We start from the raw sequence: 57,671 nt of genomic DNA, 5'->3' as shown, positions 1-57,671 counted from the left end.
GTCCAGGCATTCCTGCAGGTGGCGCCCGAGCTTGCGCTCGAGGCCGCTGCACGCGTGGATGCCGACCGTGCCGCAGGCAAGCCGCTGCCCCCGCTCGCGGGCGTGCCGCTGGCCATCAAGGACAACATGAACCTCGTGGGCACGCGCACCACCTGCGCTTCCCGCATGCTCGGGGACTACCAGAGTGTCTACACCGCTACCTGCGTCCAGCGCATGCTCGATGCCGGCTGCCTGCCTATGGGCAAGGCCAACATGGACGAGTTTGCCTTTGGCAGCTCAACCGAGAGCTCGGCGTTCCATCGCACCAACAACCCTTGGGATACCGAGCGAGTGCCCGGCGGCTCTTCGGGCGGCTCTGCTGCTGCCGTCGCCGCGGGCGAGGTCGCGCTCTCGCTGGGCTCGGACACCGGCGGCTCCATTCGCCAGCCGGCGTCGCTGTGCGGCGTGGTGGGCTTTAAGCCCACGTATGGCGCCGTGAGCCGTTACGGCGTGGTTGCCTTTGGCTCGTCGCTCGACCAGGTGGGCCCCTTTGGCCGCACGGTCGAGGATGTCGCGCTGGCCATGAACGCGCTTACCGGCGCGGGCCACGATCCGTACGACTGCACCAGCCAGGATTGCGCCGTCGACTTTACCGAGCATCTCAACGACAGCATCGAGGGCAAGCGCGTGGGCATCATCCCCGCGTTTATGGAGGCCGAGGGCCTGATGCCCGAGGTCAAGGCCGCTGTTCAGCGCGCCGCCCAGGAGCTGCAGAACCAGGGCGCCGAGCTGGTCGAGGTCGACCTGCCGCACCTGGATGCCGCTATCGCCGCCTACTACGTCATCGGCCCGGCCGAGGCGTTCTCCAACTTGGCTCGTTTCGACGGCATTCGCTACGGCTATCAGGAGGAGGGCTGCGCCAACCTGTCCGACCAGAGCTCGCTTTCGCGCGCCCATGGCTTTGGCGCCGAGGCCAAGCGCCGTCAGATGCTCGGTGCCTACCTGCTGAGCTCGGGCGTGTACGACAAGTACTACTACGCCGCGCAAAAGGCCCGCACGCTCATCACGCAGGACTACGACGCCGCGTATGCCAAGGTGGACACCATCCTCATGCCCGCCTCGCCGCGCACGGCCTTTAAGTTTGGCGAGATCAGCGACCCCACGCAGATGTACCTCTCCGACCTGTACACCATCTCGCTCAACATTTGCGGCAACGGTGGTATCTCGGTGCCGCTGGGCCTGGGCGAGGACAGCAAGCTGCCCGTTTCTGCCCAGCTGGTTGGCCCGGCGTTTAAGGACCGTCAGCTGCTTATGTTTGCCCGCGCCCTGGAGCGCGGCTTTGCCGATGCCGCTACGGGTGCGCCCGCGCTTTCCGTCGCGCCCGATTTTGCCGGGAAGGGAGGCGAGCTGTAATGAAGGAGCTTTCCGAGGTCCTGCAGGATTGGGAGGCCGTGATCGGCCTGGAGATCCACACCGAGCTCACCGCACTCGACACCAAGATGTTCTGCAACTGCAAGCTCAGCCACGATGACGAGCCCAACGCCAACGTGTGCCCGGTGTGCCTGGGCCTGCCCGGCGCGCTGCCGGTGCCCAATAAGCGCGCCATCGAGAGCATCGTCAAGGCCGGTCTCGCCACCAACTGCGAGATCCAGCGCCACTCGATGTTCTACCGCAAGCACTACTTCTATCCCGATATGGCCAAGAACTTCCAGACCACGCAAGGTCCGGTCGCCTTTGCCATGTACGGCCATCTGGATCTGGATGTGACCGGTCGCGGTGCCGCCGAGCGCCCCGACTGCGCATTTGGCGAGGCCGAGGCTCAGAGCCTGGCGAGCGCTTCGGCCAACGCCGAGGGCCTGTCCACGTCCATGACGTCGACCATGCGCGAGGGCAACCAGCGCGCCGGCCACCTGGCCAGCTATGACGCGTCCAGCCTGCAGATGCCCGAGCGTCGCGAGGACGGTTCCTACACGGTGCCCATCCGCATCCTGCGCATCCACATGGAGGAGGACGCTGCCAAGATGGTGCACGTGGGCGGTGCCGAGGGCCGCATCACCGCCGCGGCCGAGTCGCTCGTCGACTACAACCGCTGCGGCACGCCGCTCATCGAGCTCGTCACCGAGCCCGATTTGCGTACGCCCGAGGAAGCGCGTCTGTTTATGGAAAAGCTCCGTCGCATTTTCGTGACGCTGGGTATTTCGGACTGCTCCATGGAGAAGGGCTCCATGCGCTGCGACGGCAACGTGTCGCTGCGCCGCCGTGGCGAGACCAAGCTAGGCACCAAGACCGAGCTCAAGAACCTCAACTCATTTAAGAGCCTGCACGACGGCCTTGCCTACGAGATTTGCCGCCAGGCCGAGGTACTCGAGGAGGGCGGCATCATCTATCAGGAGACCCGCCACTGGGAGCCCAGCCGCAAGCGCACCGTGGTCATGCGTGTGAAGGAGACGGCCGACGACTATCGTCTGTTCCCCGACCCCGATTTGGCGCCGTTCGATCTGGACGATGAGTTCATCGACCGTTGCCGAGGCGAGATCCCCGAGCTGCCCGATGCCAAGCGTGCCCGTTTTGAGACTGACTTTGGCATTAAGACGGCCGATGCCGAGCAGATCGCCGGCGACCCCGAGTTTGCCGAGTTCTTTGAGGCGGCCGCTGCCGGTATGGCTGGCAAGGAGGCCCAGACGGTCGCAAACCTGCTGGTGAACGAGATGATCGCCTACCTTAAGGGCGCGGGTGTGTCGCTGGCCGAGTCCGGCATCGCGCCGGCTCAGGTGGCGGCTCTTGCCAAGTTGCTGGCGACTGATGCCATCAGCTCCAACCAGGCGCACGAGGTCTTTGAGGCCATGGCCCAGACCGGCGACGACCCCAACAAGATCGTCGACGAGCGCGGCATGCGTCAGGTGAGCGATGCCGGCGCGCTGCAGCCGATCGTGGACGAGGTGCTGGCTAACTGTGCCGATCAGGCGCAGCAGTATCGTGACGGCAACCAGAAGGTCATCGGCTTTTTGGTGGGCCAGTGCATGAAGGCGAGCCGCGGCAAGGGCAATCCGAAGCTCTTCAACGAGTTGCTGAGAACGTCGCTCTCGTAAGCGGGAACCCGGGAGCCCCGGCAGGGCGGGTGCTTCCTCAAAATTTCGAACAGTCCTGCGCAAGACGAAGGCCACATTAAGTGGCCTTCTTTGCGTGCGGAACTCATTTTGAGCAAGCACCCGCCCTGCCGGGGCTCCCGGGTTCTGGCAACGACTCGGCCGTTCGGGTCAGGTGGGGCTGAATGGAATAGAGTGAATGGGCGCGCCGTTGGCGCCCTCATTTTTTTTGTGCGGGTGGCAAAGGGGCTGTCCTTTTGGTCACATCGCGCCCCAAGATTTCCAAAAAGTTAACCTTTGTTGACCTCAATAGTTAGATAAACTAAACTATTTTCCAAAAGTGTGCTCGAGCAAACTTGTTTACTCGGGTGCTGAGGCACCGTGCCGCGTCCAATGCGGCAAAAGGGAGAAGCAACATGAAGAAGTCGACGTTCAATACCCTGCTTGTCGGTGGCGGTTTTCTGCTTGGCACGGCCGGCATCAAGCTGCTTACCAGCGCTCCGGTCAAGAATGCCTGCGTGCAGGGTATCGCGTGCGGCATGCGCATCAAGAACGGCTACCAGGACATGGTCGAGCAGGCCAAGGCTAATGTCGACGACATGGTTGCCGAGGCGGCCTACATCACCCAGAGCGAGGCCGCTGCTGACGAGGCAGCCGAGTAACGCTCCCAGGCACAAGCTATGAGATTCTCGATTATTAGCGAGATCCCTGGCAGGACCCGTCTTCAATTGGCGGGTCCTGTGCCAGAGAGCGATCTCGATGCACTTCTTAAGCTCAGCGGCGATATCGACGGCGTGCACAAGGTGCGCGTTTATGGCCGTATTGGCCAGATGGCGCTCGAATATGACGAGCGGTGTCGTGCGGGCGTGCTCGATGCCCTGGGCGCACTCGATGCTCAAGCTATCGCCGATGCCAAGTCGGGCTACGTGATGCAGCTTGAGCCACGCAAGCACAAACTCGTTATGGACCTGGCGACACTCGTCGGTGCCCATTACGCACGTCGCTGGTTCTTGCCCACGCCTCTGCGTGCGGTGTTTGTCGTGGCCGGTTACATGGCATTTTTGCGCGCTGCCCTTCATGAGCTGGCGCAGCCGCGCCTGACCGTTCCCGTGCTCGACGCTTCGGCCATCGGCATTTCGTTCGTCAAGCGTGATGTCGACACCGCGGGCCAGACGATGTTCCTACTCAACGTGGGCGAGCTGCTCGAGGACTACACCCGCGCCATGAGCGAAAACGAGCTCATCAACTCGCTGCTCGATGTGCCCGACAAGGCGCAGAAGGTCGTCGGCGACACCGAGGTAAGCGTTGCCGCGACCGAGCTCGAGCCCGGCGATTTGGTCGCCGTGCGCACCGGCATGTCCATCTGCATCGATGGCGTGGTCGAGCAGGGGAGCGCCATGGTCAACCAGGCGACCCTGACCGGTGAGCCGCTGGCCGTCGAGCGCAGCGTGGGCGACGATGTATTCGCCGGCACCGTCGTGGAAGACGGCAGCATCTTGGTGCGCGTGCGCGCCAACACGGCGCAGACCAAGCTGCGCTCGATCGTCTCGCTCGTGCAGACAGCCGACTCGCTCAAGTCCGAGGGCCAGTCGCATATGGAGGACCTTGCCAACAAGATCGTCCCGTGGAACTTCCTGCTCGCGGGCCTGGTTGCGCTTACCACCCGCAGCCTCATCAAGACCTCAGCGGCACTGATGGTCGACTACTCGTGCGCACTCAAACTCACGGGCTCCGTCGCCGTCATGACTGCCATGAGCGATGCCGCCAAGATGGGCGTCATGGTCAAGGGCGCCAAGTACTTTGAGTCGTTTGCCAAGGCCGATACCATTGTGTTTGACAAGACCGGCACGCTCACCGAGGCGCAGCCGCGTCTTGCCTGCGTGCTCACCACCGATGGCTGGAGCGAGGACGAGATTCTGCGCCTTTCCGCTTGCTTGGAGGAGCATTTCCCTCATCCGGTGGCGCGTGCCGTGGTCAACGCCGCCCGCGAGCGCGGGCTCGAGCACCGCGAGCGCCATGCCGCCGTCGAGTACATCGTGGCGCACGGCATCGCTTCGTCCATCGAGGGGCGTCGCGCCATCATCGGTTCCGCGCACTTTGTGTTTGAGGACGAGGGCGCGCAGCTCGAGTCCGACATTAAGGAGCGCATCGAGTCCCAGATGCAGGGCCTGTCGCCGCTGTACCTGGCGGTTGACGGCACGGTTGTGGGCGTGCTCGGTATCGAGGATCCGCTCAAACCTGGCGTGCGCGAGGCCATCGCCGACTTGCACGCGCTGGGCGTTAAGCACGTGGTCATGCTCACGGGCGATTCCGAGCGCACAGCCGCACGCATTGCGCGCGAGGCGGGAGTCGACGAGTTCAAGGCCGAACTGCTGCCCGAGGACAAGTACGCTTATGTGGAGCGCATTAAGAGCGAGGGGCGCCACGTTGCCATGGTGGGCGACGGCGTCAACGATTCGCCGGCGCTCGGTTTGGCCGACGTGGGCTTGGCGATGGGTGGCGGAAGCGACATCGCCAAGGAGGTCGCCGATATCATCCTGACCGATACGGATCTGGCCGCGATCGTGCGCCTGCGCCGTATGAGCCAGGGGCTTATCGACCGTCTGACGAGTTCGTATTCCAAGGTGATGCTCACCAACTCGGCGCTGCTGGCGCTCGGCATTACCGGCACGATTACGCCGCAGGCGTCGTCGCTGCTGCACAACGGCTCAACGATCGCCTACAGCCTGGGCAACGCGAAGGCTTACCTGCGTTAGCAGGCGTGTTCGTCCACGTTATCTGGCCTGCGCCCAGACGGCATCGGTGTCGTCCGGGCGCAGGTTTTTTACATTTGACCATTTGCTAGCTTCTTTATATAGTGTTGCTAGCAAGGCTAGCAATTGAAGGGAGCGGGATCGACGTGGGTGCTGTTGGCGGCATGGCGCAGGTGAACGTTCGCGTGGATCGCCAGGTCAAGAACCGTGCCGAGGAGGCACTGCGGCTTTCGGGCAGATCACTGCCCGAGCTTATCAAAAAGGTCGTGGCCAAGGTCGCACAGGGTGGCGGGCAGTGTGAGGAAGTACTGTTTGCCGTTGATGGCCGGCAGCAGACCGTCGCGCACGATACTCCGTTCGCCGCATCATGGGCGGCGGCTGATCAACTTTACGCGGACTTGGGTATCGATGCGTCGCCTGCATCCGATGATCGCGATTGGGACACAATCTATTCCGAAGCCATGGACGAGCGCTATCGCCAAAAGGGGATGATCCTGTGAGCGGGGCTCCCCTCAAAATAATGGTGGACGCCAACGTATGGGTTGATTCGTTTTGCGTCGACCATGCCGAGTCGCTTGCCGCGCGTGCGTTTATTGGGCAGGCGGCGGAGGCGGGGGCATTGCTGTTCTTCCCGGTTCATATCGCCAAGGACGTGCTGTACGTTGTCCAACATGAGCTGAAGCGCAGCGTTCTTGCCAGCGGGGGAGCGCTCGACGAGGCGTCTGCCCGTGCAATTGGCGATGCGGCGTTGGCGTTTGTTCGGAACATGACCGAAAACGCCACGGCCGTGGGTGCAGATGCGTCGGACCTTTGGCTGGCCGACAAATACTTAGCGCTCCATCGCGATTACGAGGACAACTTGGTGCTCGCCGCGTGCAAGCGCGCCCAGGTCGATTACTTGGTGACTAACGATCGCAAACTGCTCGAACATGCCGATCTTGCAGCAAAGACCCCGCGTCAAATGATGCCGATTCTTGCTCTGGCCGAACGCGGCGGCGCGGCTATCGGTTAACGCGAACTGCTTGCGGGCCTCTTGGACGACGATGCACCAAGGGACCCGCGTTTGCTATTTACAAAAGCTCGGCCTTGATGGCGGGACTTTCTGCGAGCTGCTCGGCTGCCTTATCGTCGGAGCTGTCGAGTGCTGCCAGACTGCGGTAGACCCACTCGTCGACCTGGGTGTTCTTGACGCCTGCGGTCTGCATAAGGGCGCCTACCTCGCGGATTGCTGCGAGCAGATCGGCTTTGGGACCCGCGAGCTCGACCTCGATGCCGTGGTAGGCGGTCACACCGCGGTTTTCGCTCACGTGGTCGATAAAGCCCCCGACGGTCTCAAGCTGCTGGGCGAGAGCCGCATCATCGTCAGCGTCCAGCGCGACGAGTGCGTTCGAAACCGTGAGGGCGGGATGTCCGCAGGGGACAAAGCCTTCGATGACATCCATAGCTTCGGTAATGGTTGAGCCCAGGCCTGCGAGGGCATTGACGAGTTGCTGCTTGGCATCCATAACGGTCCTTTCGACGGGGCAATTTTGCTTGGCGAAAATATACGTGACGCGATCGGTAGCAAAAGTGCGAAGTGCGGCGCACATTGGGGTCTTCACAGCTCGTGCATAGAACAGCTGTCCGCTTTCAGAACGTGGTAAGATAACACTCCACAAGCGGGGCTCGCCCCGCATGTTCCTTGAAAAGTCGACGGGTGTTGGGTGCTCGTGCCCAATGCCATCCAGACTTTCCCGACATTCGGGGGCGACTGGTTTCGACACGATAGCTCTGAGAGAGGAAGCAAGCCGAGGTCTCCTCGCCTCGTTAAACAGGGGTACCGTCAAATTGAATTGACAACAACTCTTCTTTTGAGCCTATGGCTCTCGCTGCTTAATTTATAGCGGCGCGTCAACCCGGTGATTTCCCCGCCACCGGTGCGACGTCATTTTAGGGGAATGCTCCTGCGCACGTAATCGGTATGGCGCAGGCTAAGACCGAACCGGTTAGGACGCCGCGAGCGTGTCGCTGCGCGCAAAGCGTCCGAGACTAAACCAGCGACTGAGCTTGGAGATGCCAATCAGGGGGCTTTCGTGGACCGGAGTTCGATTCTCCGCGCCTCCACCATACGTAACAGGCAGGTAGATATTCGTATCTACCTGCCTTTTTATTTCTAGTCCGCACCGCGGAGAATCGAACTCTGTGCAGGGCGCGGGCGTAAAGAAAACGCGTAAGCGTTTTTAGCCCGCGGGCGAGGACGCCGGCAGGCGGCCGAAGCCGGTGCGGATTTGCGAAGCAAATACGCGGATTCTCCGCGCAATCTATCAGCCCAATATGGATGCGATGTTTATCGAATCTCAGCCGGCCATGCGCCGCATCAACGGATCACCCAAACCGCGGAGAATCGAACTCTATGCAGGGCGCGGGCGTAAAGAAAACGCCTTGGCAACGCAGAGTGGGACGCGCTTTCCCAATGGCGGCCCAGACGGAAAGTCCATCCCGGAATCCGCGCTCAGACTGGGACGTAGTTTCCGGATGACACATCAAGCGGAAACCGCATCCCGGAATCCAAGCTCGGAATGGGATTCATTTTCCTGATGGCGGGCTCAGCGGAAAATGCGACCCGGAATTTGCTCTGAGAACGGGACGCGCTTTCCCGTCGACCGCCCCGCCCTCTTCAACTCCAAAACCTGCGCGCTCTCCATCCCAAAACTGGGTAGAAGAAGGCCAAAACGCAATCGCAGGAGGTCAATATGACTGCAGAAGATAAGGCAAAGAACGCCGGCAAGGTCGCGCTCGTCCTGGAGGGCGGCAGCTTTCGCGGGCAGTTTACCGCGGGCGTGCTCGACGTTCTCATGGAGGCTGGCGTCGAGATTCCGGCTGTCTACGGTGTATCGGCCGGCGCCCTCAACGGCGTGAACTACAAGTCGCACCAGATCGGTCGTGCCAACCGCATCAACCTGGCTTTCTGCAATGACAGCCGCTTCATGGGCGCCGCATCGTTTGCGTCCACGGGCTCTATTGTGGGTTACGACTTTATCTTCAACGATGTTCAGGACCGCCTGGATCCCTTTGACAACGAGACGTTCGACGCGAGCCCCATCGAGATGTACGCCGTCGCGACGGACATGCTTTTTGGAACCGCCACGTACCTGCCGGTCAAAAGCGCCGTGCTCGATCTCGACGCTGTTCGCGCTTCGACGTCGCTGCCGCTGGTGACGCCGCCGGTCGAGATTGACGGGCACAAATACGTCGATGGTGGCGTAGCCGATTCGATCCCCATCGAGCACGTGCTGGAGGAGGCGGGCTTCGATCGCGCGGTTGTCATTGTCACGCAGGACCGCTCGTACGAGAAAAAGCCCTACGAGTTTATGCCTGCCGCGCGCGCCCGCTATGCCGACTACCCCTATCTGCTCGAGGGAATCGAGACGCGCCACGACCGCTACAACATACAACGCATGCACCTGTGGAAGTATGAGCGCGAGGGCCGTGCGCTGGTCGTCGCTCCGCAAAAGCCGGTCGAGGTCGGTCATGTCGAGCACGATCCGGCAAAGCTCCTCGACCTGTATATCCAAGGCCGTCAGGAGGCAAAGTGCCTGCTCGCGGAAATCCAAGAGTTCGTTGAGCGCTAGCGACGGCGAACCCTCAAAAAATGACAACAGCTAAAGAGCTGGAAAATTACGGCTCGTGGACGACATGTGCAGAAACTCTGGTCGGAGCCAAAATACCTGTTGACTCGTACGGCGAGCGGGGTAATATGGACGGGTTACTTGCAGAGCCCCGTGAATCTCTGTAACAACACGTACTGTACATGGAGGAGTCTAAGTGATTTCGAAATCGACTCACTACGCCAAGCAGGGCGAGGTCCAGCGCAACTGGGTTCTCGTCGACGCCGATGGTGCTGTCCTGGGCCGTCTTGCCACCCAGATCGCAATGATCCTGCGCGGTAAGAACAAGCCCCAGTTCACGCCCAACAGCGACTGCGGCGACTTCGTTGTCGTCATCAACGCCGATAAGGTCCAGCTTACCGGTAACAAGGCCGACACGAAGACCTATTATCGCCACAGCGGCTACAACGGCGGCCTCAAGGCTGAGAGCTTCCGCCAGGCTATGGAGAAGCACCCGGAGAAGGTCATCGAGCGCGCCGTTCGCGGTATGCTGCCCAAGACCACCCTCGGCCGTGCCCAGATGACCAAGCTTAAGGTCTACGCTGGTGCCGAGCATCCGCATGCTGCCCAGAACCCCACGAAGATTGAGCTGGAGGCTTAAAGATGGCTGAGAACACCGTTGTCTACCAGGGTACCGGCCGTCGTAAGAACGCCGTCGCCCGCGTCCGTCTCGTCCCCGGCACCGGCAAGGTGACCATCAACAAGCGTGACGCCGAGCAGTATTTCGGCCGTCATCAGCTCGTTGAGAACGCCCTTGCTCCCTTCAAGGTGACCGACACCGCCGGTCAGTTCGACGTTATCGCTCTGTGCGATGGCGGCGGCATCTCCGGTCAGTCCGGCGCTCTGCGCCTGGGCATCGCTCGCGCTCTTCTGAACGCCGGCGACTACCGTGCTGACCTCAAGAAGGCCGGTTTCCTTACGCGCGATGCTCGCGTGGTCGAGCGCAAGAAGTACGGCCTCAAGAAGGCCCGCCGCGCTCCCCAGTTCTCCAAGCGCTAAGGTTTTATCTCCTTTCGAGATACAATGTACAAGCGGGGCCTGCCGATTCCTCGGCGGGTCCCGCTTTTCTTTTTCGACTAGGGTGGGCGGTTGCATATCGCCTGCTAGGGAAGGAGCGATCCTATGCCCCAGAACATCTTCGGTACCGATGGCGTCCGTGGCGTCGCCAATGCCGACCTCTCGTGCGACCTCGCGTTTCGCCTGGGCCGCGCGGCGACCAAGTTTCTTGGTCCGGACATCTGCATCGGCCGTGACACGCGCCTTTCGGGCACCATGCTCGAGAGTGCTCTAACCGCCGGCATTATGGCCGAGGGCGGCCGTCCGCATTGCTGCGGCGTTATCCCCACGCCCGCCGTGGCGCTGCTCACCGTTCAGAACGAGCTCGACGGCGGCATCGTCATCTCTGCTTCGCACAATCCGCCGGAGTTCAACGGCATCAAGTTCTTTAGCCGCAAGGGTATGAAACTTCCCGATGCTGTCGAGGAAGAGATCAGCGCCTGGGTCATGTCCGAGGAAGCCATGGCTGCCGACACGCTGCCGACCGGTGCCGGCGTGGGCCACATTATCAAGATGAAGGACGCCCGCAAGGCATATGTCGACCACGCCATCGATACGCTCGATGGCCTGAGGCTCGATGGCCTGGTCGTTGCCGTCGACTGCGGCCACGGTGCTTCCTGCCAGACCACGCCCGCCGCGCTGCAGCGCCTAGGCGCCACGGTCCATGCCATCAACACCGATTATTGCGGCACCGACATCAACGTTGAGTGCGGCTCCACCCATCTTGAGCCCCTGCGCGAGCTCGTGCTGCGCACCCATGCCGACATCGGTCTGGCCCACGACGGCGACGCCGACCGCGTACTGTTCGTGGACAGCGAGGGCAATGAGATCGATGGTGACTACATCCTGGCTATCTGCGGTTCTGACCTTGCCGCTCGCGGCAAGCTCGCCAACTCCGAGATCGTTTCGACCGTCATGTGCAACCTGGGCTTCTCCATCGCTATGAAGGAGCAGGGCTTCGAGATGGTCCAGACCGCCGTGGGCGACCGCTACGTTCTGGAGCGCATGCTCGCGGACGGCGCCGTCATCGGCGGCGAACAGTCCGGCCACATCATCTTCCTGGAGCACAACACCACCGGTGACGGCCTGGTGACGGCTCTGCAGCTGCTGGCCGTGCTCAAGCGCACCGGTCGCACCCTCACCGATCTTGCCGGTATCATGAAGAAGTACCCGCAGGTACTCGTCAACGTGCATTCCGACAACAAGGCCGGTCTGGACGATTGCCAGCCCATCTGGGATGCCGTCGCTGCTGCCGAGAAGGAGCTTGACGGCCGTGGCCGCATTCTGGTGCGCCCGAGCGGTACCGAGCCGCTGGTCCGCGTGATGGCCGAGGCCGAGACGCATGAGCTGACCCAGCGCGTTGTCGACGACATCGTCGAGGTTGTCAAGCGCGAACTTCCCTAATGGTCAAAAACCGTTGCCAAGTGGTAAACTGTTAAGGTTATTTTGATTGATTGGTATGTCCGAGGGGGAGCATGTTCACTAAAGTCCTAAGGTCTTTTGGTATGCGTGGTCGAGTCCTTACGCTGGATGCTCCCATCTCGGGCGATGTCATTCCGCTTTCCGAGGTAAACGACCAGACGTTTGCCACCGGCCTTTTGGGCCAGGGCGTGGCGATTCAGCCCACCGGAACGCGTGTGATTGCACCGGCTGATGCCAAGGTCGAGGCTATTTTTCCCACGGGACACGCCGTTGCGCTTAACACGGTCGATGGCTTGGACGTGCTCATCCACGTTGGTTTGGACACTGTTCAGCTCGAGGGCAAGCACTTTACCGTACATGCGCAAGTGGGCGACATCGTCCATAAGGGCGATGTACTCATTGAGTTCGATCGCGAGGCAATTGCTGCCGAGGGCTACGATGTGACGGTTCCCATCTTGGTGTGCAACTCCGTTGAGTTCTCGAGCATCAAGGGCTCCGTTGGCGTGCATGTCGAAGAGATGGACCAGCTCATCGTTGCTCGCGAGCGCTAGCAAGTGCGCGTGGCCATTAGCCTACAATTCAAACACGTTTACGGAGGGCGCCCTTGAAAGAGGACGCCCTCCGTGGCAAGATGGGTTTTGTCCGAAGCTAAACAGCTTCGGGTCACCGTGGACGGGCAGGGGCCTCGACGCGGCTAGACACGAGACACATACATTACGCGACCTCGCCCTGGTGGCCGCACACGTTGGTTGCGGCCGACGCGGGCCGCGGGCAAGTGCTTGTAAGGGAGCCTTGCCTCTCTTGTACGAGAAAGGACGCGTAATGAAGATCATTAAAGCTAAAGACTACGAGGATATGAGCCGCAAGGCCGCTAATATTATCTCGGCGCAGGTTATCCTCAAGCCCGACTGTGTGCTGGGCCTTGCCACCGGCTCCACCCCGATCGGTGCCTACAAGCAGCTCGCTGCTTGGTACGAGAAGGGCGACGTCGACTTTGCCGAGGTCAGCACCTACAACCTGGACGAGTATCGCGGCCTTTCGCACGACGATCCCCAGAGCTATCACTACTTCATGCGTGAGAACTTCTTCGATCACATCAACATCGACCTGAACAACACGCATGTGCCCGACGGTTCCAACCCCGACGCCGCCGCTGCCTGCTCTGAGTACGACAAGATTGTCGCCGACGCCGGTTACCCGGATCTGCAGCTGCTCGGCATTGGCAACAACGGCCACATCGGCTTCAACGAGCCCGATGACCACTTCTCCAAGGGCACGCACTGCGTCGACCTCACCGAGAGCACCATTCAGGCCAACAGCCGCCTGTTCGACAGCATCGACGATGTTCCCCGTCAGGCCTACACCATGGGTACCCAGACCATTATGTATGCCCGCATGATCCTGGTCGTCGCCAACGGCGAGGCCAAGGCTCAGGCCGTGCATGACATGTGCTATGGCCCGGTTACGCCCGAGTGCCCGGCTTCGATCCTGCAGCTGCACACCAACTGCGTTGTCGTTGCCGACGAGGCCGCCCTTTCGCTCTGCGAGTAGCGCGAATCCTGCACCTCGACATAGCCTTGCCTAAGGCCTCCGCTTTGCGGGGGCCTTTTTGCTATCCCTTTCCGCCCGCTTGACCAAAATCTTGGCGCAAGCTTGACGAATGCCGGATGCCCAACAGCTTGATTCATTCCATACCAGATTCTATGCAAAAATGCCACTAGAAGGTCGTAGACGGTAGCGGGTGCTAGGCGAGTTGAATGACATGGCTGAACCTTGTTCATCTGCGTTACACTGCCGCTTAGATGGGACAAGCTGACAAGCTCATTTACCTGCTTAAAGACCGATTAGTCGGGGGATTAATAACAATCGGCCCTCGCTGTACAAAAACTTGCCGCTTGCGTACCAAAAGACAACCTAAAACACAAGGTCGCTCTATTCATAGCGCGGCTTGTATGGTCTTGCGGCTACAGTGTCCATACGGTCGAGTTGAGGAGCGGGCATGGTAAACGATTTGGGCGGTATAGACGAGCTCGAGCTGATGCCGTTGGGCGGAGGCTATATGGTGCGACGCGAACGCTTGATGAATGAGCTTATCGCCAAGGGCCGAAAGGCCGGCATCGTGGTTCTTTATGCGCCCGACGGGTTTGGGAAGACCTCGGTGCTGCTGCAGTACACCCATGAGGTAAAATGCGACCCGACGCGAGGCCCCGTGCGGATTATCGAGGCGGATCGCGCCATTGGGCGCGAGGTGTTTATGCAGCTCGAGGTGGTTACCGAAGAACTCAAAGACAAACCGCACTCCCTTATCGCGATTGATAATGTGCCAAACCTCGATCAGCACGATACCGAAGACCTCATCGACAGGATTCGCGGCCTGCGCGCTATGGGGGTAGGGGTCTTTATCTCCTGCCGTCCTTCAAATCGTCAGCTGATTCATGGGCTGGGCGATTCGGTTAAGATCAATGCGCAGATGCTTAAGGTGCATGCCTATGAGTATTCGGCGTGGGCATCGGCGTTTTCGATCAGCACATCGCTCGACTTTTATCAGCTCACGCAGGGCGTGCCCGAGCTCGTTTCGGCATTGCAGACGGGTCTGTATGGCCAAGGTGACGTAGCCGGTCTGCTCGAAAACGAGATTGTCAACGTATATGGCGCGGCACTTGCCGATCTGGCTTCGCTCGACAATAATGCGCTGTTTTGCGTGGCATGTCTCATGGTTTTGATGGGCGAGGGCAATATCGCAGAACTCGAGGCTTGCGGGGTGAGGCTGTCGATGGTCGACCAGTCCTATTTTGTACGCGACTACCCGATCTTTGGCTTGGATCCCGCCGAGCGGAGTTTTACGTGTCTGGGCACGGAGGATAACGGACGCTTGCGCTTGCGTAAGTTGGTGGCCGAGGTTCGCCCCGAACTTGTTCCGAGGGCGGCCCGGATTTTGCTTAAGGCGGGTCGATGCGATGCGGCGATGGGCCTGGCGGACGCCTTTTTGGACCGTGAAGCGGTCCTTGAACTTGCTGGGCAGTATGGGGTCGATCTGGCTCTGACGGGGCACGGGGCCGATATCTGCCGAGCGGCGCTGGGCACGATCGATGCCGACGATCCGGCTCCAGAGCCAACGCCTGCCGAAGCGCTTGGCGTATATCTGGCAGCGGTCAGCGTGTCCAATACAAAGCTCGCTCGCTATATGGCATCGGTCATCGAGCGCGGGAGCGAACGGGCGGCCTGCGAAATAGACCCTGTTTCATGGAGGGTGGCCCAGACGCTGACGGCTGTTTGCTATGGGGACAACGGGCTTGGGCTTCCTACGAACCTGGCCGTGCCAGAAATCGAGACATCCCATACCGCACTCGATATGTTGTCTGCGCATATCGAGGTCAAACGCTGTCTGACCGAGCGGGGAAATGACGGCGGCGTTCTACAACAGCTCAAAACGAGCAAGGCCTACGACTGCGAGCTCGACATCGCGGGGATTGTTATACGGGCCGATAGCATGCTGGTGGAGCTCTTTGACGGGTCGTTTGCGGGAACCGACGAGCGCGACGACGAGATGACGGTGGTGCGGGAGGCGCTCGACGTGCGTGGGCTTAAGGCGATGGCTATCTGGGTGCGCATGGTGTTGGCGGCACGGCGGCTCCTTTCCGGCTTGCCGGTAACCGACGACGCGGCGTTCAACGAGCTCGATCGTTTTGCCGTGCGCATGCGCGACAACCAGATTCAGCTGTTTGGGCTGTTGCTAGAAGGCTGGCAGTCGCTGGCAGAGGGACGGCCGGTTAATGCAAAGTTCCGTGCGGTCCAAGTGCTCAAACTTGCCGAGGAGTCGATTGCGTACATGCGCGATAACGCATTGCTGCTGGAGCGCGCGGCATATCTGCGTAACACCTCGATGGTTTCGGTGCGCGAGGAAGCGGAGTTGCTCGATATAAGCCAGACGCAGGTTGGTGGAGCGGAGGCCTGGATGGTGGCGCTGCATTTGGCCTGTGCGGGCCGAGACAGCGATCTTGCGGCCTGGATGTCCATGAATCGTGCGGGGATTCTAGAGCCATCGTATCGGCTCTTTGCGCGCCTTGCCATGCATTGTCTGGGCGAGCCGGCGGGCAGGATACGCAAGAAGCTTCCCGTGCGCGAGCTGTCGCGGTACTCGCTGCGCGACGATTTGGAAGGAGAGGGCGAGCGCCTGTTCCAGGCCGGCGAGGTTGAAGCCGTTGATACCATCGACCATATCGAGATTCGCATGTTTGGTGCGTTTCGCGCCGAGCGCGATGGGTTTCCCATCACGGACAAAATGTGGCGTCGCAAGAAGGCGGCGACGCTTGCCGAGCGGCTTGCGCTGGGCATGGATGCGCTCGTCGATCGTGAGACGCTGGCCATGGAGCTGTGGCCCCATGCCGAGTTCAATAGCGCCCGCAACAACCTGTACTCGACGATATCGCGCTTGCGGTCGGCTTTGGGACCGACGCCGGATGGCAAGTCGTGCGTGCTCATCCAAAATGAATGCATTGGGCTCAACGGCGACTACGTCAAGACCGATGTACGGCTGTTTGACCAGATAAGCCGCGAGGTTTTGGGAAATCGCACGGGTGCGCGCGGGCCCCATTTAGTTGAGCTGTGCCTTAAGATTGAGCAGCTTTATGCCGGACCGCTGTATGTTCCCAATGGCTGTAATCCCACCTACTTTTTGCGCATGCGGCGCATTATGCAGTCAAAGTACATCGATTGCATGATTAAGGGAGCAAATGCCGCTCTAGAAGAAAACGATCTGCAGTCGGCGATTTGGCTGGCGGAGTCGGGGCTTCGACAGGAAACGGCGCGTGAGGATATGGTGCGCTGCGCCATGCGCGTCTACAGTGCGGCGGGGCGGCGGCGCGATATCGTCGAGCTGTACAGCGGGCATATGCACCACCTGAGGGAGCAGGTCAATGGCGTGCCCGAGCCCGAGACGCGGCGTCTATACGAGCGCTTGGTGGAGGGGCGGCTCAATCGCGTGCTGGTCGAGCGATAAAAAACGGGCGCCCGAAGTACTTGGGCACCCGTAAGCTTGCTATGTGTTGGATCGCCGGATCATTGGCTCTTAGACGAGCTTGATCTTCTCGATGTCCTTGCGCGAGGACTCGCGATACAGTGAGAACTTGCGGCCGATGACCTGGACGACCTCGGCGTGGCAACGCTCGGCGAGCTCCTCGGCGGCCTCGCGGGCGGAAAGGCTGGAGCCATCGAGCACGGAGCACTTAACGAGCTCGTGCTTCTCCAGGTAGGCGACCGTCTGCTCGACGGTGCCCTCGTTGACATCGGACTTACCGATGATGATGGCGGGGTTGAGGTGATGGGCCATGCTGCGAAGCTGCTTGACCTGTGCTCCTGTCAGTGCCATGGGTTCTCGCTTTCTATGTATGGGGCGCCCCGCGACGGGGCCTTAATTTACGTGAGCTGTCCCACGATAGCGCAGGAACGGTGCGGTGTGGAGCGCGTTTGCCCAGTTCAAAAAGAATGCGGATGCCGAGTGAGTGGGCAGTGCGGGCTGCGAACAGGCTATGAGCTGGGCGCAGAGACCGGCTCCCATGCAATAAACGCCCAACGAACCTTGCGGACATGATCGAGCATATAGCGCCCCTGCGGCACGCCCTTGGAGCCCGGCTCACCGGCATGGGGGTTCTCAATCATGTGTTGAGCGATATAGTCGCGCAGGCGGTCAACCTTATCTTCGTTACCGTGCTCGAGCATGCGGGAGAAGTCTGCCACGCCCGCCTCAAGGCTATCGAAAGTATCGCGACGAGGCGATTCAAAGTATGTAACCTGCGGCAACGCACCCATCTGAATGAGGATATTAAAAGCATACACAAAGCCATTACTGCAGGTAACCGAGGCACCGATGGCGTTCATCAAGTGCAGATCATAGCGCGGGCTGGAGTTGGCGACCATCGTGACAGCGCAACGCCGACGAGCCGTACGGTCAAGCTTGACAAGTGCGCCTTTTAGGTTGGTCGTGGTGACAGAGCGACTGGCAAAGGCAACATCCACCGCTTTCGCGACCGGTCCAACCAAATCCCAATCATCATCCCAAGCAAGCTCAAGCGGCGTAATAAGATCTTCGAGCCCGTAATACTCAATGCCGGCATCAAGCGTGCCCAACATGGCAGGAGAGAAGTCGGCAGCAATCACGGAATGCCCAGCCTGAGCAAGCGGAATAGCAATCGACCCAGCCCCACACCCCATATCGAGCACCGACTCGCCGGGCTCAAGTGCCAACAGCTTTATAAAATCCCGAGCATAAGGGGCAGTCTCCAAGGGCCGAAAATGCCGAGCCCGCTTATCCCATTCAAAAGAATCATCAGCCCGCCGCCGAGCAGCTTGCAGCCGCATCCATTCGCCATTCCAATCCGCAGAAAGTAGCTCAGAACGAATCAAATCATCAGCCACGGGCCAACCTCCTAGCAACAAAAAAGCGACTCCTCCCAAAAGAAGAGCCGCAACCAGCATATATCAGAAAGAACCGATCCAACGCCAAACCGCCCTCACAACCAAGGCGGGCAGGAGCGAAGCGACTGCCATACGGGATAGAACTCAACTGAGGTCCCGTTGTGCGGGAGCCCCGGGGAGGGCAAATATATAAGGTCGATCGCGAGTTCCGCACGAGCCGGAGAGCACTTAATGTGCTCTCCGTGCGAGTCAGGACTGTCCGAGCAGGCGACCTTATATATTTGCCCTCCCCGGGGCTCCTCGCCCGAACCCCTCAGCTAGTTCTTCAGCGAGTTCAGCGGCGCCGGGAAGCGTCCGCCGCGGTGGGCAAGCACGGTGCCGGCGTTGGGGTTCACCGGCATGATGGGCGCACGGCCAAACAGGCCGCCGTACTCGACGCAGTCGCCCACGCCCTTGCCAATGGCGGGAATCACGCGGACGGCCGTGGTCTTGTTGTTGATGACGCCGATGGCCATCTCGTCGGCGATGATGCCGGCGATGGTCTCGACCGGGGTGTCGCCGGGGATGGCGATCATGTCCAGGCCGACGGAGCACACACAGGTCATGGCCTCGAGCTTCTCGAGCGAAAGCGCGCCGGCTTCGACGGCGGCGATCATGCCGGCGTCCTCGGACACGGGGATAAAGGCGCCGGAGAGACCGCCCACGCTGGAGCTGGCCATGACGCCGCCCTTCTTGACGGCATCGTTGAGCATGGCGAGCGCACAGGTCGTGCCCGGGCCACCGCAGGTGCCCACGCCGATAATCTCGAGGATGCGCGCGACGGAGTCGCCGATGGCGGGTGTGGGAGCCAGCGACAGGTCGACAATGCCTTTCTCGACACCCAGACGGCGGGCTGCCTCACGGCTCATGAGCTCGCCGGCACGGGTGATCTTAAAGGCGGTCTGCTTAATCTTCTCGGCGACCTCCATCATCGATGCGGAATCGGGCAGCGTCTCCAGGGCTGCGGCCATAACGCCGGGGCCCGAGACGCCTACGTTGATGACGGCGTCGGCCTCGCCACCGCCGTGGACGGCGCCCGCCATAAACGGGGAGTCCTCGACCATATTGGCAAAGCAGACAAACTTGGACGCGCCAACGGAATCCTGGTCGGCCGTGAGTTTAGCGGCATCGATGATGGTCTGGGCGGCCATGAGCACGGCATCCATGTTGATACCGGCGCGCAGGCTGGCGACGTTGACGCTGGAGCAGACGCGGCTCGTGGTGGCGAGCGCCTGCGGGATGGACTGGATGACGCGGCGGTCGGCGTCGCCGATGCCCTTCTGGACGAGTGCGGAGAAGCCGCCCAGGTAATCGATGCCGAGCGTCTCGGCCGCGCGGTCGAGGGCATGCGCGATGGGGGTGAGGTCCTCATCCTTGCAGCACGCGGCGATCTGCGCCACCGGGGTGACGGAAACACGCTTGTTGACGATGGGGATACCGTACTCGCGCTCGAGGTTCTCGGCGGTCTCGACCAGATGCTCAGCCGTGTGCGTCACGTGGTCGTAGATCTTCGTGCACATGCGGTCGAGGTTCTCGTCACCGCAACCCATGAGCGAAACACCCATGGTGATGGTCCTGATGTCGAGGTTCTGCTCCTTAACCATGCCGCGGGTTTCCGCGATTTCTGCGGGCGTGATCGCCATCCTTGCGCTCCTATCTGCCAAAACGAGCATAGTCTTATCTATTCTAACGTGCCGCACGTGCCAAGTGGCGCATGCGGCGCGTTTTGGTGCTCGGTTGTTTCCGTTGTGTTACTGCCCAAAGACCTCTTCGGCGATACGAGCGCTTTCGGCGGCGTCCTTGGCGTAGTAGTCCGCACCGATCTGCTTGGCGTATTCGGGGGTGAGTACGGCGCCGCCTACGATGATCTTGACGCCCGGCACCTCGGCATGAAGCAGCTTGATGGTCTCTTCCATGGCGACGACCGTGGTAGTCATAAGCGCTGAGAGGCCGACGAGTTTGATGTCGCGCTCCTTGACGGTCTTGAGTACCTCCTGCGGATCGACGTCGCGGCCCAGGTCAAAGACGGTGTAGCCGTAGTTGTCGAGCAGCATTTTGACGATGTTCTTGCCAATATCGTGGATGTCGCCCTTGACGGTGGCCACGCAGATCTTGCCCTTGTCGGCGATCTCGCCGGCGGGCATCAGGCGCTTGATGGTGTCGAAGCCCACGCGCGCGGCCTCGGCCGAGGCCATGAGCTGCGGCAGGAAGAACTTGCCCCGGTCAAAGAGGACGCCAACCTCGTCGAGGGCGGGGATAAAGTGATTGTTGATGAGGTCCATGGCGTCGTGGTCTGCCAGCAGACGCTCGGTCTCGGCAGCGATCTCGCCTTTGCGGCCCGAGACGACCATGCGACGAATCGGGTCGTCGTTGCCGTCGGTGCCGGCGGTGCCAGCAGCGGGCACAGCGTCGGTCGATACTGCCTGAGCAGCTGCCGGGTTGGCGGCGATCTTGTACGGATCGGTCCAGCCGGCATAGCGCTCGATGTATCCGGTCGAGCCCTCGTCCTCAACGCTCAACACGCGATAGCTGTAGACGGTATCCATAAAGCGCTTGGAACCCGGGTTCATGATGGGGGCGTCCAGGCCCGCGCCGAAGGCGGCAGCCAAAAAGACCGAGCCCAGCAGCGGGCGGGCAGGCAGGCCAAAGCTGATGTTCGACACGCCGAGCGCACATTTGACGCCCAGGCGCTCCTTGCACAGGGACATGGCGCGCAGGATCTGCTCGGCCTGGCGCTGGTTGGTCGAGGCGGTCATGACCAGGCAGTCGATGAGGACGCGGTCCGGTCCGATGCCGTAACGGGCAGCCTCGGCCACGATGTACTCGGCGATGGCGAAGCGAGCCTCGGCGGTATCGGGGATGCCGCCTTCGTCGAGCGTAAGGCCGACAACGTTGGTGCCGTAGTGGGCGACCAGCGGAAAGATCTCATCCATGATCTGCTGCTTGCCATTGACCGAGTTGATGATGGGCTTGCCGGCGTAGCGGCGCACGGCGGCCTCGACAGCGGCGGGATCGGTGGAGTCGATCTGCAGCGGCAACAGCGTGGAGCCCTGGAGCTGTTCGGTCGCCTGTTGGATGATCTTGACCTCGTCGATCTCGGGCAGGCCGACGTTGACGTCCAGGATATCGGCGCCCTGTTCCTGCTGGCTGATGCCCTGGCTCACGACGTAGTCCAGATCGCCGTCGCGCAGGGCCTGCTGCAGGCGCTTTTTGCCGGTGGGGTTGATGCGCTCGCCGATGACGGCGATCTTGTGGCCGTCGCAGGGAAGGTCCACCACGGTCTGGGCGCTTGTGACCGACATGCTGGGCTTGCGGTGGCGCGGGCTGGGCGTGTGGTTGTCGATAAGCGTGCGCAAGGCCGCCATGTGCGCCGGCGTGGTTCCGCAGCAACCGCCCACGACGCTCACGCCGTCGGCGATCATGCCGGCGACGGCCTCGGCGTATTCGGGGGCCTGGATATCAAAGACGGTGTTGCCGTCGTCGTCCACATGGGGGAGTCCTGCATTGGCCTGCACCATAACGGGCTTGTCGGTAACGGTGAGCATACGTGCGGCGAGTTCTCGGAGCTCGGCCGGTCCTTGACTGCAGTTGATGCCCAAAACGTCGGCACCGATGGCGTCGAGCGTGATGGCGGCGACCTCGGGACTCGTGCCCAGGAAGGTACGGCCGTCTTCCTCAAAGGTCATGGTGGCAAAGACGGGCAGGTCGGAGTTCTCGCGGCAGGCGAGGACCGCCGCCTTGATCTCGGCCAGGTCGGTCATGGTCTCGATAATAAAGAGGTCCACGCCCGCGGCGACGCCGGCGCGCACTTCCTCGGCAAAGAGGTCATAGGCCTCGTCGAAGCTGAGGGTGCCTAAGGGACGAAGCAGTGCGCCGATGGGGCCGATGTCACCGGCGACGTAGCGGGCACCAGCCGCGCGGGCGCAGGCGACAGCGGCGGCAAAGACATCTGCCACGGTGGCGGCGCCGTCGAGCTTGTGGGCATTGGCGCCAAAGGTGTTGGCGGTGATCACGTCGCAGCCGGCCTCGACATATTGACGTTGGATATCGGTGATAACCTGGGGCTCATCAAAGTTGAGCAGCTCGGGCAAGGCGCCCGCCTTCATGCCAGCGGCCTGCAACATGGTGCCCATGCCGCCGTCGAACAGCAGGTGTCCCGTGCCCTCGATGGCCGCACGCAGGCGATCGTCCTTAATGCGCAGATCGTCGATCGTGCGCGTCTTGTACGTGGCACCGTTGCGACGTGCGGCATCAACGGGTGCCGCCAATGCAGTGCCGTCAGAATCATGAGTGATAAGCGGAGTAAACATCGGGGGCTCCTAATGGCTGGAATAGCAGGTGGTGTGGGCGGCGCGGAAGCGACAGCTCTCGCGCATGCGGCAGATATTGCAGGTGGGGCGGGTCTGGGCGTCGTGGACCTCGCCGTCAAACAGACCGATCACCGCGGTCACGCTTTTGGTGGGCATGAGCAGGCTGGTGGGTGTGACGGTCAGGCCGATGAGCCGCGTGGCGTTGAGCGCATTGACGATCGAGCGCTGGGCCGAGAGCGGGCAGTCGCCGTAGCCGGGACTAAAGCGCCAGTTGCCGGCGAGTCCGTGTGCGGCGGCGTCCGTCTTGACCTGCTGGTCCATTTGCTCAACGGCGGCTTCCACGTAAGCGGAGCACGCGGCGTCGAGCACGGCGCCCTCCAGGGGATGTTGGGCTCCCGTGGTGCGCAGGCGACGCTCGGCGTCCATGCCGAGGGTGCATGCCATGAGCGCGGCAAAGCGGGCATCTTTGAGATGTCGATAGATATCGCGACCTCGCAGCTCAACGTTGGTGCCGACCAAGTGAATGCAAGGCTCACTTTGTTCGTCCACGCCCGTGGCATCGACGGCAAACACGCGGCGCACGCCACGGGGCTCAATGTCAAGTTCCAGACGCTCGACCACAAGCTCAATACGTCGTGACAGCTCGGGTTCAATCTGCTGGCCGCCGTAACCCAGATACCGCAGCATCTCGGCACGGTCGACACGGGGATGGTGCGCAGCATCGACACGGTAAAGCGCCGGCGACGCAAGGTCGGCCGGCACTTCGACAGCGGTTGTATCGATGTGCGGTTTTTCCATTACCCCAGGCGCTCCATAATGGTCGCGGCGATCGCAGGACGGTTCATAGTGTACAGGTGCAGGCCGTCGGCGCCGTGCTCCTTGAGGTCGCAAAGCTGGCGGGCGGCATAATCTACACCGGCTGCCTGCAGGCTCTCGGGGTCGTTCTCGTACTTGGCGAGAATCTTGATGACGGGGGAGGGCAGCGACGCGCCGCACATAAAGACCATGCGGCTGATCTGCGACTTGCCCATAAACGGCATGATGCCCGCGGTAATGGGCACGGTGATGCCGGCCTTGTCGGCAAGCTCGCGAAAACGGTAGAAGCACTCGTTATCAAAGAAGAGCTGTGTCACAAAGAAGCTCGCGCCGGCGTCCTGTTTTTGCTTGAGGTGTTCGACCGAGAGGTTGAGATCCTCACAGGCAATGTGGCCCTCGGGGTAGGCTGCGGCGCCCACGCAAAAGCCGGCGTCGACGAGCTCGGGGATGAGGTCGCGGGCGTAGGCGTAGTCCGAGGCGGGCTTGTCGTCCTCGGTTGCGCCGGCAGGGAGATCGCCACGCAGGGCCAGGATGTTTTCCACGCCGGCGGTGCGATACTCGTCGATCTTGGCGGCGATATCGGCGTGCGAGCGGCCCACGCAGGTAAGGTGTGCCACCGAGGGTGTATCGAATTCGCTCGTAATCATATGCGCGATGGGGGCGGTGGCGGCACCGTTGCCCGAGCCGCCGGCCGAGCAGGTGACCGAGACAAAGCTCGGCGAAAGCTTGCACAGATTGCCTGCTACTTCGCGAGCCGTGTCGAGGGTCAGCTCGCCCTTGGGCGGGAACATCTCAAACGAAATGGGCGCGGTGCCCTGGGATGCTGCCTGCTTAAAAACCTCGTCGACGCGCATATCGTGCTCCTCTAGATACGTAATAGTGTGATGTGTTGTAAGGATTCTACAGCACCACTGTGCCACGGTGGAGTTTCACTCGCTATTTGAGGATACCAATCAAAGATGCCTTGCTATCGGCTTTCTCTATAACAGAGCGGCTAATCTAGGCACGGACTATAAAGACTGGTATCTGATGCAAAATACCAGTTAATAGAGCTCCATCCCAAATTGACTACCCTTAAACCATGGAGAGAGGTCTGCAATTTATGCAGTTGATTGGCTGTTGAGGGTGGCAACGCCGCCTCGATAGGGTAACCTCATTGATTGGTTTCGCGACAGCAACATAACGGTAATGTCGCGGAAACACGGCGAGTCTAAGCTATGACTCGTTCGTTAGTAATCAACACCGCTTCTCACGCGGTGCCGATACGAAGGGAGTTCCGTATGGCCGAACTTACTGACCGCTTCGGGACCATGGTGTTCTCTGAGGAAGTCATGAAGGACTACCTCCCCAAGGACATTTGGAAGCGCCTTGCTGCAACCCTCGAGGGCGGTGAGCCGCTCGACCTGGATGTGGCCAACGCCGTTGCCCATGCCATGAAGGTCTGGGCCATCTCCAAGGGTGCGACGCACTATGCGCACTGGTTCCAGCCGCTTTCGGGCATTACTTCCGAGAAGCACGACAGCTTCCTGGAGCCCAACCACGACGGCACCGCCATTACCAAGTTTACGGGCAAGAACCTCATCCAGGGCGAGCCCGATGCCTCCAGCTTCCCCAACGGCGGCCTGCGCGCCACCTTCGAGGCCCGTGGCTACACCGCTTGGGATCCCACTAGCCCCGCCTTTATCAAGGACGACGTCCTGTGCATCCCCACGGCTTTCTGCTCCTACACGGGCGAGGCCCTGGACAAGAAGACCCCGCTGCTGCGCTCCATGACCGCGCTCTCGCGTGAGTCCAAGCGTGTTTTGGCGCTGTTTGGCAAGACCCCCAAGAAGGTCGTTCCTTCCGTGGGCGACGAGCAGGAGTACTTCCTGATCAAGAAGGACGCCTACCGCAAGCGCAAGGACCTGGTCATCACCGGCCGCACCCTCTTTGGTGCTGCTCCATGCAAGGGCCAGGAGCTCGAGGAGCACTACTTTGGCGCTATCCGCCCCACCGTCTCGGCCTACATGAAGGACTTGGACGATGAGCTGTGGGCGCTCGGCATTCCCGCCAAGACCAAGCACAACGAGGTCGCTCCCTGCCAGCATGAGCTCGCACCGGTCTATGGCGAGGTCAACGAGGCCATCGACCAGAATCTGGTCATGATGGAGAAGATGAAGCTCATCGCCTCCCGCCACGACTTGGTCTGCCTGCTGCACGAGAAGCCCTTTGAGGGCATCAACGGCTCGGGCAAGCACAACAACTGGTCGCTTGGCACCGAGTCCGAGAATCTGCTCGATCCGGGCGACACTCCGCTCGACAACCTGCAGTTCATCGTCTTCCTCACCGCGGTGATCGAGGCCGTCGATAACTATCAGGAGCTCCTGCGTGCCTCCGTTGCCTCGGCCGGTAACGACCATCGTCTGGGCGCCAACGAGGCTCCTCCGGCGATTATGTCCATCTTCCTGGGCGACCAGCTTACCGAGGTCGTCGAGAAGATCATCGATGGCAAGGCTTCCGTCCATGCCACGCGCGGCGTGCTCGACTTGGGCGCCGATACCCTGCCCAAGCTGATGCAGGACAACACCGACCGCAACCGCACCTCCCCGTTCGCCTTCACCGGCAACAAGTTCGAGTTCCGTGCCTGCGGCTCCGAGCAGAACGTCTCCGACTCCAACCTGGTGCTCGATGCCGCCGTGGCCAAGTCGCTCAAGTCCTTCGCCGACGCGCTTGAGGGTACGCCCGAGGATGAGTTCCAGGATGCCGCGCTCGAGTACTGCAAGAAGGTGTTGACCGATCACCAGCGCATCCTGTTCTCCGGCGACGGTTACTCCGACGAGTGGCCCATTGAGGCCGAGAAGCGAGGCCTTGCCAACAACAAGACCACGGCCGATGCCCTGCCCGCCTTTGTTTCCGATAAGGCTATCGCGCTCTTCGAGGAGACGGGTGTCCTGACCAAGGCCGAGGCTCAGTGCCGCTACGACTGCAAGCTCGAGAAGTACAACAAGCTCATGAACATCGAGGCTACCACGATGGTTCGCGAGGCGCGTCGTACCTATCGCCCGGTCATTACCGCCTATGCCACCAAGGTCGCTAAGGGCCTTGAGACTATTCGTGCCGCCGGCGCCGAGGCCGCCATGCAGTGCGAGCAGAACACGCTCAACAAGCTCTGCAACGGTATCACCACCATCAACGACTCCATCAAGGCGCTCGACGCCGTGCATCAGAAGGCCGAGGGCCTCGATGGTCAGGAGCAGGCCAACGTGTACGCGCACGAGGTCGTTCCCGCTATGGATACGCTGCGCGCCGCCGTGGATGCCATGGAGGAGATCGTGGCCGCCGACTACTGGCCGGTCCCGACCTACGACGACATCCTGTTCTACGTGTAGAGCGTAACTGACATATCGTCACGGTATTGAGCCGGGGTCCGCATCATGCGGGCCCCGGTTTTTGTTTGCGAAGGGCGCTTTGAAGTCCGTTTTGCCGCCGACTTGCCTAGGTATAAAGGGTTGTGGACAAAAAACGTCAAATATGAGTACTGTCACAAGTCCTGTAGCATTATTTATTTGCAAAATATGTAGTGTTACGCAACATATGTACAAGTACTTAGCCGATAAACGTCTGCAATTCTTCCGCCGTAGGACGCCTGACGTCCAAATCGACTTCTAAAGGCATGAAATCGCTGTTACTAAAATGGTAACAGTACTCATATTTGCTATTTTTTGCCCACCGGCTTTGCGATGATGCCGTGATCCGCACCCTGTCGGGTTCGAATCCTGGTATATCGGTAGCAAAAAGCCCGCTACCGAATTGGTAACGGGCTTCTCAGATTCTGTGGTGCCCCCAGCGGGATTCGAACCCGCGATATCCACCTTGAAAGGGTGGCGTCCTTGGCCGCTAGACGATGGGGACAGCGGGAAAGAGTATAGCAGACTTTTTTGCCGGCGCGTATATCGTTGGCAAACTGGAAAACCACCACATAGGAGCTGGCTCTCTATCCCGATCTTCAAACATCTCAATCTGTAACATCTGGGCGGGCAAATTGGCTCTATCTGTTACAGATCGAGACAAAAGGCAGACGTCGGGACGAACATCTCATTCTGTAACAGTAAGACGACTTTTAACGGTCTAGATGTTACAGATTGAGACAAACCGCTGGGATGGGTCAAAACCACCACAAAGGTGCCTGTCCCCTTTGTGGTGGTTGGGGCGTTAGGGGAGGAGCTTCATGGCGGCGTCGTGGGCGGCGTGCTCGTAGGTGTCGTCGAGGGTTTTGAGCGGCAGCAGGGCCGTGGCCTGCGCATCGCCGCGGCGCTCGAGGGCGTGCGCGATCAGCCAGTCGGCGAGTTCGGGGTTCTTGGGCAGCGCCGGCCCGTGCAGGTACGTGCCGATGACGCCCTTGTAGATCAGACCCTCAAGGCCATCGTCGCCGTTGTTGCCGGTGCCCGTGACGACGGACGTTCCGAGTGGCGTGGCCTCTGCATCGAGCAGGGTGCGGCCACCGTGATTCTCGAATCCCACAAAGGGCTCGGGTGCCAGATCGGTTTTGACGGCTACGTTGCCGATCAGGCGGTCGGAGCCGCGTACGGTTTCGGCGGCAATGACCCCCAGACCCTCAATGCGATTCTCACCCATATAGTACGAACGGCCGAGCAGCTGATAGCTGCCGCAGATGGCGAGCAACGAACCGCCATCCTCAACATAGGATGCGACCTTGTCTTTTTGAGCGAGCAGTTCATGTGCGACCGCCAGCTGGTCGCGGTCGGAGCCACCGCCCATCATGACGATATCGGCATCGGTCAAATCAAGCGTTTCGCCCATACGGACCTCGTCCACGCGCACGGGAATGCCGCGCCAAGCGCAGCGGCGCTCGAGCGCGATAACATTGCCGCCGTCGCCATAGAGGTTAAGGGCATCGGGATACAGGTAGACGATGCGCAGCGGGCGCGAAAGCTCGACTGGTACGATGCCGACAGGAAGAGCGCTGCCGTCGGCACGGGCTACGGCGCGCCCGGCAACAGCGTCGGCGGCAGCGCCTTTCAGCCCATCGAGTTCTTTGACCAGCGGCGGGAAGGCCGTGTAGTTGGCGACGGCGTAGAAGGTGTCATCGGCGGCCTCGTCTGCCACGGCGCCAATTGCCTGCGCGACGTCCGAGATAATCGCGGCATCGATGCCGGCGTACTTCAGACGTACCTGCATATCGTGTGCACGCGTGCCGCCGGCAAAGGCGACAAGCCCTGGGGTATCGGCGATGCGCTCGAAGTCGACGTCGTAGATCCACGATACATCGTGGCCGTCGGCATCGTTGTCGTTGAGGAAGAAAGCGCAGAGTCTGCCGCCTGCCGTCTTGATGGACTGGATTTGTCGATCGAAGCCCACGGGGTTCTTAGCCAGGTTGGCCTCGACAGTGCGGCCGGCGATATCCCAGCGCCCCATACGACCACCGGCGGGCACATAGGCATCGAGCGTGGGCTGCAGGTGCGCCGTATCCACGCCTAATTCATGTGCGGCAAAGAATGCAGCGGCAACGTTATAGACCATGTACAGACCGTTGTAGCGTGTGGCGATGTGTACGGCAGCCGCGTCGGGCGCAGATCCAAAGACCAGGTCAAAGCCGTAGCCGTCGCAGCCGAGCTCCACGCCCGTCACACGGCGGACCAGTGCGGGGCGTGCCCAACCGCACGAGGGGCAATGGTAGGCGCCGAGTTGACCATACTGCACATAGTCGTACTCCAACGGGGCGTTGCACTGCGAGCAAAAGCGCGAGTCGCTAATACGGTCGGACTCGGTGTTGGTGGCGCCGTCGATGCCAAAGGCGATGCTTGCATTGGGAACGCGTGCGGCGATCGCGGCACACAGCGGGTCGTCTGCGTTGTAGATGAGCGTTGTTGCCGGAGAGAGCTCCAACGCATGGGCAATGACGTCTTGGGTATGGTCGATCTCGCCGTAGCGGTCTAGCTGGTCGCGGAACAGGTTGAGCAGCACGAAGTACGTCGGCTTGAGCTTGGGCAGGACGCGCACAGTGTAGAGCTCATCGCATTCAAAAACGCCCACGCGCTTGCCGCCGCCGGCTCGCTTGAGGCCGCTGCGCGCCTCGAGCAGTGCGCCCACCACGCCCGGCTCCATGTTGTTGCCGGCGCGGTTGCATACCACGGTGGCGCCGCTGGCGGCAACGGCGTCGGCGATGAGGTTGGAGGTGGTGGTCTTACCGTTGGTGCCGGTGATCACCACGCTGCGGTCGACAAGGCCGGCGAGGTCGCTCAGCAGCTCGGGGTCGATCTTCATGGCGATGCGGCCGGGGAGTACGCCGCCCTGGCGCTTAAGGACGGAGCGCAGCCCCCAGCGGGCGATATCGCTCGAGGTGCAGGCAAGAGATGAGCGGAGATTCATGAAGCCGTTCCTAACGTGAATGACATGGTCGTGGCGTTTGCGCTGTTAAAAGCCGTAACGGCGCGCAAATTCCTGGGCAAGCTGCGACACGTCTTCGCAGGCATTGGCCCAGGGGGCAAAGTCGGGAGTGTCCGAGATAATGCCGTCCGCTTCCCAAACCGCCTGGTGCGAGAGGTCCCAGGGGTCGCGCGGCTCGGGTCGGCAGGGAAGGTACGGCGTCTGATACATGGGGTTCAGCAAAAAGAACGCGCCGCCCTCGCAGCGGTTGGCAAACTCACGCAGCGCGCGTGTCGCCGGGCGCATCTTGTTCGTTTTGAACAGCAAGATCGTGCGGGCGAGCAGGTACCAGGGGGAGTTCTCGAGTGCATCGGCTCCCATCTGCTCCTCGAGCTGGTGGGCCAGGGCAAAAAAGCCGTCCTCGTCTTCCAAGCGAGCGAGGGCGAGTAGCACGGTGCCTGCAGCTCGGGTGGGATAGCCTGCTGCCTTAAGAACACGGCGGGCGTAGTTGGCGGCAGCACGGTAGCGGGCGCTCGCCATGCACAGCTGCGAGATGGCCTCGAGCGTGTGGAGCCACCCGATAAGAGCCGGCTCGCTCACGGTAAGGTCTGCTGCGGTGACACCGTCGGCCAAAACATTATTGGCCCAGTAGTGCGGGGCCTCCATGTCGAACCCGGGCACGCTTTGCTGCAGGTAATCGGCCGTGGTCGCCTCGAGCTTCATCAGGTCGCCCAGGCAGGCGTCAACGGGCGTGTCCGCCAAAATGATGGCGAGCAGCTGGGCATCGAGGACATACGCATCGATGCGGACGATCTTGAGCAGCTCATCGCGCATATCGTCGAACAGGCGGTTGCGCGTCTGTTCAAACTCCTCGTCGCTGCCCATGTCCTCGATGCGATGGAGCTCGTCGAGCAGATGGCGATGAACACCGGCATAGGACAGCAGCGCCTGGGCATGCTCGGACTGCGCGTACTTTTGGGGATTCGCACTAATGTCGTTATGGACAAGCTCGCGTGCTGCATCGGTGAGCTCGGGGTGCGACGCCAGATAGGTGCGCTCCAAGTAGGCGGGGATGTAGACGCTCGGATCCATTAGAGGTCCCCTCCCTTAAATGGAAGCCCCTGCTCGGCTGCGCGCAGGATGCGCTCGTCGATCTGGGAACGCACGATGTCGTTGGTGGCGACCCAGGCGGCAAAGCTGGCGTTGTCGGGAGCGCCCAGGCCCTCCTGCAGTACCGGCGTCGCCTCGGACAGTGCAAGGACGAGCTCGTCGGTGGAGCCTGCGCCCACGTTGACGCGGGCATAGACGCCATCGGGAAACTCGGTTTGGAAGTAGAGCGCCTCGGCCGCGTGCGGACACGAGCGCGCAAGGATACGCAGGTAGTGCTCGGCGCCCTCGTAGTCCAGCTCGCGCCAGGCTGCGCTCATCAGTGCGATGAGCGTCCACGGGTCCAAGTCGCGCTCCGCATCTTTGGGGCGGCGGCGCAGCGGGGTATTCGCGAGGTACGGCACGGAGTGAGCGGAGCGAAAGCGCTTGAGCTCCTCGGCGGGGTATTCGAGCTTTGCCATGGCGAGCATCGCGGTGTGGCGGACACCAGCGGGGTCGTTGGGCACAAAGTCCAAGCTGCGATTCGCGGCTTCGAGCGACATGCGGTAGCGTCCGCTAATGAGCGCGCGCGATGCCAAGGCGGCAAGCCAGCGCAGATAGGGGCGGCGTGTAAGGTCGCCTGTGGCCTCACGCTCGTAGGGGTCCTGCGCCGAGGCGATCTTGAGCGCCAGGTCATGCTCGACTTCATCGCACTTGGACACCAGGTACTGTACGTATTCCTCGTTGGATTCGGCGGTGAGCGCCGTCAGCATGCGCTGGGCGTCCCAGTTGGCCGGATCGAGTGCGGCCGCCTCGCGGAGCATGTTCTCGGCAGCTGCCTCTTCCTGCTCTGCCTGGGTATCGTCAGGGATAAAGGGAATGCGGTAGTCGACAGCCTCGACCACCTTGGCAATGAGGTGCCCGGCGCGGTCGCGGTCGTGCACGATGAGTGGTGCGGGGTTGCGGGTGAATTGTTCCATCAGGCGCTCTACGGCGGCAGCGTCGGTGAGCGGGATATTGTCGCGGCGCAAGGCCTCAAGAACGAGGCGATGGCAATCCTCTTGAATGGGATCGAATGCCATGGGGCCTCCTTTGCTGCGGTTAGGGTTCAAATGTCTCTATATAAGGTTCTAGTTTACCCGCATGTGGCACACCGGGGGTGCCGCACTTGGACGTGCACCTTTGCACCACGAAGACGGATGTCACACAAATGTCGGCACCTTGGACGACTGAGTGGTATCACGGTGCCGCAAACGGTCGATTTTTGGCGGCAAACGGTGCATATTTTGGAGGGGCACAGTCCTGCCCAGGATATGTAGTCAACCTTGATAAAACGTTTGCCCAGCTTGGGAGTATGAATGCCGCACAAGGGTCTTCAGGGATAGAAAAAACGTTTCATCATTGGCGGCTTTAGGTGAATAACTGACCAACCAGAACGGTAAAATAGTGTTTGTCTGAGCGTTGAGACGTTTAGACATCGCGCATTGTCATCGCCGGCAACGCGCAAACCGGTCCTAACGGAGCCAATTGGGTGCTCCGTTATATACGCAAGTCTAAGAGGGGCTTGTTTAGGAGGCACAGTATGGGACGTTTTACCAATCCTCGCGATCTGTACTTTGGTGAGGGCGCTCGCCACGAGGTGAAGAACCTCAAGGGCAAGAAGGCCATCATCGTTTCTGGCGGCAGCTCTATGCGCCGCGGCGGGTTCCTGCAGGACGTCGAGAACGACCTTAAGGAAGGCGGCTTCGAGGTCAAGCTGTTCGAGGGCGTCGAGTCCGACCCGTCCATCGAGACGGTCATGAAGGGCGCCGAGGCCATGCGCGAGTTCGAGCCCGACTGGATTATCGCCATCGGTGGCGGCTCGCCCATCGATGCCGCTAAGGCCATGTGGGTCTTCTACGAGTATCCCGAGGAGTCCTTCGATAACATCATCCAGCCGTTCAGCTTCCCTGAGCTGCGCCAGAAGGCTCATTTCTGCGCCATCTCCTCTACCTCCGGCACCGCTACCGAGGTCACCGCGTTCTCCGTCATTACCGACTACGCCAAGGGCATCAAGTACCCGCTGGCCGACTTCAACATCACCCCTGATGTCGCCATCGTCGACCCCGAGCTCACCTACACCATGCCCGCCAAGCTGTGCGCTCACACCGGCATGGATGCTCTGACCCACTGCATGGAGGCCTACGTTTCCACCTGCGCCTCTATGTTCACCGACGCCAACGCTCTGCACGGCATCCGCGAGATCGTCGAGTGGCTGCCCAAGTCCTATGCTGGCGACCATGAGGCCCGTCAGCACATGCACGAGGCTCAGTGCATCGCCGGTATCGCCTTCTCCTCGGGCCTGCTCGGCATCGTTCACTCCATGGCTCACAAGACCGGTGCTGCCTTCGAGAACGGCCACATCATCCACGGTGCCGCTAACGCCATGTACCTGGGCAAGGTCATCCAGTGGAACTCCAAGGATCCCCGTGCTGCCGAGCGTTACGCTTACGTGGCCAAGGAGATCCTGCACCTTCCCGGCGAGACCAACGAGGAGCTCATCGCTGCGCTCGTCCAGAAGATCCGCGACCTCAACGACCAGCTCAACATTCCGCAGTCCATCAAGGATTACGCGAATGGTGGCGTGAAGGTCGACGCCGAGAACCCGCAGATGGTTTCCGAGGAGGAGTTCCTCGCCAAGCTGCCCGAGATCGCCGCGAACGCCGAGCAGGACGCCTGCACGCCCGAGAACCCGCGTGAGACCAAGGCTGCCGACTTCGAGAAGATCCTCAAGGCCTGCTACTACGACACCGACATCGATTTCTAATCGACTCTTGTTATCGTAACGAGGGGCTCCGCACGTATCCGTACGGAGCCCCTTTCTTTTTTAGAGAATGGGATAGTTATGGCTGCAATTTTCAATAGCCCCAGCAAGTACATCCAGGGTCCGGACGAGCTCGCCAAGCTCGGCTCCTATGTCGAGCCGCTCGGCGCTAAGGCCCTCGTCATCGTGACGCCTTCGGGCAAGAAGCGCGTCGGTGCCAAGATCGAGGGCGGCTTTGCCGAGGCTAAGGCCGAGCTGCTGTTTGAGGACTTTAACGGCGAGTGCTCCAAGGGCGAGGTCGATCGCCTGGTTGCGCTCGCTCGCGACAACGGTTGCGACATCATCGTCGGCGTCGGTGGCGGCAAGATCCTCGACACCGCGAAGGCCGTCGCCTATTACCTGGAGTCCCCGGTTATCATTTGCCCCACCATTGCTTCGACCGATGCCCCGTGTTCGGCGCTTTCGGTGCTCTATACCGATGACGGCCAGTTCGACAAATACCTCTTCCTTAAGGCAAACCCCAATATCGTCCTTATGGATACGACGGTTATCGCGGCGAGCCCGGTGCGCCTGACGGTTTCCGGTATGGGCGATGCGCTCGCAACCTACTTCGAGGCCCAGGCGACGCACGATGCCGACGGCGGCACCTGCGCTGGCGGCAAGGGCGGCATGGCTGGTCTGGCGCTCGCCAAGCTCTGCTACGAGACTCTTATGGCCGATGGCGTCAAGGCCAAGGTTGCGCTGGAGAAGGGTGCGCTCACGCCTGCCGTCGAGCACATCATCGAGGCCAATACGCTGCTTTCGGGCATTGGCTTTGAGAGCTCGGGCCTTGCTGCTGCTCATGCCATCCACAATGGCCTGACGATGCTGCCCGAGTGCCACAGCATGTATCACGGCGAGAAGGTCGCCTTTGGCACTATCGTCCAGCTGGTACTTGAGGATGCCCCGACCGAGAAGCTCGAGGAAGTCTTGGGCTTCTGCATTGAGCTGGGCCTGCCGGTCACGATGAAGGAACTTGGCGTTGCCGAGCTTACGCGCGAGCAGGCCATGATTGTTGCCGAGGCCGCTTGCGCGCCCGAGGACACCATGTGCAACATGCCCTTTGAGGTGACGCCCGAGATGGTCGCAAACGCCATCCTGGGTGCAGACGCACTGGGCCACTACTATCTCATGGATGAGTAAATCAAGCTAAGGAAGGGGCAAAGCCAGCAGATGGCTTTGCCCCTTTTTGCTATGGTGCAAAGGGGCCAGGTTACTTTGCACCAATCGTTGTTTGATGAAGGGTGGATTCTCGTATGGCGCTTCCTATGGTTTACGGCGGTCCCGGCCGGTATGTTCAGGGGCCGGGGGAGCTTTCGCGCCAGGGCAGGTATTTGTCATGGTTGGGCTGCGCTGCCTATGTCTTGTTTGACCAGGGCACCGAGGATCGGCTGTGCAAGCAGATCGTCGATGGATTTCTGGACGAAGACCTAAGTGAGCCGTTCTTTAAGATTTATGACGGTCCGTGCACGGAAGACGCCGTTGTCGAAATGGCTAAGGAAGCCCAGGCCGAGTATTGCGACATGGTGGTGGGTATTGGCGGCGGCAAGATGCTCGATATCGCCAAGGCCGTTGCGTTTTATGCCGAGTTGCCGTTGTGCGTATGCCCCACGGCGGCGTCGATGGACGGTCCGTGCAGCGTGATTTCCGATGGCGACCTGCAGGGTGTTGCAAATGCGGTCTTTAGAAACGAGCGCAACATGGCCAACGAGCAGGCCAAGGTGACCAAACAAAAGCTCGTGCAGCTCATGTGCGAGGCATAGCTTGGCGCTTGATTGACCTTGTGCAATCGAGGCGGCGATAGGCATAGGCTATTTGCCGCAAAGATGCGCCGCGTGTAATTTGCCCGAGGCGTGAGCCGATGGCGTATCATTATCTCTTGCTTGTTTGCACTGCTCAGGGAGGGGCCGCGCATGGCGCAGGAACACGATCTGTTTGATGACATTATCGAGATCAGCAAGGGTTTCGACTTTCTTAAAAATCCGCTTGGCGGCGTGACCGATGCACTCGATCCGTCGGCGCCGCAGTGGAATCCTGCCGACTACAAGGAACGCCCGCGCGGCAATACCATTCCGTGCCTGACCTGCAAAAACGAAAAGAGCGGCTGCACCGCGTGCATGGACGTGTGCCCGGTCAACGCTATCGAGGTCGAGGAAGACGCCATCGAGATCCTCGACTCCTGCCGCAAGTGCGGTCTGTGCGCCGCTGCCTGCCCGACCGAGGCGATCATCTCGCCGCGCCTGGCGCCTAAAAACCTGTATGACGATATCGTCTCTGCTGCTACGAGCCACGAGACCGCCTACGTTACCTGTACGCGTGCCCTTAAGCGCATGCCGCGCGAGAACGAGGTCGTCGTCGCCTGCGTGGGCGATATTACGGCAGAGACTTGGTTTTCGGTACTGGCCGACTATCCCAACGTGAGTGTGTATCTGCCGTTGGGCGTGTGCGATAAATGCCGCAACACCGGCGGTGAGGACATTCTGGGCGAGGCGATTGCGAAGGCCGAGGAGTGGTCCGGCACGGGTATGGGCCTGGAGGTCGACCCCAAGAGCCTCAAGTGCCATAAGCTTCGCGAGTACGAGCGCAAGGAGTACATGGAAAAGATTGCCCGTACCACGGGCCTGACGGTGACCAAGCTCAATCCGGCGACGGCGGCACTGGCCTCGGTGACGCAAAAGCTCAAAGCCCATCGCCATCAGATTACCCAGCTGGAGCGCACGCTCAACACCATGTGCGGCACCACGACGACCAAGCGTCGCCGTTCGCTCACGCACGGGCGGCAGCTGGTGCTCTCGACACTGCAGAACCATCCCGAGCTTGCCCAGAACATGCAGGTGAGCACGCCGGAGTGCGATTTTGACAAGTGCACGTCGTGCGGCGAGTGCGTCAACGTGTGCCCCACGTTTGCCTGTGATCTGGTGGGAAGCGGTCGCTTTGCGCTGGAGTCCACGTATTGCTTGGGCTGCGGTGCCTGCGTCAAGGTGTGCCCCGAGCATGCGCTCAAGTTGGTTGAGCATGACGCGTCCAATCTGGTCGTCGTCGATCCCGAAGCCGAGGAAAAGGCTGCCCAGAAGGCCAAGGCTCACGAAGAAGCTGAGAAGGTCAAGGCCGAGGCAAAGGCCAAGCTGGACAAGATGCTCGACCAGGTGGAGAAGCTCGCGGACTAGCTAAAAGAGCGTACATGATGGCCGGTGGGACAGGTGCTGCCCCGCCGGCCAAAAAAGTTGCGGTGGAATGGTTCCTGTTTTGCCCTTAAGCTGGCCATTCTAGGAACTATTCCACCGCAACTAATAGATGGTTAGCTCATACTGCTCTGATGGGTCTCGCTGCCGTTATTGCGGCGGGTGACCGTTTCGTGGAGTAAAAAGAAGCTGGGAACCTGCTTTGTCTCGGTGTATTCCATAAGGATACCGTCGGCGTTGTAGGTCTGCCCGCGTACAACGGCGAGTGCGTTAAAGTCATCGAGATCGAGCACGCGTGCATCCTCGGGCGTGGGATGCTCAATCGTTACATCGCGTTTGCCCGTGGCAATCTTAATGCCAAGGTCTTCTTCGAGGTAACGATAGATCGAGTCGTTGACAATCTCGGGTGTCAGCTCCGGTACCTGTGAGCTTAGGTAATAGGAGTCGTCGGAGCACACGGCCCGTCCGTCTGCATAACGGATGCGTTTGGCACGCGTGAGCTCACAGCCTTCAGGAAACCCCGTAATCTTGGAGAGCGCCTTGTTGCAGACGAGGAGCTCAAAGACATGGTAACCGTTTTGAGCTCAAAGCCTCGGCTGGCTGCGATTTCCTTAAAGGTCTCGAGTCCGCCGCCACCACGATTCGTCTCGTCACTGATGTTGCGAATGACGCGCATGCCTTTGCCTTGCTGGGGGAGCACGTAGCCATCTGCCGCAAGCATCGAGATGGCGCGACGGACCGTCATGCGTGAACAGTCAAACAGCTGCGTGAGCTCAGTCTCCGAAGGCAGATAACTCTGATAGGCGTATGTGCCGTCGTCAATCGACTGCTTCACGTTGTCATAAATAGTTTGGAAGATGGCTCGCGCCACGACGGTCTCCTAGAGCTGAGAGCGCGAGCGGTGGATGAGGACCGCTCGCGCAGGTGTCGATCGATTTACTTGCTGGGGTCGATTATATATTTACCCATGGCACGCAGAGCTGGGTCTGACAGGATGGCGCCGAGTTCGTCGAGGGAGGCTACCTTTGCGACCATCGAGGATACGTCGAGCCTGCCAGAGTCGATGAGCTCGAGCGCACGACGCTGCGTATAAGGGTTAATGTAGGACGAAGTAAGCACAAGCTCCTTCTGGAAGACCTCGAAGGGCTTGACGGTGATTGTCTCATCGGGCTTGGTGAGGCCGAACATCATGACCGTAGCCTTGTGGCCGGCGATCTGGATGGCCTGCTCGATGGTGACGGGCTTGCCAACACACTCGATAACGACATCGACGTTGCCGACGCCCTCCTGCTTCAGGCGGGCCGGGACGTCTTCGTGGATGGAATCAATTGCCAGGTCGGCGCCGAGTTTGAGCGCAACCTCGCGCTTGCCTTCGACGGGCTCGAGCAAGACAACCTTGGTGGCGCCGGCGTTTTTAGCAAGCTGCATCATGAGCAGACCGATCATGCCACCGCCGATAACGACAACTGTGCTGCCGGGCTTGATGTTGCACATATCGATGCCGTGCAGGCAGCAGGCGACGGGCTCGGTCATGGCGCCCTGCTCGAAGCTGGTGTGATCGCCCAACTTGTAGACTTGCTGCATATCGACGGAGCAGTACTCGGCAAAGCCGCCGTTAACGGTGGTGCCGTAACCGGTCATATGCTCGCAGTAGTGGTTGATTCCGTCGCGGCAGGGTTCGCAGCAGCCGCAGGGATGGTTTGGGTCGATGCACACGCGATCGCCCGGTTTAAAGCCGGTGACATCGCTGCCCACGGCCTCGACAACGCCCGCAAACTCATGACCAAGGATCGTGGGCGGGGTAACGTCGGCTGCACCCTTGTCGCCTTCATAGATATGAACGTCGGTACCGCAGACGCCGCAAGCTTTGACGTTGATCAGAACGTCACGCTTGCCCACGGTCGGTTTTGTCGAATCCTCGACCCTGAGATCGTGCTTTCCATAGAAGACCGCGCTTTTCATGGTGACTCCTTAACGTGGCGGTGGATGTTGTAATGAAGTATAGGTATGTCTATAGATATAGACAAGCACATCTAGACAAGTAGAAAAGAAATTTATAATGCAGCCATCAGCTATGTCAGATTTAACAGGCGAAATACTGGACATATACCGTTTACGGCCAATAATCAACCGTTTACCGACCGTAGTATTTATGCTAACTTGTCTAGATAAGTGATATGATAAAAATAGAAGCGCAAGAAGTCAGGGAAGCGGGCCCACCCGTCCTATTGCACGAGGTACACGCAAACGGCGCGTCTGCGGTCTCGAGTGAAGCCAAAACCGCAGTCGCTCCGAATGAAGAGAGGGGGATTCCCCGTCATGATGCAAAAGATACAACGTTTCGGCGGTGCAATGTACACGCCTGCAATTCTTTTCGCATTTTCCGGAATCGTCGTCGGCCTGGGTACGTTGTTTACCACCGAGGCGATCTTTGGCGAGATGGCCACTGCGGGCCATCTTTGGTTTGATTGCTGGAATGTGCTGCTCCAGGGTGGTTGGACGCTCTTTAACCAGATGCCGTTGCTGTTTTGCGTAGCGTTGCCAATCTCGCTCGCGAACAAGCAGAACGCTCGCTGCTGCATGGAGGCTTTGGCCATCTACCTTACCTTCAACTACTTTGTAAGCACAATCTTGGGGCAGTGGGGCCCTGTCTTTGGTGTCGACTATTCTGTCGAGGCGGGCAGCGGTACTGGTCTTGCCACTATCGCAAGCATCAAAACGCTTGACATGGGCATCATGGGCGCGCTCATTATCTCTGGTATCGCCACGATGCTGCATAACAAGTTCTTCGACACCGAGCTCCCCGAGTGGTTGGGCGTGTTCTCGGGTTCCGTGTTCATCTATATGATCGGTTTCTTCGTTATGGTTCCGGTCGCTCTTATCGCCTGCCTGGTGTGGCCGCATGTTCAGGCTGCTATCTCCGCCTTCCAGGGATTCATCCTTTCCGCCGGTACGTTTGGCGTGGGTGTCTTTGCTTTCTTCGAGCGCGTGCTGATCCCTACAGGCCTGCACCACTTTATCTATACGCCGTTCTATTACGACAACGCGGCGGTCAACGGCGGCATCTTTGCTGCTTGGGCCAACATCCTGCCCCAACTGGCTGCCGATCCGAGCATTGCTCTTAAGGATGCCGCACCCTGGGCTGCCTATACCTGCCCTGGTTGGACTAAGGTCTTCGGCTCGCTTGGCGTCGCCATTGCGTTTTATATGACCGCCAAACCCGAGCGCAAGCAGCGCGTCAAGGCTCTGCTGATCCCGGTCACCCTTACCGCTATGCTTTGCGGTATCACCGAGCCGCTTGACTTCACCTTCCTGTTCATCGCGCCCGGCCTGTTCGTCGTCCACTGCGTGCTCGGAGCGCTTGGCTGCATGGCTCAAAACCTCCTTGGCGTCGTGGGTATCTTCGACGGCGGCATCATCTCGATGCTCTCGTGGGACTGGCTGCCCCTTTGGGCCGCACACGGTCTGCAGTACGCCATCTCCATCCTTGTCGGTCTGTGCTTTACCGCTCTTTGGGTTGTGGTCTTCCGTTTCCTGATCGTCAAGTTCGACTTTAAGACCCCCGGTCGCGAGGATGACGATGTTGAGGTCGAGCTCAAGTCCAAGGCCGACTACAAGCAAAAGCAGGGCGGTGCTGCTGCTGGCAAATCGGCCGCCCAGAGTAAAGATGATGAGCGCTTGGTGCTTGCCGAGAACATCCTCGATCTGCTCGGTGGCACGGATAACATCATCGATGTAACGAACTGCGCTACCCGTCTGCGCGTTAACGTCAAGGACAAGAGCGTCGTTGCACCCGAGGCTTCCTTCAAGGCGATCGGTACGCATGGCTTGGTGGTCCAAGGTCAGTCAATCCAGGTCATCGTCGGCCTTAGCGTCCCGCAGGTTCGCGAGAAGTTCGAGAGTCTTCTGAAGTTCGAGACTCTTCTGTAAACCATCGTCCATCGAAACAATCGGCCTTGCAGAGCCGGTATGCACCGCAAGGCCGATTCTAGAGATAAAAAACTCCACTTCTAGGTAACAATTCCAAACCGTGCAGGCCGCGTACGGGGATGGATTGAGCAAGCGGCCAGAATGAGGAGGACATCATGTCCAAGAAAAACTATGCCGTGACCATTGCCGGCGGTGGCTCCACCTTTACTCCGGGCATCGCCCTGATGCTGCTTGAGGAGCGCGATCGCTTCCCGGTCAACAAGGTGACCTTCTATGACAACAACGCCGAGCGCCAGGAGATCGTTGCCAAGGCCTGCGAGATCTACTTCCACGAGAACGCTCCCGAGGTTGAGTTCAACTACACCACCGACCCCGAGACCGCTTTTACCGGTACTGACTTCGTCCTCGCTCACATCCGCGTTGGCCTGTACGCTATGCGCGAGCTCGACGAGAAGATTCCTCTCAAGTACGGCTGCGTTGGCCAAGAGACCTGCGGTGCCGGCGGTATCGCCTACGGCATGCGCTCCATCGGCGGCGTCATCGAGATCCTCGACTACATGGAGAAGTACAGCCCCAACGCCTGGATGCTCAACTACTCCAACCCCGCAGCTATTGTTGCCGAGGCCTGCCGCGTGCTGCGCCCCAACAGCCGCATCATCAACATCTGCGACATGCCGATTGACCTTATGGATAAGATGAGCCGTATGTGCGGCATCAAGGATCGTCGCGAGCTGCAGTATAGCTACTACGGCCTCAACCACTTTGGTTGGTGGAGCAAAATCTACGACAAGGAGGGCAACGACCTCATGCCGCAGATTAAGGAGCACATGGCTAAGAACGGCTACCTGGACGGCATCGAGCACGAGGCCGGTAAGGAGCAGCATGTCGAGGAGAGCTGGATTCACACCTTCGGCAAGGCCAAGGATGTCTATGCTGTCGATCCCGAGACGATTCCCAATACCTACCTCAAGTATTACCTGTACCCGGACTATGTCGTCGAGACGTCTGACCCCAACTACACTCGCGCCAATGAGGTTATGGATGGCCGCGAGAAGAAGGTCTTTGGCGCTTGCCGCGACATCATCGCCAAGGGTACTGCCAAGGACGGCGGCTTTGAGCCGGATGTACATGCCAACTACATCGTCGACCTTGCCTGCGCACTGGCCGAGAACACGCTCGAGCGCTTCCTGCTGATCGTCCCCAACGATGGCGCTGTGCCCAACTTCGACCCGACGGCCATGGTCGAGGTGCCTTGCATCGTCGGTTCCAACGGCTTTGAGAAGATCTGCCAGGGCCCGATTCCGCAGTTCCAGAAGGGCCTGATGGAGCAGCAGGTTTCCGTCGAGAAGCTCGTTGTCCAGGCTTGGGTCGAGGGCAGCTACCAGAAGCTCTGGCAGGCACTTACGCTCTCCAAGACCATTCCTTCGGCGAGCGTTGCTAAGCAGATCCTGGACGAGCTCATCGAGGCCAACAAGGATTTCTGGCCCGAGCTTAAGTAAGGACTACTGTCTCGAACTCTTACGCATCTCTGCTTCATTTGCGCCGCCGCGGTGTCCGGATTCGCCCGGATGCTGCGGCGGCGCTATACTTATGAAGTTTGAAGTACCTGTACCAAAAGGAGCTGTCGTGTCCCTTTCCATCGGTATCGTGGGCCTGCCCAACGTGGGCAAGTCGACGCTGTTCACCGCGCTTACCAAAAAGACCGGCCTTGCCGCCAACTACCCGTTTGCCACGATCGACCCCAACGTGGGTATCGTCGATGTGCCCGATAGCCGCCTGCAAAAGCTTGCCGACATCGTCAACCCCGGTCGCATTGTGCCGGCTACGGTCGAGTTCGTCGATATCGCTGGCCTGGTGAAGGGTGCCAACGAGGGCGAGGGCCTGGGCAATCAGTTCTTGGCAAACATCCGCGAGACCGATGCCATCTGCGAGGTCGTGCGTTACTTTAAGGACCCCAACGTCATGCGTGAGGTGGGCCGCACGGGCGAGTTCGTCGACCCCGCCGGCGATGCCGACACCATCATGACCGAGCTCATCCTGGCCGATATGGGAACGCTCGAGAAACAGCTGCCCAAGCTCGAGAAGGAGGCCAAGCGCGACAAGGAGCTCATGCCCAAGTTCGAGGTCGCTAAGCGCCTGCTTGCCTGGCTCAACGAGGGCAAGCGCGCCGCATCCATGGAGATGACCGACGAGGAGCGTGCTGCCGCCAAGGGCCTGTTCCTGCTCACTATGAAGCCCATCCTGTATGTGGCCAACGTGGACGAGGATATGCTCAACGACGATCTGGCGCCCATCGATGGTGTTAAGCCGCTGCCCATCTGCGCCAAGATCGAGGCCGAGCTTTCCGAGCTCGATCCCGAGGACGCTGCCGACTACCTGGAGAGCCTGGGCCTGGAGCAGCCCGGTCTGGACGTGCTCGCGCAGGCCGCCTACAAGCTGCTTGGCCTGCAGTCGTTCTTTACGGCCGGCGAGATGGAGGTCAAGGCCTGGACGGTTCGTCAGGGCGCGACCGCCCCGCAGGCCGCCGGCGTCATCCACACCGATTTTGAACGCGGCTTTATTAAGGCCGAGGTTATTGGCTACGACGACTACATCGAGCTCGGCGGCGAGCAGGGCGCCAAGGCCGCCGGCAAGCTGCGTATTGAGGGCAAGGACTATGTCATGGCCGATGGCGACGTCGTGCACTTCCGCTTTAACGTGTAAGGACGACGCATATGTTTAAATATGGCAAAAAAGCCGGCTACATGGGTATTGCGCTGCTCGTGCTTGCGGTGATTCCGCTGGTGGTCGCAGCGTTTGTGATCCCCAACATTGGTCCCGAGGTGGCAACGAAGTTTAACGCAGCCGGCGAGGTGACGCGCTGGGGCAAGAGCTACGAGTTGCTGGCACTGCCGGTGCTCAACCTGCTGCTGAGCGTGGCGACGTACTTTACGGCGGGACGCCAGGCAAAGAACAACGAGGACTCCGCTGTGATGGCACGTCTTGCGTGCGAGCGCTACCTGCGCAACGGCTGCATCACGGGCGTGTTCCTCAACGTAATCAACGTCTACTTTATGTATTCGGCGATTACTGGAACGGGCTTTGGCTTTGGTTTCTAGCTTGTCCTTTTAGGCAACGAGCCTGCACGCATATTCAATGGCTGCTGCGAGGCCGCCGCTCGATCGTGGTTTAAAGACCATGTCGGCGGCGGCCTCGTTTTCGTATCCGGCGCCGCGAAGGGCAAGTGCGATACCGGCTTCTAAAAGGAGCGGCAGGCCGCGTTGGCTGGTTGCGATTACGGCAGCCTGATTGAGCGGGCAGCTGTGCGTTTGGCATTGAACAGCAAGTTCACCTTGCGCCGGGCAAGGGACCAGAACGGCGGCGACGCGACTTGATAGCAATGCAAATGCTGTACGCTCATCGGGCGAAAGGCATTCAGCTTCAACGACGACGAGCTTGGGCGGCGCGCTGTTTGTGCGAAGCGTGGCTCGGTACATGTGGACCGAAGAACCCGACATAGAAAACTCCTGTGTATTCGGCAAAACGTAAACTATAGTTTACGTTTATGTTCGGCTCCATTTCAAACTCGGCTGCATGGACGAACGTGCGAAACAGATTCTTGGCAGGCGGGTCGAAGAGACGCGCAGGGACCTTGGTATCTCCAAGGTTGATTTTTGTGTGGCGACAGGAATCAGCCGACCCTACCTCGACCGAATCGAAGATGGGACGGCAAATTTCACGCTCAAGGTTCTATTTAAGATTGCGCCCGCACTCGGCATGACGGTGTCAGAGCTTCTCGAGGGTATCGAATAGGGCGTTCCCCCGCTGTATTTGACGCTCTTTGGGCGGGTCCCCCTGGTTGCGATGTGCAAAATCGCGAGTATTCAGCACCAGTTCGGCCGTAGATGGTAGCTCGAGCGGCTGGCTTTGCCTTTTTGACAGTAGTTAATCCACACGCTTAATAAAAATGTGGAATAAATATTTACTAGACGGCCTCTTCGCCCTAAAAGTTCGTCTAACAATCGGCCGATTCTATGTCTCCGGCGGAGAAATTGCAGAATACTCCGATTTTTGCACGGCCCGAGGGGGACCACCTGTCGTTTGAGGCTGCGATAAGTGGAACTGCCTTAGGGATTACGCCATCGGGATGCGGTCGTGGTTGACTTGGCTGTAGAACAGGCGCTGAATCTCTGCCGCGTCACGTGACTGGCCGAGTGCCCACATGGTTTTGGCCACGAGCGTCTCGGTGGTCATGTCATCGCCGCGCAGAATGCCCGGATGATCGGCGTAAGCGCGGCCGACCTCATAAACGCCCAGATCGAGGCCCTCTTCGGGGACCTGCGTGGTCATAACGACGGTGCGACCCGAATCGACCCAGCGGAAAATTGCCTCCTGGAATGACTCGCCGGACTCGCCAAACTCGGGAATACCGCCAATGCCAAAGGTCTCAAGAATTACAGCATCGTAGCTATCGGCTAGGGCGTCCAGGATACCCGGGTTCACGCCGGGCGTAAGCTTAAGGACAAACACGCGCGGGTCGATGCTGTCGTAGAAACGCACCGGGTTTTCGCCCTGATGAGTGCCGTGGAGCCCGTTGCGCACGATGCGGTCGTTGCGGATGTAGGCAATGGGCGGATAGTTGACGCTAATGAACGCGTTAAAGCTCATGGTGCGCTGCTTGCGGGCGCGCGTGCCGGCAATGGCGACGCCGCCAAACACGATCGAGACGTCGTGCGAATGCTCGTCGAGCGCATAGAGCAGACTCTGGTACAGATTGAGCTTGGCGTCGGTAAAAGGGTTGCCCATGGGCTTTTGCGAACCGGTGAGTACGATGGGCTTGGGGCTGTCCTGAATCAGATAGGAAAGCGCCGCCGCGGTGTAGCTCATGGTGTCGGTGCCGTGCAGAATCACGAAACCGTCGTGATCGGCATAGCCTTCGACGATGACATCGCGGATGCGCATCCAGTCGCTCGGGCGCATATTGGTACTGTCGATGTTCATGGGCTGTACCACGTCGAGCTCGCAGAGGTCCGAGATCTCGGGGATGCTCTGGGCGAGCTCCTCACCGGTCAGGGCGGGGGAGAGGCCGTTGCCGTCCTCGGTCGATGCGATGGTGCCGCCCGTGGCGATGAGAAGGATGCGCTTCATGCTGGTATTCCTATCGTATTTGCCGCCGCAAGGGCGGAGTCGTTCGGCAGTATTGTGGCACAGGGCGTCCAATGTTCAAACGTATTACATCATCTGTAACGTTTGGTAACACTTCAATTGCCGTCAAATAGGGGCCCAGGTCGTGCGTTTGCCGTGCGCTGATGGCTGCGAGGGACGAGAAACCCCATATAACGTGTACACTATGGAGGTTATTTTCGTTCATTCACGCGGGTGGGCACCGGCTCCCCGCCAACAAGAGGGGGAAACCATGGATCAAAAGGCTTCCGCAAAGGTCCTCGTACTCGACTTTGGTGCGCAGTACGGTCAGCTCATTGCCCGTCGCGTCCGCGATCTCAACGTGTATTCCGAGATTGTCCCCTGCGACATCTCGGCCGACGAGATTCGCGATATGAACGCCTCCGCGCTCATCCTTTCTGGCGGCCCGGCCTCCGTGTACGCCGAGGACGCTCCGTCCATCGATCCTGCCATCTTTGACCTGGGCCTTCCCGTCCTGGGCTTCTGCTACGGCCATCAGATCACGGCTGTGACGCTCGGCGGCAAGGTCGGCCACTCCGAGGTGGGCGAGTACGGCCGCGCCACCATCACGCGCACGGCCGGCGCCAAGCTCTTTAACTCCACGCCTATGGAGCAGACCGTGTGGATGAGCCACCGCGACGCCGTTTCCGAGGTGCCCGAGGGCTTTACCGTTACCGCCAGCACCGACGTGTGCCCGGTTGCTGCCATGGAGTGTCCCGAGCGCAAGATCTTCACCACGCAGTTCCACCCCGAGGTCAAGCACTCCGAGTACGGTCAGCAGCTGCTGAGCAACTTCCTGTTTGAGATCTGCGGCCTGGAGCCCAACTGGAGTATGGACAACCTGGTCGAGACCATGACGGCCGAGTTCCGCGAGAAGGTCGGCGACGACCGCGTGATTCTGGCCCTGTCCGGTGGCGTCGACTCCTCCGTCGTGGCTGCGCTGGGCGCTCGCGCCGTGGGCAAGCAGATGACCTGCGTGTTCATCAACCACGGCCTGCTGCGCAAGGGCGAGCCCGAGCAGGTGGAGGAGGTCTTCACCAAGCAGTTCGATGTCGACTTTATCCACGTTCACGCCGAGGACCGTTATGCCGAGCTTCTGGCCGGTGTGACCGAGCCCGAGGAGAAGCGCCGCATCATCGGTACGCAGTTCTGGAAAGAGTTCTTTGCCGTGGCGCAGCAGCTCGAGACCGATGGCAAGCCGGTCAAGTACCTGGCTCAGGGCACCATCTATCCCGACATCATCGAGTCCGGCGCTCGCAAGACGGGCGGCAAGACGGCCACCATCAAGAGCCACCACAACCTGATCCCGTTCCCCAAGGGCGTGCACTTCGACCTCATTGAGCCGCTCGATCATTTCTTTAAGGACGAGGTCCGCGCGCTTGGTCTGGCGCTCGGCCTGCCGGGTCACATCGTGTTCCGCCAGCCCTTCCCGGGCCCGGGTCTGGCCATCCGCATCATCGGTGCGGTCGATAAGGAGAAGCTCGAGATCCTCAAGAACGCCGACGCTATCGTGCGCGAGGAGCTGGATGCCTACAACCAGCGTCTGTTTGAGCAGACCGGCGAGCGCAACTCCGAGCACAGCTGCTGGCAGTATTTCGCGGTCCTGCCTGACATCAAGTCCGTTGGCGTTATGGGCGACGAGCGCACCTACCAGCGCCCGATCATCCTGCGTGCCGTCGAGTCCAGCGATGCCATGACCGCCGACTGGGCCAAACTGCCTTACGACGTCCTGGCCCGCATCTCCGGCCGTATCGTGGCCGAGGTTCCCGGCGCCAACCGCGTGTGCTACGACATCACGTCCAAGCCGCCCGCGACCATCGAGTGGGAGTGATTTTCGGGGTCTGACACTTCTCAACACCATCTTCCAAAAACTGACATTTCCGCAGGTCAAGAAAGGGTTTCGTTCGATTCGGACGGAGCCCTTTCTCACAGAGGAAATAGACGAACGATCTCCAGTTAAAAGCCAGTCTTGGTAGCTTCTCCGATTTTACCAAAGCAGCCTATGGCTACTCGATGAGTGGTGCGCAAACGTGAAGCAGCCTGGTGCCGATACCGTCCCGCGAGCCGGTCGACGACTATGCGTCGTGGGCGAGCTCCTCGAGATGCCCAAGCGCGATTTCCAGCCAGTCGAGCTCTCGCTCGCAAGGCCCCATCGACCAATGCGTAATGTACCGGCACTGCGAGAAGACCGCGTTGCCGAGCGTTTGTACATCGTCGATGTGCGCAAGCTCGCGCCTGAGGCCCTGTGCATCATGCAAGGCGAGCCCGTAAAGCTCTTCATACGAGTGACCGCAATCCATCTCGAAGCCAAACTCCTGGAAGCGCGCCGCCCAGTCGTCGCGCTCGAGTGCGGCGGCACCACGTTCCTCGATCGCAAGCCTCAGCTTGCGAGCGTACTTTGCAACGTTATGAGGTTCCATCGCGGCGACTCCTTGATTCGAATAAGATGGGCTTGTGGTATCGAGGGCACGTAGCGCATCGCCCTCCTGCTCCTGCGGGGCATGCGCTACGGTCAGTTCAGGACGTGACCGAACGCCGCTACTGTTTCGTCAGATGCCCGGTCGGGCACCTCCTTGCCCATTGCCTGCTCGATGACGTCGAGGAGCCTCTTCGCGCGATCTAGGAAGAACGCGTCGAAGTCATCGGCGGCGAGGGCGTCGTAGTCGATGAGGTGCGACTCAACACGCCTACGGAGCTCATCACCGTCGATCTGCTCATCCTTCATGATCTTCGGCAGGTACTTCGAAGGGGCAACACCCCCGATCTCCCGGTTAGTGCGCGCGATGAGCGGGGTCTTGTTCACGATGGAGTTCCACTTCGTCCGTTCGAGCCCCGTCCTCTCACAGTACGCACGCGGGAAGATGTGGTGGATGTCCGGCGGGGTCTCCATCGACTTCACCGTGGTCATTGGTGCGCCGTCGACGAAATCGAGGCAGTTCTCGCGGAACACGAGGGCCATGACCCCCTTATAGGCGGCGCTGTTTCTGGTCTGAAGGCCCAGCAGGCGCGTGGACTGGAAGTAGGCGGCGTTCACGGTGCGCATCTGCGAGTCGGCGCCCTCTATCGCCGCAACCAGGTCCTCGATGTCGTTGGCGTAACGCGTCTCGTTGGCGCCACCGTACATCTCCCCGAAGATCCCGCACCACAGCCACCGGCGGAGGATTGCCTTCACGGGCTGCCGGTCGAACGCCTTGCGCCCGATGTAGGCGCAGGTGGCCGCGAGAGGGATGAGCTGCGTCGTATAGGGAAGGTCGCGCATGCGGAAGACGCACTCGCCGATGAGCAAATCGCGCGCCATGTCGAACCCGTCCAACAGCGCGTCCAGGTTGGCGACGTAGTCCTCGTAGCGCAGCGCCAGAACGTCCTTCTTCTTGCAGCTGGTGCTGCCCTTGGTGCCGGCGCGCTTCGCGCGATACGTCGTGTAGAGCGTCATGGAGGTCAGAAACGTGGTCTCGTCGACGCCCTGCATGAGATCCGTTCTGATGTCCTTGCTTTCGGCGCAAATACGCGGGCGCACGACCTTGTTCCAATTCCCACGCAGGTCGAAGTCATAGGTGGCGAAGGCAGCCGTCACGAGCTCGAACACGGTAAGAGAGACACCTCCCGTGTTCACGTTCTCGAAGACCTTGCAGACCGCCTCACGGGGCGTCGTCTTGTCCAAGGTGATGACCGGAATCTTGTAGTCCTCCATCGTCCTGAGGACATTCTCTTTGAAATCCTTCCAAAGGGCGTACTCTTCGGACTTGAGACCATAGTGTTCAATGAACTCTGTAAACCAGTCGTCACGCCCCTGGGAGTCGAAAACGAGATTGGCGGGAAACATGAGCTCCTCGATTTCGCGCTCGCGGCTCGTGAGGTCGAGGACGATCTTGCGGCCGATGTCCTCGGTGACGACGCGCTTGTCCGATATGGAGGCAATCGCATCCTCGCGGTCTTCCTCCGGATCGAGGCACCTGCGCATGTTGAGGTAGTAGAAGCGGCTGAGCTTCTGGCCGCGCTCGTTCGAGGTGCTGACGGGGTCTTTCCCGAAAAGCGAGCAGTAGAGCGAGGTGAGACGCTGCTGGCCGTCGAGAACGAGGTAGTTGGGCTCGCGGGAGATGCCGTGCGTTCCCTCGAAGGCGCGGTACTTCAGCCTCACCTCGCTGCCGCCGCACTCGAGCCTCATGAGGGCTCCCATCGGATACCCCTGCGTCAAGCTCGCGATGATGTTCCTGATGCGCCCGTCATCCCACGTCCAGCTACGCTGGAACTCCGGGAGCTGATGCGTCCCCTTGCCAACCCCTTCGAGAAGCTCGCCGAGCGAGGTGTCATATGATTTGGGCGCCGCTATAGCCATATAGGCTCCTTCGAGGTAAATGGGAGTGATACCGGTGTATTACAATTGCCTGTAAACTCTTATTTTACAATGCGTAGCCTATATTGAGAACACGACGAGAAGAGCGGTGCAGCTACGAGGTGCCACATCCCACCACCACCCGCTGCCCGTCGAAGGTCGCCCGCAGCCCACCCGCCTCCGCTCTGTTGCGCGCACGGCTCGGAAACCGCCCCGCCCTGCGCGGAGAGCGTCACTCACGGCCATGCCCGCCGCTCCGGCTGTGTATTGCTCCGCGGTTCGGGCCAGCCAGCTCCGCCTGCGTGTTGCTCCCGGCTCAGGTCAGCCGGCTGCGCCGTCTGCCCTTCGCGGCGGTTCGTGGATCCCCAGGGCGCAGACGATGTCGCCGCTGGAAAGGCCGTCCGCCTTGCGGCAGATCGCCTCGTCAGCCATCTCCTGCGTCAGCTTCGGACGCCTTGCCATGCGTATCACCCCCGTGAAACTCGTCAGTTCTCTCACGGTGGATTCTCGCGGCACGTCACAAAGGCATGGAAAAGGCGGAGCCGTGTCCCGTCGTTTCCGTCGGGGCGTGCTCCGCCTTCCCCCATATTCTATCGCCTAGCGACGCTCCCGCTTCCTAACGCGCCAACTGGCTAAACAGAGACGATGTTATCCCTGCTGCGTTCTTTGCCATCTTCCCCGATCCAGCGCGTCTTGACCGTGAATTTGCTGGTAGAGCCGTCGGCAAAGAAGATGGTTTCATCGAAGCTCTCGCCAGGTTCGAGCCGCTCGTAAGGCTCTTTATCCTGTATGAAAGCATAGGGTCCGGCATTCTCGTCATACTCACAGGTAACATTGGTTACGGTGGTGCCACCCGTGTTCGAAACTCGTATGCGGTGCCCTTTTAATCCAATACGGACGTAGCGGGCTTCCACCTTGGAGGATGATCTTCTCTCTGCGGCTTCTTCCTCTCTCTGAAGCTGCAACTCATGAAGTTTGAGCTGCAGATTCTCAAGCTGCTCGCCTCGCTTCTTGTCATGCAGGCTCAGCCTGTAGTTCAAAACGAAAGAAACGACGGCGAGGATAAGGCTGAGCGCCGATATGACGATGGGGGCAAAGGTGATTAATTGCGAATCTCCAGTCATTTGACCTTCCAGCCCTTTCGCTTCAGCGCCTTCTTCAAATCCTTCGAAAGCGCCGAAATGATGTCGTCGCCCATATCCTGGATTGTCGCGTCGATTGATGCCGAGTTCGCTTCAGTAAGCTGATCTCTGGAGATTGCCACTCCACAATGCGCGCAGATGAAACGTCGCTCATCAGCCGAGTCCTGATCTTGGCCAGATACCTCGGAGAACTCAGTGCAGCCACACGTGGGGCATGAAAGTGGCACCTGCACAGATAAGTCGTCCATGAATCACCTCAATACAGTTCAGTTGGCCGGTATTCCAATATGTGCAATTTTACCGCTGACAAGGCGTGAGATTGGAGGCGAGCATGGCCGACACGCAAGAGCTCAACCCTTCCGCTCCCGCCGTCCCTTCAGCCCGTACTTCCTGCACAGGCGAGAGTTGCGCTGCCGCATCATGTCCCGCTTGCGCCGTACCTCGTCGAGCTCGGCGGACTCCTCCGCGTGCGTCCGCTCGCGCTCGAGCTACTCGTTGAAGGCGCGCTCCTGCTCCAGGTGGTAGCGCTCGGTGCATCTGGGCGGGTCTACGAACAGCAGGTTGACGATAAAAATAGGGCAGAATCGCGCTCGCAATCCCGCCCATGAAACCCATGGGTTTTGACATCTGAGGCTATTCTAGCAAACCCAGCGATTCCGATAGGACGGCCTCCAGGTGCCGGGGCGCTTTTCCCCGGCGTTACTGTATCTCGGGGTCTTTCCCGAAAGAGGCGAGCCGCTTCGTCGGCGAGCGCGGTCCGGCACCCTGCGCGACCCGCCGGGCGCGTCCGCGCCGCTCTGCTAGGAGAGCCGTTTCCTCGCGAGCTGCTTCAGGTAGGACTGCCTGAAGTCCCGGCGCGTTAGTCGGTAACGTTCCGGGCAAGAACGGAGTCTAGGATGTCGTGCAGCACGACCGCGACGAGGTAGAGGCCCTCGGAGAGGTCCTGGTCCCCGGATTCGTTGATATAGAGGTTCAAGCGGCCCGGCAAGATTAATCTCCAGAAAAAGGAAATGGCGAGGTACGTACCTCGCCAATCTGACACCTAGGGCTTCCGCCTTTCGGCAGGCTTATTCTGCCACCGTTTGGACCGGGCTTCAAGGTGGCCTGGTTCCGAGTGCTGCATTTTGCGGCTGACGGTGCCCGAACGCCTCGCCCGTTGGTCGGTGAGCTCCGCGGCGCTGGGCGCCTTCTGGGCAATCGGAGGATGCATCGGACGAGATCGGCCGTTGAGGGCCCCGCTGCCTCCGGATGCGTTCCAGCTGGCGCAGGATTATTCCGCTGGTGGCAGATGGCTTGGAAGTGACGTCGGGAAACTGCCTCTCCGACGAGCTGTTTGCGCAGGTCATCTCAATTATTCCCGAAAGTTGCCGATTATTCTCACCAGCCCGCCCGGACCTTGCGCGCTGGAGAAACCGGCTTGCCCGCGCTTCTGGCGCCGGCGATTATTCCTCACGGTCGTTTCCGCAGGTAGGATGGTCCGCCGGCGTGTACCGGCTGCCGTCACGGGCATGGGTGGCGCAACCCGTGTACCATTCCCGGAACCGGCTGGTGCACGGGTTTCGGGCGCTTTCCGGGCGCCGGGGGATAAGCGAAACTGCAGGTGAGAGCGCGAGTTGGTACAAGAAGCGGCACTCGATTTGATCATCGAGTGGGAATGACGAAGGGGTGCATTTCCCCAGTCGTCTTTTGGTTGTTTTTGGATTGATTCTCTTAGCATTTCTTACGTCCGATTATGATGGTTTACACGCAAGCCTTTTGTGACTTGTATGCGAGATTCGGATGGCTCCTGCGACTGCGGGAGCCATTCTTTATAGGCGAGTCGTTAAACCGCAGCTTCAGCTCCTGGAACTCGACGTCACGACCGGTGAGGGAGAGCGTCGCGTACTCGCTTGCCCTGCCCTGCTTGGCGAGCACGAAGGTCGAGTCCGCGCTGCCGGTGGTGCACGTGGTGCCCGACACGGTGTTGAAAACGTCGTCGTCGCCCGTCTTGCGCGTGTGGTGCACCGCGAGGATCGCCAGCACATACTCGTCTGCGAAGCCCTTGAGCGCGCGCACCTTCTGCAGGGTGTCGACGATCACGAGACCGGTGTCCTCGTGCCCCTCCGCGAAATCGTCCAGCTGATCCACGAGCCCGTCGGCGATGCTTCGCGAGTTGAGCGCGAAGCAGAGGCGCTCGCTCGCCGTGTCGGAGAGGCCCCACATGCGGCCCTGGATGCGCGCGAGCGTGTCCTCGAGCGCCAGATAGAGCACGCCGCACCGGCGCGTGGCATAGCCCCAGAAGGGCCTGCCAGCGCTCACGGCGAGCGCTAGGTCGAGCACGAGCCAGCTCTTACCGATCTTCGGGGCTCCGGTGAGCAGGTGCAGGCCCGCCGGCATCAGGTCCTCCACCACCCACACGGGCTCGCGGCGGGGCTGCTGGATGAGCCAGTTGGCATCGACGGTCTGAAGCGGCTCGACCACGTCAGTCGCCCCGCTCCATGCTCGCCATGGCGTCGTCGGCCATCGTAGCCTCGGGGATCGCCTCCGGGCTTCCCAGCCCCTCCAGCGTGCGCGCCAGCACGCCCATGGCCTCCCGCAGCTCGAGCGGCACCTCGCGGGCGTCGTCGAGCCGCCTGAGCTCTTCTAGGACCTCGCGCGATGTATCCTCCAGGGCCTCAGCACCCGCGAGGAGGGCACCACCACGACGTCGCGGCAGAGGAGCCGCCGCATGATGTAGTCCTGCTTGGAAAGCCCGCCCAGCGCCACCAGCGCGTCGAGCTCGCGCGCCTCCTCGTCCGACGCGCGGAACGCCACCGTGCGGCTGCGTCAGCGCCCGCACCTGTCGTTGCTCCTCATGCTCATCTCTTTCCTCCCGCCTTCTCGAGGTCCGCCGCCATGCTGGTCTGCACGCTCGGGAACATGTGCGCGTACGTCAGCGTCACCTCGCTGCTCTCATGCCCCAGCCTGTCGGCGATCGCCACGGCAGAGTAGCCCATGTCGATGAGCAGCGACACGTGGGAATGCCGCAGGTCGTGGATGCGGATGCGCTTCACGCCGGCGGCGCGCGAGCCACGGTCCATCTTGTGGTGCAGGTAGCCCTTCGTGAACGCGAAGACGCGCTCACTTGCGCCCTTCGGGAAGAGCTGCAGGTGGTCGCGCACCTCGTCTGCCAGAAACCTGGGCATCAGGATCCTGCGCTCGGACTTCTTCGTCTTAGGCGATGTGACAACGTCTCTGCACTGCAGGCGCTGGTAGCTCTTGGTGATGCTCACCATGGGGCGCGCGGGGTCGAGGTCGAAATTCGCGGGCGTGAGCGCCAGCAGCTCGCCCACACGCACGCCGGTCCAGTACAGGACCTCGAACGCCAGGAACGAGTCGGGCTTGTCCATAACCTCGCGCGAGAACTCCAGGTACTCGTCCTTGGTCCAGTAGAGCATCTCGCCGGCGCGCTTGGAGCCGATGCGCTCGACCTTGTGCATGGGGTTGGAGCGCAGACCGTAGAGCCTGACTGCGTGGTTCATGATGGCGCTCATCTGGTTGGTGATGGAGTGCAGGTAGGTGGGGGAATAGGGCCTGCCCTCCCCGTCGGTCATGGCCAGCAGCTCGTTCTGGCACTTCACGATGTCAGCGGGCGTGATGGCGTTGACGGCCTTGTCCTCGAAGTACGGTATGGTCTTGGTACGCACCATGTGTTCCTTGCTAAGCCACGTGCTGAGCTTCAGGCGTGGCTTCACGTCCTCGGTGTAGACGTCGAAGAAGTCGCCGAAGCGCATGTCGATGGCGCCGGCGCTGCGGGCGGCGAAGTCGCGCTCCCACGCGAGCGTCGAGGCGCGCGACTTGAAGCTGCGCTTGGTCTTCTTGCGGCGCGCGCCCTGCCAGTCGCGGTGCCAGCACTGCACAGTCCACGTGCCGCGCTCGGGGTCCTTAGTCACGGCCATTGCGCTCCGCCCCCTCGGTGTTCGGCAGCGTGAACAGGCGCTGCTCTAGGTACGATTCGCTCACCTTGCCCGGGATGGTGATGTTGCCGGCAGCGGCCATCTCCTCGTTGAGCCGGCTGATGAGCTTGTAGGCGTAGGACCTCGACACTTTCAGCCTTCGCATGAGTCCGTGGCGCCCAGCATCCTCTCTTCCATGTGTCCTCCTTCCGTCGCTTGCGCAACCTTACGTATCCATAATCATCTGCTGCGCACTGTAGCATCACGATTACGTAAGGTCAACGTAAATCCACTATGTCCTTACGAAAATGTGATGTATCATGGCTCCAGAGGGCTTACAGGGACTTAAGTAGCGAGAAGGGGCTTGCATGAGGCCGAGCGAGAAGGACCGCAAAGAGGTCGGCGCGAAGATCCGGGAGGTCAGGGAGCGCAGGGGCATGACCCAGCGCGAGCTGGCCGAGAAGGCGGGGCTCACTGAGTCCGCCATGCGCAGCTATGAGCTGGGCTACCGCATGCCCAGCGAGACGCAGGTGAAGCTCATGGCCAAAGCGCTGGGCGTGAAGCCCGAGGCGTTTGCGGACTGCAAGACGAGGACGCACCCCGAGGTGATCCACCTGCTGTTCCAGCTGGAGGACGCGCATGGGCTAGAGCCCGTAAAGGGCGAGGCCGCGATTCGCGCGACAAGGCCGGGGTCGGCCATCGAGCTCGCCCTCATCGACTGGGGCGAGAAGCGCGCCGAACTCGAAGCCGGGAAGATCACCCAGGAGGAGTACGAGGACTGGAAGGACTCGTACTCGCCGGGGAAGAAGGTTCTGTAGATTGGACGATTGAATGCCTGCTGAATTCAATGCGGAAAGGGCTCAGTTCTACCCGTCAAACGACCTTGCATATGCTTGGTTTAAAGATCGAGTCATTGAGGTCCTAACAACTTGGCAAGATGCGGACATCAAAGATATAAACGATTGCATAGAAGTTCACGAATGCAAACGAACCATCGAGGTTCACGAACATATCTTCTCCGAGAGCCAGATTGACGTTTTACATAGTAGGGCACGTACTCTTTTTGGACTTGCCTGCAAGCATGCATCGCTTCTCTTAAAAACTGCTTCAATAACGGACTTGTATGGCATGCTTGAGATTCAGTACTGCGAACAAATCTGGGATTTCTTGGTCGCTTCTGATCTCTATAAGCAGATCGATTGCGATGACTTCTTGAGGCTATTGCTCGGCAATCCCCATACATTTGGAGATATCGTTAAGCACAAGCCCTTGGTAGATGCGTTTGATTCCGAAATCACTAGTGCGTTTATCGACAACGCCAATATTGCCGCTGAACTAATAATCAGGTTGCTTGGTTCGGATAACCATTTTGACGGGTATATCGTGCTTCCAAAATCGCTGAAGAACCCTGCAATAGATGAAATGATGCTCTCTTATTTGGAGAGCCCCAACGCAAACCTTAACCATGTACGCGTCCTAGAGACCTGGCCGCGTGAAGCTCTCAATGCATACAAGCCTTCTGCCGATGTTTTGGTTAGCGCAAAGAAGTCCGCATCGAGATTGACTGCCGAGTTATTCCAAAGTGACGCAATCACATCAATGAGATACGGCGTCGGCGTTCTTATTTCGCCGGATCAGAAGCCATGCAAGGGAATCGCTGTAAAAGGCAGCACTTATACCCTCTCATTCAGCGCTGAATGGCTTTCTGCATATACAGATCCTGGAACTATTTTGAACAACTTCATCTATGTGTTTGATTTCGTAGATTCACACGGCTTGCTGATGGCGCCTTCTAACAAGCACGAACGCAATGCCCTCGTAGAAACTCTTGGCGTACATGTTCGCGAAGAGTATCCAAAGAGTATGAGCTTCAATATGCGCAACACTCAAGCCTTGTCAATCGTCCTAGCATACAGAAGGTTTCTTCTGGAAGCTGGAACTAGATTAGAAGAAGCAGTGGAGTGGTTTTTCAATGACTACATTGAAGATGAGTTTGGCATTTCAGGCTTCTCGATTAGCTTGCCGACCGAAGAAACTAGCATGTTTGATAAGTGCAAATCAATCGGACCCGAAATTGAGAGAGTCGTTAAAGCGTTTCAGCTGTTCGTCGATCGCGGTGAAATTGACAGCGACTATTGGGGGTGCGGACAGAAAGTTGGACCGTGGGGCGGTCCGGACTGGAGGTTCGCAT

The 57,671-nt window shown here is 60.2% G+C and carries 50 protein-coding genes, 1 tRNA gene and 1 other RNA gene (1 of these 52 running past the window's edge); 27 read left to right on the top strand and 25 right to left on the bottom strand.

Features of this window, described 5'->3' with window-relative positions; translation table 11 throughout:
• From gatA to JMJ97_RS05860, 6 genes are all read left to right on the top strand, one after another.
• Window positions 1–1,392 carry the 3' portion of an Asp-tRNA(Asn)/Glu-tRNA(Gln) amidotransferase subunit GatA gene (gatA, locus tag JMJ97_RS05885; RefSeq protein WP_260699498.1) on the top strand. 123 nt of this gene lie to the left of the window's left edge, so only the last 1,392 of its 1,515 coding nucleotides appear in the window; its start codon lies beyond the left edge, outside the window; the stop codon is at window positions 1,390–1,392.
• Window positions 1,392–3,068: an Asp-tRNA(Asn)/Glu-tRNA(Gln) amidotransferase subunit GatB gene (gatB, locus tag JMJ97_RS05880; protein WP_260699497.1), complete on the top strand. Its 1,677-nt coding sequence runs from the start codon at window positions 1,392–1,394 to the stop codon at window positions 3,066–3,068. The genes gatA and gatB overlap by 1 nt, the downstream gene beginning before the upstream one ends.
• Window positions 3,069–3,481: 413 nt before the next feature.
• Window positions 3,482–3,727, top strand: a complete 246-nt coding sequence (locus JMJ97_RS05875; RefSeq protein WP_055250999.1) for a DUF6110 family protein — start codon at window positions 3,482–3,484, stop codon at window positions 3,725–3,727.
• Window positions 3,728–3,805: 78 nt separating this feature from the next.
• Window positions 3,806–5,821: a heavy metal translocating P-type ATPase gene (locus JMJ97_RS05870; RefSeq protein WP_260699495.1), complete on the top strand. Its 2,016-nt coding sequence runs from the start codon at window positions 3,806–3,808 to the stop codon at window positions 5,819–5,821.
• Between the two features lie 143 nt (window positions 5,822–5,964).
• On the top strand, window positions 5,965–6,318 hold the full coding sequence (locus tag JMJ97_RS05865; RefSeq protein ID WP_260699493.1) for a hypothetical protein: 354 nt from the start codon (window positions 5,965–5,967) through the stop codon (window positions 6,316–6,318).
• Window positions 6,315–6,830, top strand: a complete 516-nt coding sequence (locus JMJ97_RS05860) for a type II toxin-antitoxin system VapC family toxin (protein ID WP_260699492.1) — start codon at window positions 6,315–6,317, stop codon at window positions 6,828–6,830. Before JMJ97_RS05865 ends, JMJ97_RS05860 begins: the two co-directional genes overlap by 4 nt.
• 58 nt (window positions 6,831–6,888) lie before the next feature.
• Here JMJ97_RS05860 and JMJ97_RS05855 read toward each other — a convergent pair whose 3' ends face one another.
• Window positions 6,889–7,323 carry a hypothetical protein gene (locus tag JMJ97_RS05855; protein ID WP_260699490.1) on the bottom strand — a complete coding sequence of 145 codons (435 nt, stop codon included), beginning with the start codon at window positions 7,321–7,323 and terminating at the stop codon, window positions 6,889–6,891.
• Between the two features lie 237 nt (window positions 7,324–7,560).
• On the opposite strand from JMJ97_RS05855, the gene ssrA reads away from it, so the two are divergent.
• From ssrA to JMJ97_RS05815, 8 genes are all read left to right on the top strand, one after another.
• Window positions 7,561–7,924: a transfer-messenger RNA gene (gene ssrA, locus JMJ97_RS05850) on the top strand.
• A gap of 626 nt (window positions 7,925–8,550) precedes the next feature.
• Window positions 8,551–9,429 carry a patatin-like phospholipase family protein gene (locus JMJ97_RS05845; RefSeq protein WP_260699489.1) on the top strand — a complete coding sequence of 293 codons (879 nt, stop codon included), beginning with the start codon at window positions 8,551–8,553 and terminating at the stop codon, window positions 9,427–9,429.
• A 193-nt stretch (window positions 9,430–9,622) separates the two neighbouring features.
• Window positions 9,623–10,066: a 50S ribosomal protein L13 gene (gene rplM, locus JMJ97_RS05840; RefSeq protein ID WP_022094635.1), complete on the top strand. Its 444-nt coding sequence runs from the start codon at window positions 9,623–9,625 to the stop codon at window positions 10,064–10,066.
• Between the two features lie 2 nt (window positions 10,067–10,068).
• Entirely contained in the window at window positions 10,069–10,464 is a 396-nt protein-coding gene (rpsI, locus tag JMJ97_RS05835; protein ID WP_022094634.1) for a 30S ribosomal protein S9, read from the top strand.
• A gap of 123 nt (window positions 10,465–10,587) precedes the next feature.
• Complete coding sequence (gene glmM, locus JMJ97_RS05830) at window positions 10,588–11,925, top strand: phosphoglucosamine mutase (RefSeq protein ID WP_006234694.1); 1,338 nt, start codon at window positions 10,588–10,590, stop codon at window positions 11,923–11,925.
• Window positions 11,926–12,026: 101 nt separating this feature from the next.
• Entirely contained in the window at window positions 12,027–12,494 is a 468-nt protein-coding gene (locus JMJ97_RS05825; RefSeq protein WP_306421699.1) for a PTS sugar transporter subunit IIA, read from the top strand.
• 271 nt (window positions 12,495–12,765) lie between these two features.
• On the top strand, window positions 12,766–13,494 hold the full coding sequence (gene nagB, locus JMJ97_RS05820; protein ID WP_055287061.1) for a glucosamine-6-phosphate deaminase: 729 nt from the start codon (window positions 12,766–12,768) through the stop codon (window positions 13,492–13,494).
• A gap of 448 nt (window positions 13,495–13,942) precedes the next feature.
• Window positions 13,943–16,942: an AfsR/SARP family transcriptional regulator gene (locus JMJ97_RS05815; protein ID WP_260699487.1), complete on the top strand. Its 3,000-nt coding sequence runs from the start codon at window positions 13,943–13,945 to the stop codon at window positions 16,940–16,942.
• A 69-nt stretch (window positions 16,943–17,011) separates the two neighbouring features.
• Here the strand turns inward: JMJ97_RS05815 and JMJ97_RS05810 are convergent, their stop codons facing one another.
• The 6 genes from JMJ97_RS05810 to JMJ97_RS05785 form a co-directional block, all read right to left on the bottom strand.
• Window positions 17,012–17,311: a YhbY family RNA-binding protein gene (locus JMJ97_RS05810; protein WP_006234690.1), complete on the bottom strand. Its 300-nt coding sequence runs from the start codon at window positions 17,309–17,311 to the stop codon at window positions 17,012–17,014.
• Window positions 17,312–17,469: 158 nt separating this feature from the next.
• Window positions 17,470–18,357, bottom strand: a complete 888-nt coding sequence (locus JMJ97_RS05805; RefSeq protein WP_260699486.1) for a methyltransferase domain-containing protein — start codon at window positions 18,355–18,357, stop codon at window positions 17,470–17,472.
• 317 nt (window positions 18,358–18,674) lie between these two features.
• The gene (locus tag JMJ97_RS05800; RefSeq protein ID WP_260699485.1) at window positions 18,675–20,039 is read right to left on the bottom strand and encodes a PFL family protein; all 1,365 of its coding nucleotides are present in this window, start codon (window positions 20,037–20,039) and stop codon (window positions 18,675–18,677) included.
• A gap of 108 nt (window positions 20,040–20,147) precedes the next feature.
• On the bottom strand, window positions 20,148–22,706 hold the full coding sequence (locus tag JMJ97_RS05795) for a homocysteine S-methyltransferase family protein (protein ID WP_260699484.1): 2,559 nt from the start codon (window positions 22,704–22,706) through the stop codon (window positions 20,148–20,150).
• A gap of 9 nt (window positions 22,707–22,715) precedes the next feature.
• The gene (locus tag JMJ97_RS05790; RefSeq protein ID WP_138339669.1) at window positions 22,716–23,504 is read right to left on the bottom strand and encodes a vitamin B12 dependent-methionine synthase activation domain-containing protein; all 789 of its coding nucleotides are present in this window, start codon (window positions 23,502–23,504) and stop codon (window positions 22,716–22,718) included.
• A complete protein-coding gene (locus JMJ97_RS05785) occupies window positions 23,504–24,376 on the bottom strand; it encodes a methylenetetrahydrofolate reductase (RefSeq protein ID WP_006234684.1) in 873 nt (290 codons plus the stop codon). Before JMJ97_RS05785 ends, JMJ97_RS05790 begins: the two co-directional genes overlap by 1 nt.
• A gap of 426 nt (window positions 24,377–24,802) precedes the next feature.
• On the opposite strand from JMJ97_RS05785, the gene JMJ97_RS05780 reads away from it, so the two are divergent.
• Window positions 24,803–26,890, top strand: coding sequence for a glutamine synthetase III family protein (locus JMJ97_RS05780; RefSeq protein ID WP_260699482.1), 2,088 nt, complete (start codon window positions 24,803–24,805; stop codon window positions 26,888–26,890).
• A 446-nt stretch (window positions 26,891–27,336) separates the two neighbouring features.
• On the opposite strand, the gene JMJ97_RS05775 is transcribed toward JMJ97_RS05780, so the two are convergent.
• From JMJ97_RS05775 to JMJ97_RS05760, 4 genes are all read right to left on the bottom strand, one after another.
• Window positions 27,337–27,413 (bottom strand) — tRNA-Glu (locus JMJ97_RS05775).
• A 300-nt stretch (window positions 27,414–27,713) separates the two neighbouring features.
• A complete protein-coding gene (locus JMJ97_RS05770) occupies window positions 27,714–29,891 on the bottom strand; it encodes a MurT ligase domain-containing protein (protein WP_260699481.1) in 2,178 nt (725 codons plus the stop codon).
• A 45-nt stretch (window positions 29,892–29,936) separates the two neighbouring features.
• Complete coding sequence (locus JMJ97_RS05765; RefSeq protein WP_260699480.1) at window positions 29,937–30,980, bottom strand: hypothetical protein; 1,044 nt, start codon at window positions 30,978–30,980, stop codon at window positions 29,937–29,939.
• Window positions 30,980–32,056, bottom strand: coding sequence for a hypothetical protein (locus tag JMJ97_RS05760; RefSeq protein ID WP_260699479.1), 1,077 nt, complete (start codon window positions 32,054–32,056; stop codon window positions 30,980–30,982). The genes JMJ97_RS05765 and JMJ97_RS05760 overlap by 1 nt, the downstream gene beginning before the upstream one ends.
• A gap of 500 nt (window positions 32,057–32,556) precedes the next feature.
• Here JMJ97_RS05760 and JMJ97_RS05755 point away from each other — a divergent pair, with 500 nt between their 5' ends.
• The 4 genes from JMJ97_RS05755 (at window position 32,557) to JMJ97_RS05740 (ending at window position 36,983) form a co-directional block, all read left to right on the top strand.
• On the top strand, window positions 32,557–33,780 hold the full coding sequence (locus JMJ97_RS05755) for an iron-containing alcohol dehydrogenase (protein ID WP_006234677.1): 1,224 nt from the start codon (window positions 32,557–32,559) through the stop codon (window positions 33,778–33,780).
• A 78-nt stretch (window positions 33,781–33,858) separates the two neighbouring features.
• Entirely contained in the window at window positions 33,859–34,959 is a 1,101-nt protein-coding gene (locus tag JMJ97_RS05750; RefSeq protein ID WP_195361396.1) for a glycerol dehydrogenase, read from the top strand.
• Between the two features lie 113 nt (window positions 34,960–35,072).
• On the top strand, window positions 35,073–35,579 hold the full coding sequence (locus JMJ97_RS05745; RefSeq protein WP_260699478.1) for an iron-containing alcohol dehydrogenase: 507 nt from the start codon (window positions 35,073–35,075) through the stop codon (window positions 35,577–35,579).
• 150 nt (window positions 35,580–35,729) lie between these two features.
• Window positions 35,730–36,983, top strand: coding sequence for a 4Fe-4S binding protein (locus JMJ97_RS05740; RefSeq protein ID WP_260699477.1), 1,254 nt, complete (start codon window positions 35,730–35,732; stop codon window positions 36,981–36,983).
• Window positions 36,984–37,114: 131 nt separating this feature from the next.
• On the opposite strand, the gene JMJ97_RS05735 is transcribed toward JMJ97_RS05740, so the two are convergent.
• The 3 genes from JMJ97_RS05735 to JMJ97_RS05725 all read right to left on the bottom strand — a co-directional run bounded on the left by JMJ97_RS05735 (window position 37,115) and on the right by JMJ97_RS05725 (window position 38,960).
• The gene (locus JMJ97_RS05735; RefSeq protein ID WP_260699506.1) at window positions 37,115–37,525 is read right to left on the bottom strand and encodes a UTRA domain-containing protein; all 411 of its coding nucleotides are present in this window, start codon (window positions 37,523–37,525) and stop codon (window positions 37,115–37,117) included.
• Window positions 37,429–37,869, bottom strand: a complete 441-nt coding sequence (locus JMJ97_RS05730; RefSeq protein ID WP_260699475.1) for a GntR family transcriptional regulator — start codon at window positions 37,867–37,869, stop codon at window positions 37,429–37,431. The genes JMJ97_RS05735 and JMJ97_RS05730 overlap by 97 nt, the downstream gene beginning before the upstream one ends.
• Window positions 37,870–37,934: 65 nt before the next feature.
• The gene (locus JMJ97_RS05725) at window positions 37,935–38,960 is read right to left on the bottom strand and encodes a zinc-dependent alcohol dehydrogenase family protein (RefSeq protein ID WP_152068624.1); all 1,026 of its coding nucleotides are present in this window, start codon (window positions 38,958–38,960) and stop codon (window positions 37,935–37,937) included.
• A gap of 333 nt (window positions 38,961–39,293) precedes the next feature.
• On the opposite strand from JMJ97_RS05725, the gene JMJ97_RS05720 reads away from it, so the two are divergent.
• From JMJ97_RS05720 to JMJ97_RS05705, 4 genes are all read left to right on the top strand, one after another.
• Window positions 39,294–40,928: an alpha-glucoside-specific PTS transporter subunit IIBC gene (locus JMJ97_RS05720; RefSeq protein ID WP_338404618.1), complete on the top strand. Its 1,635-nt coding sequence runs from the start codon at window positions 39,294–39,296 to the stop codon at window positions 40,926–40,928.
• 155 nt (window positions 40,929–41,083) lie between these two features.
• Complete coding sequence (locus JMJ97_RS05715) at window positions 41,084–42,427, top strand: 6-phospho-alpha-glucosidase (RefSeq protein ID WP_055287031.1); 1,344 nt, start codon at window positions 41,084–41,086, stop codon at window positions 42,425–42,427.
• Between the two features lie 127 nt (window positions 42,428–42,554).
• A complete protein-coding gene (gene ychF, locus JMJ97_RS05710; RefSeq protein WP_035136922.1) occupies window positions 42,555–43,631 on the top strand; it encodes a redox-regulated ATPase YchF in 1,077 nt (358 codons plus the stop codon).
• An 11-nt stretch (window positions 43,632–43,642) separates the two neighbouring features.
• Window positions 43,643–44,026 (top strand): DUF1648 domain-containing protein, encoded by a 384-nt coding sequence (locus tag JMJ97_RS05705; protein ID WP_161116122.1) that lies wholly within the window; start codon window positions 43,643–43,645, stop codon window positions 44,024–44,026.
• Between the two features lie 9 nt (window positions 44,027–44,035).
• On the opposite strand, the gene JMJ97_RS05700 is transcribed toward JMJ97_RS05705, so the two are convergent.
• Window positions 44,036–44,425: a hypothetical protein gene (locus JMJ97_RS05700; protein WP_260699473.1), complete on the bottom strand. Its 390-nt coding sequence runs from the start codon at window positions 44,423–44,425 to the stop codon at window positions 44,036–44,038.
• A 76-nt stretch (window positions 44,426–44,501) separates the two neighbouring features.
• On the opposite strand from JMJ97_RS05700, the gene JMJ97_RS09675 reads away from it, so the two are divergent.
• Entirely contained in the window at window positions 44,502–44,720 is a 219-nt protein-coding gene (locus tag JMJ97_RS09675; protein WP_035136926.1) for a helix-turn-helix domain-containing protein, read from the top strand.
• Between the two features lie 321 nt (window positions 44,721–45,041).
• Here the strand turns inward: JMJ97_RS09675 and JMJ97_RS05695 are convergent, their stop codons facing one another.
• Window positions 45,042–46,055, bottom strand: coding sequence for an asparaginase (locus tag JMJ97_RS05695; protein WP_260699471.1), 1,014 nt, complete (start codon window positions 46,053–46,055; stop codon window positions 45,042–45,044).
• Window positions 46,056–46,323: 268 nt separating this feature from the next.
• On the opposite strand from JMJ97_RS05695, the gene guaA reads away from it, so the two are divergent.
• Window positions 46,324–47,922, top strand: coding sequence for a glutamine-hydrolyzing GMP synthase (guaA, locus tag JMJ97_RS05690; RefSeq protein WP_260699470.1), 1,599 nt, complete (start codon window positions 46,324–46,326; stop codon window positions 47,920–47,922).
• Window positions 47,923–48,166: 244 nt separating this feature from the next.
• Here guaA and JMJ97_RS05685 read toward each other — a convergent pair whose 3' ends face one another.
• The 9 genes from JMJ97_RS05685 to JMJ97_RS05650 form a co-directional block, all read right to left on the bottom strand.
• Complete coding sequence (locus JMJ97_RS05685) at window positions 48,167–48,511, bottom strand: hypothetical protein (protein WP_260699469.1); 345 nt, start codon at window positions 48,509–48,511, stop codon at window positions 48,167–48,169.
• Window positions 48,512–48,603: 92 nt separating this feature from the next.
• Window positions 48,604–50,427 (bottom strand): GmrSD restriction endonuclease domain-containing protein, encoded by a 1,824-nt coding sequence (locus tag JMJ97_RS05680; RefSeq protein WP_260699467.1) that lies wholly within the window; start codon window positions 50,425–50,427, stop codon window positions 48,604–48,606.
• Between the two features lie 629 nt (window positions 50,428–51,056).
• Complete coding sequence (locus tag JMJ97_RS05675; RefSeq protein WP_260699466.1) at window positions 51,057–51,548, bottom strand: hypothetical protein; 492 nt, start codon at window positions 51,546–51,548, stop codon at window positions 51,057–51,059.
• Entirely contained in the window at window positions 51,545–51,814 is a 270-nt protein-coding gene (locus JMJ97_RS05670; RefSeq protein WP_196031589.1) for an ECs_2282 family putative zinc-binding protein, read from the bottom strand. The genes JMJ97_RS05675 and JMJ97_RS05670 overlap by 4 nt, the downstream gene beginning before the upstream one ends.
• 611 nt (window positions 51,815–52,425) lie before the next feature.
• Window positions 52,426–52,554, bottom strand: coding sequence for a hypothetical protein (locus tag JMJ97_RS05665; RefSeq protein ID WP_260699462.1), 129 nt, complete (start codon window positions 52,552–52,554; stop codon window positions 52,426–52,428).
• Between the two features lie 752 nt (window positions 52,555–53,306).
• Complete coding sequence (locus JMJ97_RS05660; RefSeq protein ID WP_260699460.1) at window positions 53,307–54,026, bottom strand: AAA family ATPase; 720 nt, start codon at window positions 54,024–54,026, stop codon at window positions 53,307–53,309.
• A gap of 162 nt (window positions 54,027–54,188) precedes the next feature.
• Entirely contained in the window at window positions 54,189–54,359 is a 171-nt protein-coding gene (locus JMJ97_RS09670; RefSeq protein ID WP_368136846.1) for a hypothetical protein, read from the bottom strand.
• A 44-nt stretch (window positions 54,360–54,403) separates the two neighbouring features.
• Window positions 54,404–55,483 carry a site-specific integrase gene (locus JMJ97_RS05655; protein WP_260699459.1) on the bottom strand — a complete coding sequence of 360 codons (1,080 nt, stop codon included), beginning with the start codon at window positions 55,481–55,483 and terminating at the stop codon, window positions 54,404–54,406.
• A complete protein-coding gene (locus JMJ97_RS05650) occupies window positions 55,470–55,646 on the bottom strand; it encodes a DNA-binding protein (RefSeq protein ID WP_230318635.1) in 177 nt (58 codons plus the stop codon). Before JMJ97_RS05650 ends, JMJ97_RS05655 begins: the two co-directional genes overlap by 14 nt.
• Before the next feature lie 202 nt (window positions 55,647–55,848).
• Between JMJ97_RS05650 and JMJ97_RS05645 the strand changes: the two genes are divergently transcribed.
• Together JMJ97_RS05645 and JMJ97_RS05640 are read left to right on the top strand one after the other, a co-directional pair.
• Window positions 55,849–56,298: a helix-turn-helix domain-containing protein gene (locus JMJ97_RS05645; protein WP_260699458.1), complete on the top strand. Its 450-nt coding sequence runs from the start codon at window positions 55,849–55,851 to the stop codon at window positions 56,296–56,298.
• Window positions 56,299–56,311: 13 nt separating this feature from the next.
• Window positions 56,312–57,671 (top strand): hypothetical protein (locus JMJ97_RS05640; RefSeq protein ID WP_260699457.1); only part of this gene is annotated, 1,360 nt, incomplete at its 3' end.

This window comes from Collinsella aerofaciens, assembly GCF_025289055.1.
Lineage (GTDB): Bacteria > Actinomycetota > Coriobacteriia > Coriobacteriales > Coriobacteriaceae > Collinsella.
Note: the sequence above shows the minus strand (reverse complement) of the source record. Positions and strands in the feature narration are given on the sequence as shown.

Bases quoted from the DNA above. Each gene is read 5' to 3' on its own strand.
- JMJ97_RS05825 (WP_306421699.1), top strand. From the start codon at position 12,027: ATGCGTGGTCGAGTCCTTACGCTGGATGCTCCCATCTCGGGCGATGTC.
- JMJ97_RS05750 (WP_195361396.1), top strand. From the start codon at position 33,859: ATGGCTGCAATTTTCAATAGCCCCAGCAAGTACATCCAGGGTCCGGAC.
- JMJ97_RS05800 (WP_260699485.1), bottom strand. From the start codon at position 20,039: ATGGCGATCACGCCCGCAGAAATCGCGGAAACCCGCGGCATGGTTAAG.
- JMJ97_RS05760 (WP_260699479.1), bottom strand. From the start codon at position 32,056: ATGGCATTCGATCCCATTCAAGAGGATTGCCATCGCCTCGTTCTTGAG.
- JMJ97_RS05715 (WP_055287031.1), top strand. From the start codon at position 41,084: ATGTCCAAGAAAAACTATGCCGTGACCATTGCCGGCGGTGGCTCCACC.
- JMJ97_RS05855 (WP_260699490.1), bottom strand. From the start codon at position 7,323: ATGGATGCCAAGCAGCAACTCGTCAATGCCCTCGCAGGCCTGGGCTCA.
- JMJ97_RS05680 (WP_260699467.1), bottom strand. From the start codon at position 50,427: ATGGCTATAGCGGCGCCCAAATCATATGACACCTCGCTCGGCGAGCTT.
- JMJ97_RS09675 (WP_035136926.1), top strand. From the start codon at position 44,502: ATGGACGAACGTGCGAAACAGATTCTTGGCAGGCGGGTCGAAGAGACG.
- JMJ97_RS05720 (WP_338404618.1), top strand. From the start codon at position 39,294: ATGAAGAGAGGGGGATTCCCCGTCATGATGCAAAAGATACAACGTTTC.
- JMJ97_RS05675 (WP_260699466.1), bottom strand. From the start codon at position 51,548: ATGACTGGAGATTCGCAATTAATCACCTTTGCCCCCATCGTCATATCG.
- JMJ97_RS05795 (WP_260699484.1), bottom strand. From the start codon at position 22,706: ATGTTTACTCCGCTTATCACTCATGATTCTGACGGCACTGCATTGGCG.
- JMJ97_RS05645 (WP_260699458.1), top strand. From the start codon at position 55,849: ATGAGGCCGAGCGAGAAGGACCGCAAAGAGGTCGGCGCGAAGATCCGG.
- JMJ97_RS05700 (WP_260699473.1), bottom strand. From the start codon at position 44,425: ATGTCGGGTTCTTCGGTCCACATGTACCGAGCCACGCTTCGCACAAAC.
- JMJ97_RS05740 (WP_260699477.1), top strand. From the start codon at position 35,730: ATGGCGCAGGAACACGATCTGTTTGATGACATTATCGAGATCAGCAAG.
- gatB (WP_260699497.1), top strand. From the start codon at position 1,392: ATGAAGGAGCTTTCCGAGGTCCTGCAGGATTGGGAGGCCGTGATCGGC.
- JMJ97_RS05770 (WP_260699481.1), bottom strand. From the start codon at position 29,891: ATGAATCTCCGCTCATCTCTTGCCTGCACCTCGAGCGATATCGCCCGC.
- glmM (WP_006234694.1), top strand. From the start codon at position 10,588: ATGCCCCAGAACATCTTCGGTACCGATGGCGTCCGTGGCGTCGCCAAT.
- JMJ97_RS05670 (WP_196031589.1), bottom strand. From the start codon at position 51,814: ATGGACGACTTATCTGTGCAGGTGCCACTTTCATGCCCCACGTGTGGC.
- JMJ97_RS05785 (WP_006234684.1), bottom strand. From the start codon at position 24,376: ATGCGCGTCGACGAGGTTTTTAAGCAGGCAGCATCCCAGGGCACCGCG.
- rpsI (WP_022094634.1), top strand. From the start codon at position 10,069: ATGGCTGAGAACACCGTTGTCTACCAGGGTACCGGCCGTCGTAAGAAC.
- nagB (WP_055287061.1), top strand. From the start codon at position 12,766: ATGAAGATCATTAAAGCTAAAGACTACGAGGATATGAGCCGCAAGGCC.
- JMJ97_RS05655 (WP_260699459.1), bottom strand. From the start codon at position 55,483: ATGGCCGTGACTAAGGACCCCGAGCGCGGCACGTGGACTGTGCAGTGC.
- JMJ97_RS05810 (WP_006234690.1), bottom strand. From the start codon at position 17,311: ATGGCACTGACAGGAGCACAGGTCAAGCAGCTTCGCAGCATGGCCCAT.
- JMJ97_RS05685 (WP_260699469.1), bottom strand. From the start codon at position 48,511: ATGGAACCTCATAACGTTGCAAAGTACGCTCGCAAGCTGAGGCTTGCG.
- JMJ97_RS05790 (WP_138339669.1), bottom strand. From the start codon at position 23,504: ATGGAAAAACCGCACATCGATACAACCGCTGTCGAAGTGCCGGCCGAC.
- JMJ97_RS05695 (WP_260699471.1), bottom strand. From the start codon at position 46,055: ATGAAGCGCATCCTTCTCATCGCCACGGGCGGCACCATCGCATCGACC.
- guaA (WP_260699470.1), top strand. From the start codon at position 46,324: ATGGATCAAAAGGCTTCCGCAAAGGTCCTCGTACTCGACTTTGGTGCG.
- JMJ97_RS05650 (WP_230318635.1), bottom strand. From the start codon at position 55,646: ATGCGAAGGCTGAAAGTGTCGAGGTCCTACGCCTACAAGCTCATCAGC.
- JMJ97_RS05725 (WP_152068624.1), bottom strand. From the start codon at position 38,960: ATGAAAAGCGCGGTCTTCTATGGAAAGCACGATCTCAGGGTCGAGGAT.
- JMJ97_RS05765 (WP_260699480.1), bottom strand. From the start codon at position 30,980: ATGGATCCGAGCGTCTACATCCCCGCCTACTTGGAGCGCACCTATCTG.
- JMJ97_RS05705 (WP_161116122.1), top strand. From the start codon at position 43,643: ATGTTTAAATATGGCAAAAAAGCCGGCTACATGGGTATTGCGCTGCTC.
- JMJ97_RS05815 (WP_260699487.1), top strand. From the start codon at position 13,943: ATGGTAAACGATTTGGGCGGTATAGACGAGCTCGAGCTGATGCCGTTG.
- JMJ97_RS05745 (WP_260699478.1), top strand. From the start codon at position 35,073: ATGGCGCTTCCTATGGTTTACGGCGGTCCCGGCCGGTATGTTCAGGGG.
- JMJ97_RS05780 (WP_260699482.1), top strand. From the start codon at position 24,803: ATGGCCGAACTTACTGACCGCTTCGGGACCATGGTGTTCTCTGAGGAA.
- JMJ97_RS05755 (WP_006234677.1), top strand. From the start codon at position 32,557: ATGGGACGTTTTACCAATCCTCGCGATCTGTACTTTGGTGAGGGCGCT.
- JMJ97_RS05875 (WP_055250999.1), top strand. From the start codon at position 3,482: ATGAAGAAGTCGACGTTCAATACCCTGCTTGTCGGTGGCGGTTTTCTG.
- JMJ97_RS05845 (WP_260699489.1), top strand. From the start codon at position 8,551: ATGACTGCAGAAGATAAGGCAAAGAACGCCGGCAAGGTCGCGCTCGTC.